This window comes from Anabaena sp. CCY 0017, from assembly GCF_963920885.1.
GTDB lineage: Bacteria > Cyanobacteriota > Cyanobacteriia > Cyanobacteriales > Nostocaceae > Nodularia.
In genome coordinates this window covers 1-44,939 of record NZ_CAWUDG010000032.1, presented here as the reverse complement: position 1 = coordinate 44,939, position 44,939 = coordinate 1, and the positions used below count along the sequence as shown (strand labels likewise).

At 41.7% G+C, this 44,939-nt stretch carries 45 protein-coding genes and 1 pseudogene; 34 read left to right on the top strand and 12 right to left on the bottom strand.

Annotated features, from left to right (window positions below; genetic code table 11):
* A pseudogene (locus ACM0OW_RS23185) lies at positions 1 to 247 on the bottom strand (hypothetical protein); the annotation flags it as partial.
* 388 nt (positions 248 to 635) lie between these two features.
* On the opposite strand from ACM0OW_RS23185, the gene ACM0OW_RS23180 reads away from it, so the two are divergent.
* Together ACM0OW_RS23180 and ACM0OW_RS23175 are read left to right on the top strand one after the other, a co-directional pair.
* Entirely contained in the window at positions 636 to 1,526 is an 891-nt protein-coding gene (locus tag ACM0OW_RS23180; protein WP_414552739.1) for an alpha/beta fold hydrolase, read from the top strand.
* 392 nt (positions 1,527 to 1,918) lie between these two features.
* Positions 1,919 to 2,944, top strand: coding sequence for a serine/threonine protein kinase (locus tag ACM0OW_RS23175; RefSeq protein ID WP_414552742.1), 1,026 nt, complete (start codon positions 1,919 to 1,921; stop codon positions 2,942 to 2,944).
* A 33-nt stretch (positions 2,945 to 2,977) separates the two neighbouring features.
* On the opposite strand, the gene rimM is transcribed toward ACM0OW_RS23175, so the two are convergent.
* A complete protein-coding gene (gene rimM, locus ACM0OW_RS23170; protein WP_414552737.1) occupies positions 2,978 to 3,688 on the bottom strand; it encodes a ribosome maturation factor RimM in 711 nt (236 codons plus the stop codon).
* Between the two features lie 191 nt (positions 3,689 to 3,879).
* Positions 3,880 to 5,163 carry a valine--pyruvate transaminase gene (locus ACM0OW_RS23165; RefSeq protein WP_414552736.1) on the bottom strand — a complete coding sequence of 428 codons (1,284 nt, stop codon included), beginning with the start codon at positions 5,161 to 5,163 and terminating at the stop codon, positions 3,880 to 3,882.
* A 225-nt stretch (positions 5,164 to 5,388) separates the two neighbouring features.
* On the opposite strand from ACM0OW_RS23165, the gene ACM0OW_RS23160 reads away from it, so the two are divergent.
* The 3 genes from ACM0OW_RS23160 to fghA all read left to right on the top strand — a co-directional run bounded on the left by ACM0OW_RS23160 (position 5,389) and on the right by fghA (position 8,007).
* Positions 5,389 to 6,498 (top strand): S-(hydroxymethyl)glutathione dehydrogenase/class III alcohol dehydrogenase, encoded by a 1,110-nt coding sequence (locus ACM0OW_RS23160; protein ID WP_414552734.1) that lies wholly within the window; start codon positions 5,389 to 5,391, stop codon positions 6,496 to 6,498.
* Positions 6,499 to 6,615: 117 nt separating this feature from the next.
* Entirely contained in the window at positions 6,616 to 7,137 is a 522-nt protein-coding gene (locus ACM0OW_RS23155) for a DUF29 domain-containing protein (RefSeq protein WP_414552732.1), read from the top strand.
* A 21-nt stretch (positions 7,138 to 7,158) separates the two neighbouring features.
* Complete coding sequence (fghA, locus tag ACM0OW_RS23150; RefSeq protein ID WP_414552730.1) at positions 7,159 to 8,007, top strand: S-formylglutathione hydrolase; 849 nt, start codon at positions 7,159 to 7,161, stop codon at positions 8,005 to 8,007.
* Between the two features lie 51 nt (positions 8,008 to 8,058).
* Here fghA and ACM0OW_RS23145 read toward each other — a convergent pair whose 3' ends face one another.
* Positions 8,059 to 8,448, bottom strand: coding sequence for a hypothetical protein (locus ACM0OW_RS23145; RefSeq protein WP_414552729.1), 390 nt, complete (start codon positions 8,446 to 8,448; stop codon positions 8,059 to 8,061).
* 437 nt (positions 8,449 to 8,885) lie between these two features.
* Between ACM0OW_RS23145 and ACM0OW_RS23140 the strand changes: the two genes are divergently transcribed.
* The 3 genes from ACM0OW_RS23140 (at position 8,886) to ACM0OW_RS23130 (ending at position 10,461) form a co-directional block, all read left to right on the top strand.
* Positions 8,886 to 9,272 carry a nuclear transport factor 2 family protein gene (locus ACM0OW_RS23140; protein WP_414552727.1) on the top strand — a complete coding sequence of 129 codons (387 nt, stop codon included), beginning with the start codon at positions 8,886 to 8,888 and terminating at the stop codon, positions 9,270 to 9,272.
* Between the two features lie 90 nt (positions 9,273 to 9,362).
* Entirely contained in the window at positions 9,363 to 10,142 is a 780-nt protein-coding gene (locus tag ACM0OW_RS23135; RefSeq protein WP_414552725.1) for an MBL fold metallo-hydrolase, read from the top strand.
* 148 nt (positions 10,143 to 10,290) lie between these two features.
* On the top strand, positions 10,291 to 10,461 hold the full coding sequence (locus ACM0OW_RS23130) for a high light inducible protein (RefSeq protein WP_089090070.1): 171 nt from the start codon (positions 10,291 to 10,293) through the stop codon (positions 10,459 to 10,461).
* Positions 10,462 to 10,666: 205 nt separating this feature from the next.
* Here the strand turns inward: ACM0OW_RS23130 and ACM0OW_RS23125 are convergent, their stop codons facing one another.
* A complete protein-coding gene (locus tag ACM0OW_RS23125; protein ID WP_414552723.1) occupies positions 10,667 to 10,975 on the bottom strand; it encodes an RNA recognition motif domain-containing protein in 309 nt (102 codons plus the stop codon).
* 416 nt (positions 10,976 to 11,391) lie between these two features.
* Positions 11,392 to 12,108, bottom strand: coding sequence for a fasciclin domain-containing protein (locus ACM0OW_RS23120; protein ID WP_414552721.1), 717 nt, complete (start codon positions 12,106 to 12,108; stop codon positions 11,392 to 11,394).
* Positions 12,109 to 12,568: 460 nt separating this feature from the next.
* Between ACM0OW_RS23120 and ACM0OW_RS23115 the strand changes: the two genes are divergently transcribed.
* The 5 genes from ACM0OW_RS23115 (at position 12,569) to ACM0OW_RS23095 (ending at position 18,809) form a co-directional block, all read left to right on the top strand.
* Complete coding sequence (locus ACM0OW_RS23115; RefSeq protein WP_414552719.1) at positions 12,569 to 13,360, top strand: glutathione S-transferase family protein; 792 nt, start codon at positions 12,569 to 12,571, stop codon at positions 13,358 to 13,360.
* 169 nt (positions 13,361 to 13,529) lie between these two features.
* Positions 13,530 to 15,260, top strand: a complete 1,731-nt coding sequence (locus ACM0OW_RS23110; protein WP_414552718.1) for a helicase HerA domain-containing protein — start codon at positions 13,530 to 13,532, stop codon at positions 15,258 to 15,260.
* A gap of 310 nt (positions 15,261 to 15,570) precedes the next feature.
* Entirely contained in the window at positions 15,571 to 15,963 is a 393-nt protein-coding gene (locus ACM0OW_RS23105) for a sugar ABC transporter permease (RefSeq protein WP_414552716.1), read from the top strand.
* A 1-nt stretch (position 15,964) separates the two neighbouring features.
* Positions 15,965 to 17,932 (top strand): caspase, EACC1-associated type, encoded by a 1,968-nt coding sequence (locus ACM0OW_RS23100; protein WP_414552715.1) that lies wholly within the window; start codon positions 15,965 to 15,967, stop codon positions 17,930 to 17,932.
* A gap of 439 nt (positions 17,933 to 18,371) precedes the next feature.
* On the top strand, positions 18,372 to 18,809 hold the full coding sequence (locus ACM0OW_RS23095) for a DUF29 domain-containing protein (RefSeq protein ID WP_414552713.1): 438 nt from the start codon (positions 18,372 to 18,374) through the stop codon (positions 18,807 to 18,809).
* 82 nt (positions 18,810 to 18,891) lie between these two features.
* On the opposite strand, the gene hemW is transcribed toward ACM0OW_RS23095, so the two are convergent.
* Positions 18,892 to 20,073, bottom strand: a complete 1,182-nt coding sequence (hemW, locus tag ACM0OW_RS23090) for a radical SAM family heme chaperone HemW (protein ID WP_414552711.1) — start codon at positions 20,071 to 20,073, stop codon at positions 18,892 to 18,894.
* Positions 20,074 to 20,317: 244 nt separating this feature from the next.
* Between hemW and ACM0OW_RS23085 the strand changes: the two genes are divergently transcribed.
* Together ACM0OW_RS23085 and ACM0OW_RS23080 are read left to right on the top strand one after the other, a co-directional pair.
* Positions 20,318 to 21,394, top strand: coding sequence for a PIN/TRAM domain-containing protein (locus ACM0OW_RS23085; RefSeq protein ID WP_414552710.1), 1,077 nt, complete (start codon positions 20,318 to 20,320; stop codon positions 21,392 to 21,394).
* A 106-nt stretch (positions 21,395 to 21,500) separates the two neighbouring features.
* Positions 21,501 to 21,650: a hypothetical protein gene (locus tag ACM0OW_RS23080; RefSeq protein ID WP_414552708.1), complete on the top strand. Its 150-nt coding sequence runs from the start codon at positions 21,501 to 21,503 to the stop codon at positions 21,648 to 21,650.
* A gap of 104 nt (positions 21,651 to 21,754) precedes the next feature.
* Here the strand turns inward: ACM0OW_RS23080 and ACM0OW_RS23075 are convergent, their stop codons facing one another.
* Positions 21,755 to 22,069 (bottom strand): hypothetical protein, encoded by a 315-nt coding sequence (locus tag ACM0OW_RS23075; RefSeq protein WP_414552741.1) that lies wholly within the window; start codon positions 22,067 to 22,069, stop codon positions 21,755 to 21,757.
* A 335-nt stretch (positions 22,070 to 22,404) separates the two neighbouring features.
* Here ACM0OW_RS23075 and ACM0OW_RS23070 point away from each other — a divergent pair, with 335 nt between their 5' ends.
* The 6 genes from ACM0OW_RS23070 to ACM0OW_RS23045 all read left to right on the top strand — a co-directional run bounded on the left by ACM0OW_RS23070 (position 22,405) and on the right by ACM0OW_RS23045 (position 29,774).
* Positions 22,405 to 24,270, top strand: coding sequence for an ABC transporter ATP-binding protein (locus tag ACM0OW_RS23070; RefSeq protein ID WP_414552706.1), 1,866 nt, complete (start codon positions 22,405 to 22,407; stop codon positions 24,268 to 24,270).
* A 107-nt stretch (positions 24,271 to 24,377) separates the two neighbouring features.
* Positions 24,378 to 25,901, top strand: coding sequence for an AbgT family transporter (locus tag ACM0OW_RS23065; RefSeq protein WP_414552704.1), 1,524 nt, complete (start codon positions 24,378 to 24,380; stop codon positions 25,899 to 25,901).
* A 296-nt stretch (positions 25,902 to 26,197) separates the two neighbouring features.
* Entirely contained in the window at positions 26,198 to 27,295 is a 1,098-nt protein-coding gene (locus tag ACM0OW_RS23060; RefSeq protein WP_414552702.1) for an RRXRR domain-containing protein, read from the top strand.
* Complete coding sequence (locus ACM0OW_RS23055) at positions 27,280 to 27,543, top strand: DUF4089 domain-containing protein (RefSeq protein ID WP_414552700.1); 264 nt, start codon at positions 27,280 to 27,282, stop codon at positions 27,541 to 27,543. The genes ACM0OW_RS23060 and ACM0OW_RS23055 overlap by 16 nt, the downstream gene beginning before the upstream one ends.
* Entirely contained in the window at positions 27,540 to 28,925 is a 1,386-nt protein-coding gene (locus tag ACM0OW_RS23050) for an AtzE family amidohydrolase (protein ID WP_414552698.1), read from the top strand. The genes ACM0OW_RS23055 and ACM0OW_RS23050 overlap by 4 nt, the downstream gene beginning before the upstream one ends.
* Before the next feature lie 276 nt (positions 28,926 to 29,201).
* Complete coding sequence (locus tag ACM0OW_RS23045; RefSeq protein WP_414552696.1) at positions 29,202 to 29,774, top strand: hypothetical protein; 573 nt, start codon at positions 29,202 to 29,204, stop codon at positions 29,772 to 29,774.
* 20 nt (positions 29,775 to 29,794) lie between these two features.
* Here ACM0OW_RS23045 and ACM0OW_RS23040 read toward each other — a convergent pair whose 3' ends face one another.
* Together ACM0OW_RS23040 and yidD are read right to left on the bottom strand one after the other, a co-directional pair.
* The gene (locus tag ACM0OW_RS23040) at positions 29,795 to 30,109 is read right to left on the bottom strand and encodes a hypothetical protein (RefSeq protein WP_414552695.1); all 315 of its coding nucleotides are present in this window, start codon (positions 30,107 to 30,109) and stop codon (positions 29,795 to 29,797) included.
* Positions 30,110 to 30,282: 173 nt separating this feature from the next.
* Entirely contained in the window at positions 30,283 to 30,570 is a 288-nt protein-coding gene (yidD, locus tag ACM0OW_RS23035) for a membrane protein insertion efficiency factor YidD (RefSeq protein WP_414552693.1), read from the bottom strand.
* 63 nt (positions 30,571 to 30,633) lie between these two features.
* Here yidD and ACM0OW_RS23030 point away from each other — a divergent pair, with 63 nt between their 5' ends.
* From ACM0OW_RS23030 to ACM0OW_RS22985, 10 genes are all read left to right on the top strand, one after another.
* Complete coding sequence (locus tag ACM0OW_RS23030) at positions 30,634 to 31,347, top strand: diacylglycerol/polyprenol kinase family protein (RefSeq protein ID WP_414552691.1); 714 nt, start codon at positions 30,634 to 30,636, stop codon at positions 31,345 to 31,347.
* Between the two features lie 338 nt (positions 31,348 to 31,685).
* The gene (locus ACM0OW_RS23025; protein ID WP_414552690.1) at positions 31,686 to 31,997 is read left to right on the top strand and encodes a CTB family bacteriocin; all 312 of its coding nucleotides are present in this window, start codon (positions 31,686 to 31,688) and stop codon (positions 31,995 to 31,997) included.
* A gap of 356 nt (positions 31,998 to 32,353) precedes the next feature.
* Positions 32,354 to 32,650 (top strand): CTB family bacteriocin, encoded by a 297-nt coding sequence (locus tag ACM0OW_RS23020; protein ID WP_414552688.1) that lies wholly within the window; start codon positions 32,354 to 32,356, stop codon positions 32,648 to 32,650.
* Positions 32,651 to 32,991: 341 nt separating this feature from the next.
* Positions 32,992 to 33,279: a CTB family bacteriocin gene (locus tag ACM0OW_RS23015; protein ID WP_414552687.1), complete on the top strand. Its 288-nt coding sequence runs from the start codon at positions 32,992 to 32,994 to the stop codon at positions 33,277 to 33,279.
* Positions 33,280 to 33,730: 451 nt separating this feature from the next.
* Complete coding sequence (locus ACM0OW_RS23010; RefSeq protein ID WP_414552686.1) at positions 33,731 to 35,248, top strand: HlyD family secretion protein; 1,518 nt, start codon at positions 33,731 to 33,733, stop codon at positions 35,246 to 35,248.
* Positions 35,249 to 35,392: 144 nt separating this feature from the next.
* On the top strand, positions 35,393 to 37,561 hold the full coding sequence (locus ACM0OW_RS23005; protein WP_414552684.1) for a peptidase domain-containing ABC transporter: 2,169 nt from the start codon (positions 35,393 to 35,395) through the stop codon (positions 37,559 to 37,561).
* A 30-nt stretch (positions 37,562 to 37,591) separates the two neighbouring features.
* Positions 37,592 to 37,909, top strand: coding sequence for a hypothetical protein (locus ACM0OW_RS23000; RefSeq protein ID WP_414552682.1), 318 nt, complete (start codon positions 37,592 to 37,594; stop codon positions 37,907 to 37,909).
* A gap of 252 nt (positions 37,910 to 38,161) precedes the next feature.
* Entirely contained in the window at positions 38,162 to 38,419 is a 258-nt protein-coding gene (locus ACM0OW_RS22995; protein WP_414552681.1) for a hypothetical protein, read from the top strand.
* Between the two features lie 162 nt (positions 38,420 to 38,581).
* A complete protein-coding gene (locus ACM0OW_RS22990) occupies positions 38,582 to 38,836 on the top strand; it encodes a hypothetical protein (RefSeq protein ID WP_414552680.1) in 255 nt (84 codons plus the stop codon).
* A 499-nt stretch (positions 38,837 to 39,335) separates the two neighbouring features.
* Positions 39,336 to 39,584 carry a hypothetical protein gene (locus ACM0OW_RS22985; RefSeq protein WP_414552678.1) on the top strand — a complete coding sequence of 83 codons (249 nt, stop codon included), beginning with the start codon at positions 39,336 to 39,338 and terminating at the stop codon, positions 39,582 to 39,584.
* Positions 39,585 to 39,693: 109 nt separating this feature from the next.
* Here the strand turns inward: ACM0OW_RS22985 and ACM0OW_RS22980 are convergent, their stop codons facing one another.
* Positions 39,694 to 40,578: an alpha/beta fold hydrolase gene (locus tag ACM0OW_RS22980; protein WP_414552676.1), complete on the bottom strand. Its 885-nt coding sequence runs from the start codon at positions 40,576 to 40,578 to the stop codon at positions 39,694 to 39,696.
* A gap of 497 nt (positions 40,579 to 41,075) precedes the next feature.
* Between ACM0OW_RS22980 and ACM0OW_RS22975 the strand changes: the two genes are divergently transcribed.
* From ACM0OW_RS22975 to frr, 3 genes are all read left to right on the top strand, one after another.
* Positions 41,076 to 41,627 (top strand): thioredoxin family protein, encoded by a 552-nt coding sequence (locus tag ACM0OW_RS22975; RefSeq protein ID WP_414552674.1) that lies wholly within the window; start codon positions 41,076 to 41,078, stop codon positions 41,625 to 41,627.
* A 70-nt stretch (positions 41,628 to 41,697) separates the two neighbouring features.
* Positions 41,698 to 42,426, top strand: coding sequence for a UMP kinase (gene pyrH / locus ACM0OW_RS22970; RefSeq protein WP_414552672.1), 729 nt, complete (start codon positions 41,698 to 41,700; stop codon positions 42,424 to 42,426).
* On the top strand, positions 42,413 to 42,961 hold the full coding sequence (gene frr / locus ACM0OW_RS22965) for a ribosome recycling factor (RefSeq protein ID WP_414552671.1): 549 nt from the start codon (positions 42,413 to 42,415) through the stop codon (positions 42,959 to 42,961). The genes pyrH and frr overlap by 14 nt, the downstream gene beginning before the upstream one ends.
* Positions 42,962 to 43,357: 396 nt before the next feature.
* Here frr and ACM0OW_RS22960 read toward each other — a convergent pair whose 3' ends face one another.
* Positions 43,358 to 44,737, bottom strand: a complete 1,380-nt coding sequence (locus tag ACM0OW_RS22960; protein ID WP_414552669.1) for a protein kinase domain-containing protein — start codon at positions 44,735 to 44,737, stop codon at positions 43,358 to 43,360.
* Positions 44,738 to 44,939: the final 202 nt, after the last annotated feature.

Below are 44,939 nucleotides of genomic sequence, written 5' to 3'. Positions count from 1 at the left end.
CATCGTCATCATCGTCATCATCGTCATCATCGTCATCATCGTCATCATCGTCATCGTCATCATCATCATCATCGTTATCTGCCAATAAAAGCTGTTGTTCTGATGACTGAACTGATGTTTGTTCGCCAGTAGTAGATATAGCTGAAGCGGCATATACAGAAGCAATGGGCGAAAACATTGCTAAAAACATAGCAGCAACAATCACTTTGCTCATTTGAGCTAACGAACATGGAAGTATTTGTTTCATCTCACACCCTACCAATTGGCTATAAAGTTAAAGGGATGATGATCCCCATTTACTTATTCTTCCCAAGTTAGTGATGAAAATAACATTTTAACTAAATATTATTTACTAGTACTTGTGATGGTGAGATTAAGCTAGTGCGCGGAGCTACGTGAAAACACAGCCTATAAAAAGTGTATGTAGTACCGTGCTTGTTTGTCAAAAAAGAGGAACCGAGGCAGGGGGCAGGGAAGAAGAGGAATGGTTGTTAAGTAAGCGGCAGTTTAAAGTAATTTCTGATTTCTTACTCCCCCTTGCACCCTGCACCCCTGCCTCTTTTGCTCAGGAGAGGGGAGAATTTGAAGAAATTCAGGGACAATAAAAATAGAAAAACACTTCATGAATTTTAATAATGACCGGAACTACACAGCAACTACCTTTAGCAACCTTAGAAAAATTTGTTTGGACTTGGCAAGGTTACAAAATTCAATATACCGTCATGGGTACAGGTCGCCCCTTGGTACTGGTTCACGGCTTTGGTGCTTCGATAGGACACTGGCGGAAAAATATCCCGGTTTTAGCTGACGCAGGCTACCGGGTTTATGCTGTGGATCTTTTGGGTTTTGGTGGTTCAGATAAAGCACCAATTGATTACACTATTGAAGTCTGGGTAGAACTGCTCAAAGATTTTTGGAACGCACACATCAAAGAACCTGCGGTATTTATTGGTAACTCTATTGGCGCACTTATCAGTTTGATGGTGCTGGCGGAATATCCAGAAATTAGTGCTGGTGGTGTTTTAATTAACTCGGCTGGCGGTTTAAGTCATCGTCCCCATGAGTTAAATCCACCTTTACGGATGGTGATGGGAGCTTTTAACAGATTTGTGCGATCGCCTATTACAGGTAAATTTGTCTATAACCGCATACGTCAAAAATCCCAAATTCGTCGCACCCTATACCAAGTTTACCGCAACCGTGAAGCTGTGACAGATGAATTAGTCGATATCCTTTATACCCCATCTTGTGATCCGGGAGCGCAACAAGTGTTCGCCTCCATCCTCACAGCCCCTCCTGGCCCTAGTCCAGAGGAACTATTGCCTAAAATCCCACGTCCTTTATTAGTAATTTGGGGTGCTGATGATCCTTGGACACCAATCACCGGGGCGAAGATTTATGAACAGGCCTGTGAGAATGGCAAAGATATCAAGATTGTTCCCATTCCTAACGCTGGTCATTGTCCCCACGATGAAGTCCCAGACGTTGTTAACGCCCAGATAGTCAATTGGTTGGAGCAACTTTAATAGTTAAGCATAAAGATGCCCTCTGGGGCATCTAGCAGAAGTTGGCGGAAATAAACAGACTATTCAAAATCAATGAAAAGCCTATAAAATGATATTCTTGACTGACTTTTGAATTTTCACTTTTAACTTCCGCCTTGGGGCATCTCGCCTATAGAGAGATGCAAAGATTATTTTTTACAGTTAACAGTTAACAGTTATCAGTTTTATCAGCATTATTTCACCATAGACCTGATCAGCTGTGAGCATTCAACTTGCATAATTTGGACGAGCAATATTCCGGATTGCTCACAAAAGTTGTATTTAAATATGTGCGGCAAAATCAGGTTTTTTCAGATTTACTGTTAACTAATTCAATTGCATCTTGACAAAATCAGACTCAGATGGTAAGTGTAATGGAGCTTGATGTAGAGAATCGAGAGGCAATTCGCCCAAGTGATTATCCTGATTTTTCTGAGCTAGGCTATCAAGTGATTAGAGAACTAGGACGCAACCAGGTAGAGGGGCGCATTACTTATCTGGCTCAGGTATCTAAATCTCATCAACAGGTAGTAATTAAAGAGTTTAATTTTGCTAGTGCGAGTGCTGACTGGTCAGGGTTAAAAACTTATGAACGTGAAATTCAAATCTTACAACAACTTGATCATCCTCGTATCCCTCGCTACATAGACTCTTTTGAAATGCCAGATTATTTTTATCTGGTACAGGAGTACAAAAACGCTCCATCTCTGGGATTACAACGCAATTTCAACCCGGAAGAAGTCAAACAAATAGCAGTATCAATTTTAGAGATTTTAGTTTATCTGCAACACCGCGCTAACCCAATTATTCATCGCGATATTAAACCAGAAAACATCTTAGTTGATGAGCATCTCAACGCTTATTTAGTGGATTTTGACTTGGCTAGGTTGGAGGGGGTGAAAATGCCTCTCAGCAGCTTGGCTTCAGGAACCCCAGGTTTTATGCCACCGGAGGAACAGTTTGGTCATGCTCTCACCCAAGCTTCTGACCTGTATAGTTTAGGAGTAACACTGATTTGGTTACTGACTAATACTAGTTCTGTTGATATTTCTCAGTTAATAGATCATAGATATCGCGTTAATTTCCAGAAACTGTTTCCCCAACTTAATCCGCGTTTTAAATCATGGTTGATGAAATTGGTGAAATCTAGGTGGAAATATCGCTATGCTAACGCTGCATTGGCTTTAAAGGCACTTGAAGCAATTCGAGTTACTGGTCATTATACTAACACAGATACTTTAGCTGCTGCAATAAAATGGAGACAAAAAACAGTTGTCCTATGTCTATCTATGATTGGCATGATGGCAGTAGCAACAACAACTTTGTTAGTTTCCCCCCCAGGTGGCGTAGCCCAGAATCTGCTGAAAAGTAGGGAATCAATAGGGACAAAGACGCGATAAATCGCGTCTCTACAAGAGGTGAGGGAGTAAGCCTTAACCAATCGCTAATTCTAGTAAGCCGGGGGGGGGAGTAATTTCAATGCGGCGAGATTCTATATCTACCAGAGGAGCGATCGCTTTGACGAATGGTATCAAAAGATGCTTCGGGGCTTGAGGCTGTGATTGTTCTGGTTCAACAGCTTCATTTTGCTGATGCAACTTGACTTCCAATAAAAAATTACCAGCCGGAATTACATCTACCACCTCACCCACAAGTTCCGCCGATTCTTGCATAAATACCAACATTCCGATCAAATCGGTAACATGATATTCATCTTCGCCTAATTGGGGGCGATCGCTAGCGGGAACCATCAACTTATAATCGCGTAACGCCTCAGCATCATTGCGATTTTTCACCCCAGCCAAAGAAATTATACAAAGATTTTTCCCTTCCACATAACGTCCCGACAACAACTCCACAGGTTGCGGTTCCTGATCCCCAGGATGCCATAACCAACGAGTTCCCGGAACCTCAAACCGTTCAGGAAAATCCGACTCTGGATAAACCCGCAACTCCCCAGCCAAACCTTGAGGAGCGACAATCTTCCCAATGTCCAACCATTCATCAAGACTGGGGGAAGAGGCAGGGGGCAGGGGGGAAGATTTTGGGCTAATACCACCATCTTGCTTATGCTTTTTTTCTGCCTTTCCTTTCTTATCCATCTCTTTCTTGGCGACCTTTGCGCCTTGGCGGTTCGTTTTCATAATCAGACTGGGGACTGGGTAGTGCGGGCGGGTTTAGTAAGATCCTCGTTAATGTTTGATGATATCTGAGAACCCGCCCCTACGGGAGAAATGTTCCTTGCGTTCTTATCCATCTCTTTCTTGGCGGCCTTTGCGCCTTGGCGGTTCGTTTTCATACGCCTACGAATTACGAATTACGAATTACGAATTACTTAAGCGCTGACAACAGCACGCTGATAAACTCGTTCAGCCACCTGTGCCAGACGTTGCATACCAGTAACAATTTCCTCATCACTACCAGTCAGACTAATGCGTAAACATTGGCGTTTGTGCAGCCATTCTTCCCGCAAACCAGGGAAAAATCCACTTCCAGGAACAACAATTACACCCACTTGCTTTAATTCCTGGTAAAATTCCCAATCAGTCATCGGTAAATCCTGTAGCCATAACCAAGCAAAAATTGCTCCTTCACCGCGATGGAGGAACCAAGGTAAATCCTTAGGCATGGCTGTATCTAAAGTATCTTCAAGCACAGCAAACTTTTTCTGATAGAAGGGACGAATCACTTCTTCAGCGATTTGGCCTAAAGCCCCAGAATTAATCGCAATAGCGGCGATCGCTTGACCATAGCGTGAGGGATGAATACACAAATTTGTCTGAAAGCACTCCAAGGCTTGGATTATGCCTTCATCACCAATAGCAACGCCAATGCGTTCTCCAGGTAATCCCACCTTTGATAAACTCATGCAGTGCAGAATATTCTCACCGAACACGGGAGTCATTTCTGTAAAATTCAAAGCTGGGAAAGGAGGCGCATAAGCCGAATCAATTAATACAGGGACATTATAAGGTGCAGCCAAAGCCGCAATTTTTTTCACTTCGTCATCAGAAAGTACATTACCAGTGGGGTTACAGGGACGAGAGAACAGGACGCAACCGGTGCTTTCTGTAATCGATAATTGGCTAAAATCTGGACGATATTTAAACCTGTGAGCCGCCGCATCAATATCTAAAGTTGGTTTATAGGCAATTAAGGCATCTTGCTCTAAACAAACACCGCCATAACCTGTATAGTCGGGACTGAGAGGTAAAACGATTTGCTTGAGTTCGCCGCTATTTGTATAGCCACCGAAAGCATTGGCAGCGTAGAAGTAAAGACTTTGACTGCCGGGTGTAATTAAGATATTGCGATCGCTTAAGTTTAAACCATAGCGTTTGTTGAAGTCATTGGCGATCGCCTCAATTAACGGGGCATAGCCCTGACTAGAACCGTAACGACAAACCACCTCACCGTATTCTGAACCAGCTAATAATTCTGCCGTGCAGTCGCGCCACAACTGTTCCACCTCTGGCAAAATCAACGGGTTGCCAGCGCTCAAATTCATAAATTCTTGCCCTGCCCCAGCTTTTAAAGTTTCGATAATGTCCTTCATAATTGCTCTTACGCCAGTCAAGTTAGACATTTGAGCGCCAATTTTCGTGAGGGCAGGGTTCATAAGCTTCGTAAAAATAAAGATAAGGTCGGAGTTAACAAAATTATCAGTCTATTATGGCAAATAGGTATCATCGTCCAGGTTTGCCGCCTGTAACTAATGTACCAATATCAACGGCAAAAGCAATTGGGCAATTTTATAAAAAAGTAACAAAAAGTTTCTATTACCATTCCTCGATCTAAACTCAAAACAGCTTATTGATACAACTTTTATACAGGAAGGCTAATTGTGCAAGTTAAAGCAGCGATCGCTTACGGCGCGGGTAAGCCGTTAACTATTGAAACCGTGGAATTATCGCCACCACGAGCCGGGGAAGTGTTAATTGAGATTAAAGCCTCTGGGGTTTGCCATACCGATGCTTACACCCTCTCTGGTAATGATCCTGAAGGTTTATTTCCCGCCATTTTGGGACACGAAGGCGCTGGGGTAGTGGTAGAGGTTGGTGCTGGTGTCACTAGCCTGAAACCAGGAGATCATGTTATTCCTCTATACACTCCAGAATGCCGTCAGTGTGAATATTGCTTGAGCATGAAAACAAATCTTTGTCAAGCAATTCGTTTAACTCAAGGACGAGGTGTCATGCCAGATGGGACGAGTCGCTTTAGTATTGGTGGAGAAATGCTGCATCACTACATGGGGACATCTACCTTTGCTAATTACACAGTTTTACCAGAAATTGCTGTAGCTAAAATCCGTCCAGATGCCCCCTTTGATAAAGTTTGTTATATTGGCTGCGGTGTAACCACTGGTGTTGGTGCTGTGATTAATACAGCCAAAGTAGAACCAGGGGCAAATGTCATAGTTTTCGGCTTAGGCGGTATTGGCTTAAATGTCATCCAAGGGGCGCGGATGGTAGGAGCGAATATGATTATCGGGGTAGATATTAATCCCAGCAAACGGGCTTTAGCAGAAAAGTTTGGCATGACGCATTTTGTCAATCCCCAAGAAGTTGAAGGTGATTTAGTACCTTATTTGGTGGACTTAACTAAAGGTGGTGCTGATTATACATTTGAATGTATTGGCAATGTGAATGTCATGCGTCAAGCCTTAGAATGCTGCCATAAAGGTTGGGGCGTAAGTGTAGTTATTGGTGTCGCTGGTGCTGGACAAGAAATCAGAACTCGTCCGTTTCAATTAGTAACGGGAAGGGTTTGGAAAGGTTCGGCATTTGGTGGTGCGAGAGGACGTACAGATGTACCAAAAATAGTTGATTGGTACATGGATGGAAAAATCAACATTGATGATTTAATTACTCATGTCATGCCCATTGAAGAGATTAATACAGCTTTCGACTTAATGCACAAAGGCGAATCAATCCGCAGCGTAGTCACATTTTAACAGTTATCAGTTATCAGTTATCAGTTAACAGTTATCAGTTTTAATTGTCTGGCTCAAATTAGATAAAATTAGGGAATATTCACCTTGTAGAGACGCGATGAATCGCGTCTTTTAACAATGCAGACACCACAAACCGGAGAATCAGCACCAAACCTGAAAGCCAACCTCTATGAAACAGACTTTTACGCTTGGACTCAACAACAATCTCATCTGCTGCGTGGACAGGAATGGAAGCAGCTTGACTTGCCCAATTTAATTGAGGAAATCGAAGCTTTGGGCAGAAAGGAACGTCAAGAATTGCGAAATCGCCTCAGCATATTAATTGGGCATTTACTCAAGTGGGAATTTCAATCAGCAAAACGCAGTCGTAGTTGGTTGAATACAATTCGCATCCAGCGTATAGATATATGGGAATTACTCGAAGAAAACCCAAGTCTCCAAGCATACCTGCAAAAAGTTCTTCCCAAAGCTTACCTCAAAGCGATCGCCTTAGCTGCTGGAGAAACCAACCTAGCCGTGAAAACATTTCCCCCTGATTGTCCTTATACCCTAGAAGAAGTTCTGAGCGATAGCGAAGCGCTGCTGCAAGCAGATCGCTTTTATCCAGGTAAAGCTGCAAATGATGATTTGATGGAATAATAGCCTCAAAATTTATCAATCATGACTAAACTTAACCTGATATCAGAATATCAAAGCTTTGGCGGCAAAGTCGGCTTTTACTCTCATTTTTCCTCAACCTGCGATGGTGAAATGCGCTTCGCAGTCTATCAACCACCACAAACCACTCAACAGCCAGTACCCGTCCTCTATTTCCTTTCCGGCTTGACGTGTAATCAAGAGAATTTTATGGTCAAAGCTGGGGCGCAACGCTACGCAGCCCAGTACGGTTTAATGTTAGTCGCACCAGATACAAGTCCCCGCAACACAGGTATTCCAGGTGAAGATGATGATTGGGATTTTGGCACAGGTGCGGGTTTTTATGTGGATGCTACTGAGGAACCTTGGCATCAGCATTACCAAATGTATAGTTATATTGTTCAAGAATTACCTGCCATAATTGCCGCAAATTTTCCCATACAATCTGATAAACAAGGTATTTTTGGTCATTCAATGGGAGGACATGGGGCGCTAGTCTGTGCCATACGAAACCCGCAACTATATAAATCAGTGTCAGCTTTTGCACCCATCGCTGCACCGATGCGCTGTCCTTGGGGTCAAAAAGTCTTAAGTGGTTATCTAGGTGATAATCAAGAAACGTGGCGTAATTATGATGCGAGTGAATTAGTTGAGAAATTAGGATATCACAGTCCCATTCTCATTGACCAAGGAACTGCTGATCAATATTTATCTGAACAATTACTCCCAGAGGTGTTTGAGCAAGCTTGTAAGTCTGTAAATCAGCCTTTAAACCTACGTTACCAAACAGGTTACGATCACAGTTATTATTTTATCGCTAGTTTTATTGAAGACCATATCCGCCATCATGCGAACTTGATTTCACGGTTATAAAAAGCGAAATACCTCATTCAGTATAAAAAACCGAACTGAGGTATTGCTTAGTTAAAATTTTATTCCTAGTTGGCCGTTGAAACCTCGCACAGAATTGTAACCAGCGCCTATAAAAACGTTATCGGTAGCACCAGCCTGAACACCACCAGAAAACGCAACTCCCTTATCCTCTGAATACCAGCCAACTCCTACATAAGGTGAAATCACTGGCAAACTGAGAAATTTTAAAACATCTGCGCCCACTGCACCGTCAGGGCCTCTTCCTACTTCAACCCCAAAATCTAAAGCTCTAGCTCCTACAGCATAGGTAACGTCGCCATCTTTACCACCAACAGAAACCCAGGGTTGTGGTAAAAACTGAGCAGAAGCTTGACTAGGGACAAATACAGTTAAGCAACTTAATGATGAAATGAGTAATTTAGCAAGAACAGCTTTTTTCACGTTTTTCTCCAACACTACACATCACATTTTGACACTCTCACACCCCTTTAAGGCGTGGGATTCCCCGAATTAATTTTCAGGTTTCTTCTTTACTAAGACTGGAGTTACTCTGAGGAGTTTCCGTTCTAGGTTCTGTAATTAGCGCAGCTTACATTTATGGTGGGTTACGGACTATCGTCCTAACCCACCCTACTGGCTGAAAATGTTGCAAACAATTGTAGGTTGGGTTGACGACAGGAAACCCAACATCATTGGCAACGTTGGGTTGCGCTGCGCTTAACCCAACCTACGTTTAATGAGCAATTTTAGGTTTGTCAATCCACTACAAATTGGGGATTTTATTGATTGGAAGTCCCTAATGTGGAAAATTCATATCGGTGTGTTAACTAGCTGTATAATTAACGACAGTTTTTGATGTACACCAAAAGAATCGCATCATGCCACACGAATCCATTGAAACAATTATATCCGCCTACTTTACTAATATTGCAGCCATGAATCCAGAGGGTTGGGTGGAAAATTTTGCGGAAGATGCCATGAGTCATGACCCGGTTGGTGAACCACCTACAAAGGTGCATGAGGGATATCGTGAATTTATTGGGCAGTTACAAGCCTTTTTTGAGAAACTAGAATCAAGCACTGAGCATATCTTCGTTGCTGGGAATGAGGCGGCGGTGAAGTGGACGATGCACGGTGTGAGTAAGAGAGGTAAGTCAGTCACCTTTGAGGGAATTACGGTTTTTGAAATTAACGCAGCCGGTAAGATTCAAACAACTCGCGCTTACTGGAATCCGGCAAATATGGTGGCGCAACTGCGCTCCTAAAATTATTTAGCAGTCTCTCATCTGTGGATCAACTGGAAACGACAGTTAAACCCATCCATAATAAAGGCAGATGTTATTTTTAATTTAGTTATGTACTTAACTTGGTTAGACAGCAATAGTTGGTTACTGGAAATCGGCAACCAACGCATATTACTTGATCCTTGGCTGGTTGGTTCCTTAACTTTTGGCAATTTGGATTGGTTCTTCAGAGGTTATCGCACACAAGAACGACCCATACCAGAGAATATTGATCTAATTCTGCTGTCTCAAGGTTTAGAAGATCATGCTCATCCACCAACATTGAAGCAGCTTGATCACCAAATTAAAGCTGTGGCTTCTCCCAATGCGGCAAAATTGTTACAAGGTTTGGGTTTTACTTCCGTAACATCCTTAGCTCATAGGGAAACTTTTAAGTTAAATGAGCAAGTAGAAATCACTGCTTTACCTGGGTCTACAGTGGGTTATAACCTGGTAGAAAATGGTTATTTACTCAAAGAAGTAACCAGTGGTTTGACACTTTACTATGAGCCTCATGGGTCTCATTCTGCCGAAGTCAAACAGTTTGCACCGGTTGATGTGGTGATTACGCCAATTGTTGATGTCACATTACCTTTGTCTGTGCCAATTATTAGAGGTAGGAAGAGTGCATTGGAAGTTGCACAGTGGTTACAACCGCAAGTCATGCTTCCCACGGCTGCGGGTGGAGACGTAATCTTTGAAGGTTTGTTGACGAAATTCTTAAAGGCTGAGGGAAGTGTAGAGGAGTTTAATTCTTTGCTAAATCAGCATAATCTGACTACACAAGTTATGGAACCTAAACCAGGCGATCGCTTAGAACTACAATTAAAAAAGCGTGCATTAGCAATATAATCTTGACGTTCTTTGCTTTGAAACTTGCAACCGTATACGGTAATTACGTCAATTAATGTTGGGTTTTAGATTGCATTTTCGTAAACATCTGTTACATTAGTTTACATAACCCGCAATTTTTGACACATAAAAACTAGGAATACTAATTATGCCAGATACTAAAAATGCAGCTTCAAACGATCCTAACGCTTTACGTTGGGGATTCACCTCACAAAGCGAAAACTGGAACGGTCGTTTTGCAATGATTGGTTTCTTATCCGCTATTTTACTGGAAGTGTTCTCTGGTCAAGGTTTCCTCCACTTCTGGGGTATCCTCTAAATTGATATAGCTTTTTCCAGTTTTAAGTAAAAATTAAAAAGCTCCGAACGAGGCTGAGGCCATGTTCGGAGCTTTAGTTTTAATCCCTGGTGATTAAACCTGGGAAAATAAATTTATTCAGACGTGGGGACTGGGGACTGGGGACTGAGGACTAGGAAATTTTTTCTCCCCTGCTCCCTGCTCCCTGCTCCCTGCTCCCTACCTCTTAGTAGCGGTTGCGGGAGCCACCACCACCACCACCCCGGTTTCCTCCAAAGGAACCGCCTCTGTCTTCCTTGGGTTTAGCTTTATTGACTTTCATATCGCGTCCCATCCACTCAGCACCATCAAGAGCTTCAATGGCTGCTGTTTCTTCTTCGTCTGAACCCATTTCTACGAAAGCAAATCCACGTAAACGACCGGTTTCACGGTCAGTAGGTATTTGAACTCGTTTTACAGTACCGTACTCTGCAAACACAGCCGTTAGACCTTCTTGGTTAACGTCGTAAGAAAGATTACCTACATAAATTGACATCGATTGTCTCCAAAATCGCAAAGATGTAGAGATTTAGATTTCGGAGAAAAGTCTGTAAATACCACAAGGAAAAAGCCTGTCAATACTAAAAACAAACGCTGTCGCCGAATTAATTCTCATCTTGATTGTGACACATAATTTTAAATATTAAGAGGAAAGCTAAAAAAACTGTTATAAAAAGTTATGTTAAGCCAATGTATATTTGTGTTTTTAAGTCTACCTCCTTTTGATAGATATTAGAAATTGCTGAGTGCAAAGCTATTTTTTCAAGACTTTGAGTGCTTACAATTGTCCTCAGCGATATAACCACGGCTATATTTCCGACAAAAAAATCCCGCACAGAATTAGTATCTGAACGGGATTTTATCCTAGCTAGGATTTAGAATTGCGATCGCGATTCTACCTCTGCTAGAAACCTAGAGGTCAGGAGGCAAAATCACCTGATCAATCGCGTGTATGACACCATTACTACCTTTAATATCTGCCTGAACTACGTTGGCATCATTGACCATCACACCACTAGGGCTAACTGTGACTTTGATTGCACCACCTTCAAGGCTTTTCACCTCGCCAGATGACAAGTCAGTAGATAGTACTGTACCACTGACAACATGGTAAGTTAATAGCTTCAGCAAAATTTCTTTATTTTCTGGCTTCAACAAGTCTCTCACAGCATCTTGCGGTAATTTGGCAAATGCAGCATTAGTGGGAGCAAAAACTGTTAAATTATCTCCACCTTGCAAAGCGTCTGTCAATCCAGCTGCTTTTAGCGCCGCAGTTAAAGTTGTAAAGTTAGGGCTAGACTCTGCCAATGCTAACAAGGTTTTGCTTTGAGTGTCAGTTGCTCCTGGTCTGGGAGGAGTAGTGGGGGGTGTTGGTGTTACTCTTGGGGTACGTGTATCGGGAGGTGTAGTTGGCGTAGTCGGCGTAGTTGGCGCAGTCCGAGTACCACGGTTGTAGGGAGGTTCATTAAAAATACTGGGTCTGGGATTTAGAACTCCACTACCTGTCTGTGCCACTAAATTATTGGTTGCCTGATTAGCTCCAGATGGTAGAGTGATCAGGAGGCTAACGCTGGCTAATCCTACTACACCTGCCCACTTGGTCAACAACTTGCTGTAATTTGCCTTCATAAATTTTGTTTGTCTTTGAGTTTTACAGGTCACATAAAGATTTATAACACTTCGTTATGCAAAATATCTAAATAGACATCTGGTGAAAATAAAATATGCGTGATCACAGGACTGTTGTAAAGACGTTCCATGCAACGTCTCTACATTCTTTGTCGGAGATATCTACATAAATGTTGCTGAACAAGAATATATACGGTGACTATTTATGTTCCGGTTTTGAACACCTAAATCTCAAAATAACGTAATTTGAGTATATTTATCCATGAATATGGTTGATTTAATATTTTAATCAATTTAAAAATAAGTTTTGCAGAGAAATCACGTAATTTCTTACAATTAGCCGGAAATTAGCTATTTTGTCTTGGAAATTTTTGCATAATTTAGCAATTTCTCAGGAAAATTACTTGAACTAAAGATACAATGAGAGCGTTGTGCAGTGAATCTGTTAAAAGTATAGATTATGCTAGAATTATACCAATGGGAATTATCTCACTACTCAGAAAAAGTGCGGTTAATCCTAGATTATAAAGGACTAAATTACCGTAAAATAGAAGTCACACCGGGAATGGGACAGGTAGATTTATTCCGGCTGACTGGACAAAAACAAGTGCCAGTTTTAAAAGACGGTAGTAGATATATTGTAGATTCTACGGAAATTGCTAAATATTTAGATTTAGAATATCCTGAACGCCCACTCATACCTCAAGATCCTAAAAAACGGGGTTTATGCTTATTGATGGAAGAATGGGCAGATGAGTCCATCGGTATCAAAGGCAGAAAGGCGCTGTTTTCGGCTATTAGTCAAGACCAAAATTTCCGCAAGTCTTTATTGCCGAATTCTACACCGGATATCTTCAAAACTCTTGTGGCTGGTGTACCCAGTGATGTGTTGACTGTTTTGGGTTTTGGTGTGGGTTATAGCCCTGATGTGATTAAATCAGCGATCGCCGACTTGAAACAAGACTTAGAATCGTTAACACTAATATTAGCGGATAGTCCCTATTTAACCGGAGATGAACCAACTTTAGCTGACTTAGCAGTGGCTAGTTTATCAATATTGCTGAAGTTCCCTGAAGTTCCTTATCTTGATTTACCAGCCGGACTGCGCGGTAAAGGTGTCCCAGGATTAGCAGATAATCCTGATTATGAACTATTCTTTTCTTGGCGCGATCGCCTATATGCTCAATTCCGTAAACCATTAATTAGTTTACCGACCTCTGGATCAGCACCAACTGCTATTCAAATTGACTAGATGATGAGATGATAAGCTGAGGGACTGTAAAAAAACATCCTCAAAACTCAAGTAAAAAACCTCTATTTTTCTGACTTCTCAGTGTTCTCTGTGCCTGGTGTGGTTTGTTAATCAGAAACCATAAATATAGAGACTCATGATCAAGCTCTCAGCACTCAGCACTTAAGATATGAATTCGGCACAACCATTAGGTTCGGTAATAGAAGGTTCTCTGACTGGGGGATTAGAAGTACGACTACACCCGGATATTTCGGTTGAAGATATGCGGGTGGGTAAATTTTTAGTTGTGCATGGACTGCGATCGCGCTTTTTCTGTATGCTGACAGATGTAGCATTGGGAACTGCGAATGATCGGATTATCGCTAGTCCCCCTAATTGGGAAGACACTTTTTTACGAGAAGTTTTAGCAGGTAGTGGTACTTATGGAACTATCAACCTCTCACCGATGTTGATGTTCACACCCGAATCTGATGAATCTTTGTCGTCTAGGAATGGCAAATCTGCTAACGGTTTTGTCCCATCAGCAACTGGTTTAGCGTCATTTCAGGCTCAAACTAGTACTACGATGGAACTACTACCAGTTAAAACTATTCCCAGTCACTTTAGCCAAGTTTACGAAGCCAGTGTGGATGATTTTCGCCGGGTATTTGGTTGGGAAGATGACCCCCAACGGCGAAATTTTTCTATCGGTAAACCTTTAGATATGGATGTGCCAGTTTGTATCGATTTAAACCGCTTTGTTGAACGGAGTAATGGCGTATTTGGTAAATCTGGGACTGGGAAATCCTTCCTCACCCGCTTACTTTTAGCTGGGGTAATTCGTAAAAATGCAGCAGTCAACTTGATATTTGATATGCACTCGGAGTATGGCTGGGAAGCGGTAGCCGAAGGTAAAAACGTTAGTACTGTTAAAGGCTTAAAGCAACTATTTCCTGGTAAAGTAGAAGTCTACACCCTTGATCCTGAATCTACAAAGCGTCGGGGTGTACGTGATGCTCAAGAACTGTATCTGAGTTATGAGCAAGTTGAAGTTGAAGATATCAAGTTATGCAGTCGAGATTTAGGCTTATCGGATGCAGCTTTGGATAATGCGAATATTTTATATAGCGAATTCGGCAAAACTTGGATTGTCCAATTGCTGAATATGACCAACGAAGAAATCGAAATGTTCTGCGACGAAAAGCGGGGACATAAAGGTTCGATTATGGGATTACAGCGTAAACTTCTCCGCATGGATAGTTTAAAGTATATGCGCGGAGTTTGCCCCCAGAATTATATTAGTAAAATTGTCCAATCTTTGGAAGCTGGGAAGAACGTAGTTATAGAATTTGGTTCTCAGTCTAATATGCTTTCTTATATGTTGGTGACTAATATGATCACCAGAAGAATTCATGCACATTATGTCAAAAAAGCCGATACATTTTTACAAAGCAAGAATCCATGCGATCGCCCCACACCATTAATGATTACAATTGAAGAGGCGCACCGTTTCCTCGACCCAGGAGTGGTACAAAGTACAATCTTTGGCACTATCGCCAGGGAACTGCGAAAATATTTTGTAACTTTGTTAGTTGTAGACCAACGTCCATCGGGGATTGATAATGAAGTGATGTCTCAAATTGGCACACGGATCACCGCTTTGCTCAATGATGATAAAGATATTGATGCTATTTTTACAGGTGTATCTGGTGCGGGTGGTTTGCGTTCAGTATTAGCCAAGTTAGATTCAAAGCAACAAGCTTTAATTTTAGGTCATGCTGTCCCCATGCCGGTGGTTGTGAAAACTCGTCCTTATGACGCAACTTTCTATGCAGAAATCGGAGACCCGGCTTGGGAAGAAAAACCAGATGCAGAAGTATTCGCTGCTGCTGAACTAGCAAAAGCTGATTTGGGTTTTTAGAACAGTACCAGGCGACTAGAAGTCGCGGCTACACAGGCGAAACCCACCTACGTGGGTTGAAAACCTTGATTTTATCTTAGTCCGCGCAGGTGGTCACTGAGCTTGTCGAAGTGCGGACTTCCCTCCGGGAAGACGCTCCGCGTCATGTTTGTATAGCCGCGTTCGCCCTTGGCGTTGCGGTAGCAATATTCCAATCGCCAGGCTAGTTACAGTGCAAAATTAGCGTTTTATCCCTGTATATTGCGTAAAATACTCAGAATAACTGATACAATCGTTTAAAATGATTCTAAATTATATTTAAGCGATTTATATGGTAAATACATCTAACGTTCAAGTGACGATTTCTCTCACTGAACTGGGTTTAGACGATGAGGATTTGCAAGCAGAAGTCCAAAATTTGCTACCTCAGTTAAGAGATGTGGACGGGGTAGAAGATGCAGATTTAGTCGCAGTGGAAAAAGCACCCAAGAATACAAAGGCTTTAGGTGGCTTTTTGTTGGGGTTGTTAAATGCACAAGTTAACGTTGCTAATATCAAAACTGTGTTTGTTTTTTTGAGCGATCGCCTGGGCAACAAACCCATTAAAATGGTGCTGAAAGCGCCTGATGGCAGAGAACTCGACCTAGAAGCCAGCAGTCGAGAAGAATTTGAATTTGCTATCCAAAAAGCACAGGATTTTTTAAACGGGACATCAAACAGCTAAGATGGCGAAGAAAATAGCACTACTGATAGGGATTAGTGAATATCAGCCAGGATTAGCACAGCTACCCAAAGCTGTGAATGATGTTGAGGCGATGCAGCGAGTTTTGGTAGATTCAGAAAGGGGTGGTTTTGCAGAAGGGGATGTCACAGTGCTGAAAAATCCCCAACGACAAGACATGGCCGAGGCTATTGAAGACTTGTATACCAAGTGTCAGAAAGATGACTTGGTGCTTCTTTACTTTTCTGGTCATGGTGTGACCGTAGCAAACGGTGACTTTTACCTCTCAACTCGCAGCACTGAGAAAAATCAGGGAAATTTGAGAACAGCCTCAGCCGTAGCCGCCAGAGATGTACATAGCTGGATGAATGGAAGCAAGTCTAAGCGACTGGTGGTCATTTTAGATTGCTGCTTTAGTGGTGCTTTTGCCAAGGGTTTGACAGCTAAAGATAGTGGTGCTATTGACCTACAACAGTACTTAGGAGGTGAAGGAAGGGCAATTCTCACAGCTTCCACCTCCACACAATATGCTTATGAGTCGGATGGCTTAGACCTTTCGATTTATACCAATTATCTGGTAGAAGGAATTTCAACTGGTGCTGCCGATAAAGACGGGGATGGTCGGATTGAAGTGGATGAGTTGCATCAGTATGCGAAAAGCAAAGTGCAAGAAGTTTCCCCCACCATGACACCAGAACTATATTCCATGAACAAGGGTGAGCCAATTTTTCTGGCGAAGTCGCCCAAAGATGACCCCAAGCTGAAGTATCGTAAGCAAGTTGAGGAAATTGCTCTTGAGGATGAAGGCGAAATTTCCGAAGTTGACCGGATAACCTTAAGCGTGTTGCAGAATGATTTGGGAATATCTGTTGACGAGGCTAATGGAATTGAGTTTGAGGTTCTGAAACCTTATCGTAAACGCCAGGAAAAATTGCAAATTTATGAGCAAGCGTTATCTAAAACTACAGAATATCCACTCAGCAACAAAGACCGCAATCGTTTAAAACGATTACAAAATACCTTAAATCTTCGAGATGAAGATGTCGCACCAATAGAAAAAAGGATTATCGGTCAACAAAAACCAATTGCACCTGAACCAATACAACCAAACTTAGCCAATCAATTTGAGTTTGACATAGTGAAGGTGAATACTCAAGGGCAAATTATCAACCGCAGTCAAAAACGCGCCGAGTTTTTTACAGAAGACTTGGGTAATGGTGTCGTTATAGATATGGTGAAAATTCCTGGGGGTACATTTCTCATGGGTTCGCCAGAAAATGAGCTAAAACGATATGAAGATGAAGGTCCCCAGCACAGCGTCACCATTCAAGACTTTTTTATGGGGAAATTTACCGTCACTCAAGCTCAATGGGCAGCAGTTGCCGATTTTGATAAAGTGGAGATTGATTTAGATCCCGACCCATCTAAGTTTAAAGGTGCTAATCGACCTGTAGAATGTGTTTCTTGGGATGATGCGGTGGAGTTTTGCGCCCGACTATCTCAAAAAACTGGAAAAACCTATCGCTTACCCAGTGAAGCTGAATGGGAATATGCTTGTCGGGCGGGAACGACTACGCCGTTTTATTTTGGTGAGACAATTACCACGGATTTGGCTAATTACCACGGTAATTACACATACAATTCGTCACCAAAGGGTGAATATCGACAGCAAACAACTGATGTGGGAAAATTTCCTGCCAACCCCTTTGGGTTATATGATATGTGTGGTAATATATGGGAATGGTGTCAGGATGAGTGGCACGAAAATTATAATAATGCACCCGCAGACGGTAGCGCTTGGTTAAGTGGTAATGATAATCAAACCCATTTGCTGCGGGGCGGCTCCTGGGACTGCAATCCTAAAAACTGCCTTTCCGCGTCTCGCGGCAGCAACTGTAGGGCGGAGCGCGACGACGACAACGATAATGTTGGTTTTCGTCTTGTTTGCGGCGTTGGGAGGATTCTTCGGTAGCCTTTTATACTCTTCCCCTCTTGCCCTCTACACTATTTTCTTTTCCCTTCTTACGGTCTCGCGCTTGGCGCGATCAAATATTTTTTTAATTTTTGGATGAGTAATTAATATAATACATAATCCTAGCCATTTAATCAAGTGGTATTTGTAAACAATTGCTAAAAAGTTAAGTCCTCTAGAACTTACGCACTGTACACATTAATCATGGTATGCTGTTACCAAAATAGCCAATATCCGGCTTTGAACAATGATTATGTTGATAGTAAATATACCCGCGTGGTAGGGGTTTAGCAATGCTAAACCCCTACGAACTATGTGCTTTTTAGCGTTTACATATTTATTATTTATTGTCAATGCGTAAGTCCTATCCTCCCCAGTCAGAATATATATATTTGTACCCAAGCAGACGAGGAAACGCCATAAAATTCAGTGAAAAACTATGAACCCAGCCAGCCATGAAAATGATTTTTATGCTTGGACACAACAACAAGCGAATCTGTTGAGAGAAAGACAAATACATCAATTAGATTGGCAGAAAATTGCTGAAGAAATCGAAGATATGGGACGGTCTGAAAAACGACAATTAGCCAGTAGATTAGAAATCTTAATTATGCACTTACTTAAATGGCAATTTCAGCCTAATCTACGTTCCCGTAGTTGGCAATTAACCATCAAAGAACAACGTCTACGTTTAGAACAACTGCTGCAAGAAAATCCTAGTCTGAAATCTCATCTTACCGAAATTCTAGACAAAGTTTATCCGTTGGCTACTATCAGCGCCGAAAAAGAAACCGCGTTATCTTCATTTCCTGAAACTTGTTCTTACAGCTTAACAGAAATTTTATCAGCCGATTTTTTTCCAGAATCAAATAATTGAAAAATATCCGCATATCAGTATATAGATCCCCGACTTCTTGAAGAAGTCGGGGATCTGAACCTTAGCGAGAAAAGGTCGTTAGTTAACCCAACTTTTCAAACAAATCAGCCAAAACCACATTAGAAAACAGAAAACCTTGGGGATCAGATAAACGCAACCTTCCCCCAACCACTTCCACCCAACCCTTGTCTAAATAAGGTTGTAAACATTGGTGAATTTCTTTTAATTTTTCTTCCCCAAACTTTTCAGCCAACATTGCCAAACTCACACCCTCAGCTAAACGCAACCCCAACATTAAAGTTTCTAATAATACCTCCTCTGGTGGAGTCACTTCACAATCAATTACACCTCCAGATTTCACCCACTGGTAATACTCCTGAGTTTTGCGCGGACGAGTGAAGCGCTTACCCTCGATATAACTCGCCGCACCCATCCCAAAAGCATAATAAGGGCGGTTTTCCCAATACACTCGATTATGCTGACATTGATGCCCAGGACGAGCATAATTAGAAATTTCGTAATGTTCATAACCAGCACTCGTCAAAACTTGCTGTGCTGTTTCGTACATTTTGACCGTGGTTTCATCCGTTGGTAAAGGCTGATCCCCCGGTTTGTAATAACGACCAAAAGCTGTCCCAGCTTCTATGGTAAGGTCATAGATAGATATGTGAGTAGGTCTGAGATTGACAGCCTGATTTAAAGAATCCTGCCATTGTTCCAAAGACTGATGCGGCAAACCTGAGATTAGGTCTAAGCTAAATTCGGCTATTTCTACTTGGTGAATTAAGTCCACAGATGTGAGAATATCTACAACAGAGTGCGATCGCCCCGCAACCTGCAATAATTCCTGTTGAAACGCTTGTACACCCAAACTTACGCGATTTACCCCAACGCTACGATAGCCAGATAGATGTGCTAAATCAAACGTGCCTGGGTCTACTTCCATAGAAATTTCTGCACCAGCAGCAATCCCAAAATGTTTTTCTAGCGTTGCCAATATCTGTTGTAACTGTTCTATAGATAGTAAAGAAGGAGTCCCACCACCAAAAAAAATCGTCTTTAGAGGTTCACCAGATGCAGCCGTCATGGTAATTTCTTGGCATAGCACCTCTACATATTGAGAGATTGTACCAGATGTTTCACCCCGTAGGCGATCGCCCACCACCGAAACCGGGAAATCACAATAAAAACACCGCCTTCTGCAAAAGGGAATATGGACATAAGCCGAACTGGTAACGCCCGAAATATTAACTTTTTGACTCATTAGGAGAAAGAATTAATTAATTTAACTGAAAATTAAAAACAACCAAAATAAGAAGTTTTATGCCAAAATTTTATCTTTCTACCACAAAATCAGGAAAAATATTCAGAGAAAACACTTTGGTTATAATATTTGCAGATATTCCCTGCTTCAACGCCTAGTGTAAGTCAATATTGATCAATCGCTCTAACCGATGAAAAATACTTGACTTTATAGGATCACACAATCGCAGGAAAACCACAAAACTATGCTTGATGCCATTATCATTATCTCATTCATCCTAGCTGCTGCGGGAATAGGGTTCTATAGCATTGAACTACTACCCGATGGTTCCCTAGACACAGTAACAAATTTAGAAGCTCTACGCTTAGTTGTAGCCGTCTTTGCCGCTATTCTTGGCGGTGCTATCGGACTGAGTTTTCAAACGACATATCGGCGCTTAGAAGTACAAGTCCGAGAAATGCCCCTAGAAATGATTTTAACTCGTGCCATTGGCTTGGTAATTGGGCTATTGCTAGCTAACTTAATGCTAGCCCCATTATTCTTGCTCCCTATCCCGCCGGATTTTGGCTTTATTAAGCCACTGGTGGCAGTTGTGGGCAGTATTATACTGGCTGTGACGGGGATGAATTTAGCCGACACCCACGGACGGGGTTTATTGCGGTTCATTAATCCCAACACCGTAGAGACAATGGTAGTGGAAGGGACGCTAAAACCTGCCAATACCAAGGTTTTAGACACCAGTTGCATTATTGATGGTCGCATTGAAGCCTTACTAGAAACCGGATTTCTGGAAGGACAAATTTTAGTCCCCCAGTTTGTCTTGCAGGAATTGCAACAAGTAGCCGATGCTAGTAAAGACCAAAAGCGGGTACGGGGAAGGCGCGGATTAGAAATACTCACCCGCATTAAGAAAGATTACCCAGACCGAATCTTAATTAACCCTGTTGACTACGAAGATACTGCCACAGTCGATGCCAAGTTAGTCCGCTTTGCCCAAGAAATCAACGGTACACTGCTGACTAATGATTACAACTTATCGAAAGTAGCCAGTGTGCAGAAAGTGCCTGTTTTGAATGTCAATGACTTGGTAAATGCTGTGCGTTCTACTTATTTACCTGGTGATAATCTTGACCTGAAGATTCTCAAGGAAGGCAAAGAACCCAGTCAAGGAGTTGGCTACCTAGATGATGGCACAATGGTTGTGGTTGAGGAAGGTAGTAATTACGTCGGTGGTGAAGTGCGAGTAGTTGTAACAAGTGCTTTGCAAACCTCCGCCGGACGGATGATTTTTGCTAAACCCCAAGCTTCAGCTTTGGCGTGAGGTCAATGTCAGGTGCAATTAGAGTTAAGATGTGCGATCGGTGTAGTCAACCTGCACCGATTTTGTTTAGGGTAAAGTTTCAAAAAGCAGGTGACTGGATTTTTGTTTGTCGTCAATGTTGGCCTGGTGTGTAGATGTGGTATTTGCTGACCCACCATTTAATCTTGGTAAAGATTATGGTATGGGTGTAAGCGATCGCATGAAGGCAGATGAATATTTAGTATGGTCGCAACAGTTCTGGATAACGGAATCATAGAACAATGGGAATCGGCAAGGGGAAACAAAAAACTGAAGCAACGCCAAACAACTGCATCACAATTAACAATTCCTTTTTCTACATAGTTACGCCAGCAGTAAACCTCAAATCAACGCTCGACCATCTGTGCCTTTAATGAGTGTTGGGACATTGCTATCCAACTGATCATGTTCAATTACAAAGATTGCCAAAAACCCTTCAGTAATCTGAACTGCTCGCCAGACATCAAAGTATGGCTCTAATTCTTCGTAGTTGCCAATTCTATCCGTTAAGTAAGGGTAAATTTTCCGGCTGGGAAGTACCAAAGCAGCCCCTAAAAAAACGCCCCGCAGTAATCCTAGAACCATTTTATTGACGGCTCTATGGCTTGAGGAAATATTGCCTGTTTCCCATTCAAGAGCGAAAAGATAATTGTCAATTACCTTGGTTGCATCAACTTTTCCCGGTGATTTGGTTGCATATTTAATGCGATCGCTCTGAGATAAGTTAGCACCAAATTGAAGGTGCGGAATGTGGGTTGTAACACTGTTGTCACACCTAACACTTTGGCTACGGTGTACGCACAAGCTGGGGAGAAGGAAGAAGGAAAGCTGATTACACTAACGTGATTTGGTGAAATTGCGATAAGATTGGGTACAAAATATCGGTTTAGCGTAGCGTATCCGCAGGACTCAGCCACGCCTTTGGCGATCGCACATCAAAACTATTGCTAAAATTCAAGTGATTTTCCCTAAATATCTATCTCCTGATTCCTATGAGTGAAACTGTCCTAGAGGTTCGTAATCTACAAGTTGAATTTGCCAGTGATGGTAGCAGCATCAAGGCTGTAGATGATATATCTTTTGAGATTAATCGCGGTAAAACTCTAGGAATAGTGGGGGAATCAGGTAGTGGTAAGTCGGTGACATCATTGGCTGTGATGGGTTTGCTGCAAAGTCCGGGTAAGATTAGCGGTGGTGAGGTTTGGTTTCGTCCCCAACCGAATACAGAACCGATTAATTTGGTGGAGTTACCCCCGCAACAAATGCAGCTACACCGAGGCGGCGATATCGCCATGATTTTTCAAGAACCGATGAGTTCGCTAAATCCGGTTTTTACTATTGGGTTTCAGATGGCTGAAGCGATTCAGCAACATCAGAATGTCTCAGAAACTGAAGCCAAACGCATTGCGATCGCTCTCTTGCAAGAAGTTAAACTTTTACCTAGTGATGAGATAATACAACAGCAGTGTCTGGAAAATTCACATCATCCAGATGGATTAAAGTTGGCTAAATTAGTCAAGCAGCATAAAGCAGCTATCCTCGAACGTTACCCGCATCAACTTTCTGGAGGTCAGCTACAACGGGTGATGATTGCAATGGCTATTTCTTGTAATCCTTTGCTATTGATTGCTGATGAACCAACCACAGCTTTAGATGTGACTGTGCAAGCAACTATTATTGAGTTATTGGCAGAATTGCAGCAAAGTCGTGATATGGCAATGATTTTTATTACCCACGACTTGGGACTAATTTCGGAAATTGCTGACCAAGTAGCGGTAATGTACAAAGGTCAAATTGTCGAATATGGTGCAGCCGAACAGATTTTTAGCAGTCCCCAACATCCATATACTAAGGGTTTGGTAGCTTGTCGCCCTACACTCAACCGCCGTCCTCATAAGCTGCTGACGGTTTCTGACTATATGAGTGTCGAAGAAACTCCCAATGGTCAGGAAGTCATTCAGGCGAAAGAACCCCCACATCCCCCAGAAATTAGCATTGAGGAAATATCTCAGAGATGGGACAAGCTGAAGGATAAATCACCTTTATTAGAAATCCGCGACCTCCAGGTGGGTTTTCCGGTGCGGGGTGTATTTGGGAGGACAAAACGCTATAACATGGCGGTTAATCATGTTTCTTTTGATGTCAAGCCAGGGGAAACACTGGGTTTGGTGGGAGAATCTGGTTGTGGTAAAACTACGCTGGGCAGAAGTTTGCTGCGTTTAATTGAACCGATGGGTGGGGAAATTATTTTTGAGGGTCAAAATATTACTACCCTCAAAGGCGAAGCGTTGCAGAAGTTGCGGCGAGAAATGCAAATTGTCTTCCAAAATCCTTTTAGTTCCCTAGACCCCCGGATGAAAATTGGGGATGCGGTGATGGAACCGTTGTTAATTCACTCTGTGGGGAAAACCAAGAAACAACGCCGAGACCGTGTAGTGGAACTTCTAGAACGGGTGGGTTTAGATGCAGATGCAATGTATCGCTATCCGCATCAGTTTTCTGGTGGTCAACGTCAACGGGTTTGTATTGCGCGGACTTTGGCTTTAAATCCTAAGTTTATTATCTGCGATGAGTCGGTTTCAGCTTTAGATGTTTCTGTACAGGCGCAGGTGTTAAATCTGCTGAAAGAATTGCAAGAGGAATTTCAACTGACTTATATTTTTATTTCTCATGATTTAAGTGTAGTCAAATTTATGAGCGATCGCATTTTAGTAATGAATCGTGGTCAAATTGTCGAACAGGGAACAGCCGAGAGTATTTACCTAGAACCCAAGGAAGAATATACCCAAAAATTAATTGCTTCCATTCCTACTGGTAGTGCTGAACGGGTACGCGCTAGACAATTACGGTCACTATAGCAATCTTATTATCGAACCGCCTTCGCGCAGCGTATGCCCCCAGGGCTTTAGTCGCCAAGTTCGCCAAGAGAAGAAGGAAATTCATCTTTAAATTTGGTCAATGTCTAATGAATCCTCAAAAGAGTCAAAAATTTGCTTGGTTGGGAAAAGCTTTAACCTTCATTGAATTTGTGGGGAATAAACTCCCCGACCCACTGACAATATTTTTCCTATTATCTTTAATGGTAATTGGAGTGAGTGCGATCGCCTCTGCTGCAAATCTCTCTGTCATCCATCCTGGAAACGGTGAAACTATCGTTGCGGTATCTTTACTTACCCCTGAAGGTATCCGCCGTATTTTCACATCTGCTGTCAAAAATTTTACCGATTTTCCCCCTTTAGGGGCTGTATTGGTGGCTATGTTGGGTGTAGGTGTGGCTGAATACAGTGGTTTACTCTCAGCAGTATTACGGAAAATAGTATTAATTGCCCCTAGTAAATTTATCTGTCCCGTAGTAGTGTTTGCAGGTATCATGGCAAACATCGCTGCTGATGCCGGTTATGTGGTACTTGTACCTTTAGGCGCAATTATCTTTTTAGCCTTTCGACGACATCCTTTAGCTGGTTTAGCTGCGGCTTTTGCTGGCGTTTCGGGTGGTTTTAGTGCAAATTTACTGATTAGTTCCCTTGACCCGTTGCTGGCTGGATTAACCCAAAGTGCAGTGGAATTAATTAATCCTAGTTATCAAGTCAATGCGACTGCCAATTATTATTTCATGGCAGTTTCAACCTTTTTAATTACTGCAATTGGCTGGTTTGTCACAGAAAAAATTGTTGAGCCAAGATTGGGTAATTATGTCGGAGAAGTTGATTTTCAAATGTCACAACTCAGCGCATCTGAAAATAAAGGTTTACGACGGGCTGGTTATAGTTTATTAGCATTCATTGTCTTTTTGCTGGTCATGGTTTTACCACCCCAAGGAATTTTACGACATCCAGAAACTTTTACAATTATTCCTTCACCTTTTTTGGATAGCATTGTGTTTATCATTGCCTTAGCTTTCCTGATTCCGGGAATTTTTTATGGCAAGGTTGCCGGCACTATTCAAAATGATAAAGATGTGGCTAAGGCTTTGAGCAATTCTATGAGTAATATGGGATATTATATCGTTTTAGCATTCATTGCGGCTCAATTTATTGCCTATTTTAGCTGGAGTAATTTAGGCGCGATTATGTCAATCAATGGGGCGGAGTTTCTCAAGTCTACAGGTATTACAGGCGCACCATTATTAATATTATTTATTTTAGTCAGTATGTTGCTGAATTTATTTGTAGGTTCAGCTTCAGCAAAGTGGGCGATTATGGCTCCTGTGTTTGTGCCAATGTTTATGTTAATGGGTTATTCTCCAGAGTTAACCCAAGCTGCATACCGCATTGGGGATTCTACAACTAATATTATTACGCCGTTGATGCCTTATTTTCCTTTGGTGGTGGCTTTTGGGCAGAAGTACGATAAGAATTTAGGCATGGGGACATTGATAGCGATGATGTTACCTTATGCGATCGCCTTTTTGTTGGGGTGGTCTATGCTGTTAATTATCTGGTTTGTTTTGGGTTTACCTCTTGGCCCTGGGGCTTTGATGAGGATTTAACGTTAGCGTAGCGTGCGCGAAGCGCATACCGCAGAGGCGCAGAGAACGCAGAGGAGGAGAAAATGAGGAGTTATGGTCAACTACCCCTACCTGCCTAACGGCTGAGGTAGGGGCTTGCAAGAACCAGATTGCAACGTAAGAGATGACTAGCCTTGTAGCCATTACCTGATACGGACTTCCGAATGTTTCCCTAGTTCGGATTATTTCCAAACCTACTGGTTGTAGGTGCTTGCAGAAAGGACATTTTGGTAATGGTGGGCTAAGGGACTTGCTACTTACACGAAAGGATTATCTCTATGATTCGTGTCTCTGTACTAGACAAAAACGGTAAACCACTCATGCCAACAAAAGCTAGTCGTGCTAGACGTTGGCTCAAAGAAGGCAAAGCCAAGATTGTACACAACGACCTGAATATTTTTTGCATTCAGCTATTAGTAGAAACGTCTGGATACGACACTCAATTAATAGCTTTGGGACTAGACCCTGGTAAAAAGTTTACTGGCGTTGGTGTCCAATCTGCCAAATTCACATTATTTATGGCACATCTAATATTGCCATTTTCAGATGTCACAAAAAAGATGTCGGGGCGACTAATTCTGCGACGTGCTAGACGAGGTAGACGCATAAACTGCAAAGTTGCATTTAGTAAAAGAGCGCATCGTCAAAAGCGTTTCGATAATCGTAGACACAACAAATTGCCACCCAGTATTAGAGCTAATAAAGAGATGGAATTACGAGTTACCAAAGAACTGGTAAAACTATTTCCTATCAATCAAGTTACTTATGAGTGCGTCAAAGCAAAGGGAGATAAAGGTTTTAGTCCGGTAATGGTTGGTCAAAAAGTCATGCTGCAATGGTTAGGTGAGATTGTGCCAAGCAACACACAAGAAGGCTGGCAAACCTCAATTCTCAGACAGCAATTAGGTTTAGCTAAAGACAAGAAGAACAAGGAGAAACAAAGCCCAGAAACTCACGCACATGATGGAATTGCGTTAGCTGCAAGTAACTTTATGCAATTCGAGAAATTTCATACTGCTAATGCTCATGGGCATCGTTGGATTGGTGAAGTTGTAGTCACGTCTGCACCATTTCGCGTGATTGCGCGTCCTAACTTATTTCGTCGTCAGCTTCATTTTGAGAACCCAGTCAAAGAAGTGTCAGGCAATAGAAAACGAAAAGGTGGGACAGTAACACCATTTGGTTTTCGCTCTGGTGACTTAGTTAAAGCAGAAAAAGCCGGAAAGATTTTTATCGGTTGGATTGGTGGTTACACTCAAACATCCAAAACAAAAAATATTTCAGTATATGACCACAATTGGTATCGTATTGGACAATTCAGCCCATCAAAAGTACATTTACTCAAACGAAATACACGACTATGCGTAGCATCCTGAACCATTGGACGACTCCGTTCCTCCGTCGTCCCGCTATCCCTCCCCAGGCTACTCCACTTCGTTCCGTTGAGCCTGGGGACTCCCGCGAATCCGTTGAGGAAATGGCTTTGTTGTTGGGGTTACAGCTTGGGGATGAATATGTTGATGGGGTGGTGCAGAATTTTGAGATAATTAAGGCGATCGCTCAAATAGTGAATGAGTTTCCTTTACCGGAGGATGTTGAACCTGCGCCATTGTTTGAACCATGAATGATGCTGTATCAATTGCTGCTGCTGTGCATACAGGCGAAGTTAGCGCTGTGGAAGTTACCCAGGCGGCTTTAGCTAGAATTACTGCACAAAATCCTCAACTCAATTGTTTTACAGCCATAACTGCGGAAACTGCTTTAATAGATGCAGCTAAAATTGATCAAGAAATCGCCCAAGGTAAAAATCCCGGTGCTTTAGCTGGTGTGCCTTTTGCAGTAAAAAATCTCTATGATATCGCTGGTTTAACAACTTTAGCCGGGTCGAAAATTAACGCGGAAAATCCTCCAGCTAGCCAAGACGCGACAGCAGTAGCGAAGTTAAAACAAGCCGGTGCGATACTGGTTGGGGCGTTAAATATGGATGAGTACGCCTATGGGTTTGTCACAGAAAATTTCCATTATGGTGCTACCCACAACCCCCACGATTTACAACGCATAGCTGGTGGTTCCTCTGGTGGTTCATCTGCGGCTGTAGCGGCGGGTTTAGTACCCCTGACACTGGGTTCTGATACAAATGGTTCAATTCGGGTTCCGGCGGCTTTATGTGGTGTGTTGGGCTTTAAACCGACTTATGGGCGCTTGTCTCGTGCTGGGGTAGCTTTATTTTCTAGCAGTCTTGATCATGTTGGCACTTTTGCCCGTTCTGTAGAGGATATTGCTACAGCTTTTGATGTGCTGCAAGGTGAAGATGATCGTGATCCTGTTTGTACAAAACGTCCGCCTCAATTATGTGTACCACAATTACATCAAGATATCTCTCAAATCAGAATTGCGATCGCAGGTGATTATTTTACTCAAGGTGCGTCACCAGAAGCTTTAGCCGCAGTGCAAAAAGTAGCTGATGCTTTAAGTGTAACTGACTATGTAACCATTCCCGAAGCCCACCGCGCCAGAGCAGCAGCCTTTGTGATTACCGCTAGTGAAGGGGCAAATCTGCATTTAGAGCAATTAAAGTCCCGTCCCCAGGATTTTGATCCGGCGACACGCGATCGCTTTTTGGCTGGGGCATTAATACCGAGTACTTGGTATATAGAAGCACAGCGCTTTCGGAAATGGTATCGCGATCGCCTGCGGGAAATCTGGCAAAATGTAGATATAATTCTCGCCCCCACCACACCGATTTCTGCACCGCTAATTGGTCAAAAAACGATGATTTTAGCTGGTGAAGAAATTCTAGTGCGTCCTCATTTAGGATTATTCACACAACCATTATCTTTCATTGGCTTACCCGTTTTATCAGTCCCAATTCAGCAACCAAATGCTTTACCTTTGGGTGTGCAAATCATCGCTGCACCCTACAATGAAGCCTTAATTTTACGAGTTGCGGCTGTATTGCAATCCCAAGGTGTCATTACTGGTGAATCAGGGACTTGCCTTAGTTGAATTTATTCCACCACCGCCACCACCAGACCGAAGACCAGCACAATAACTTTATAATAACTTTATATATTGGTATCAGTTAAATATACTACTTCATCTATGTGAAAGCCTTGCGCTACAAGTATTTAACGCTACCCCCCCCCCGGAAAATAGTAGCTTTTGATCACAGTAAATTTTCCGTAAAGTTGCTGAAAACAGCTTTACAGGCGTTAAACAGCTGTATTATTGTCAATCGTATCGAAAGCAACAAAAAAAACTCGTTTTTCAGGAAAAAATACTATGAGTACCGTAAATGTCTTGACAAAGTTATCGATGGCTACCGCAGGAGCAGCTGTAATCGCTCTGGGTTTTGCAGGAACAGCACAAGCGGCTATTTTTAATTTTAGTTTCTCCAATGAGAATGGCGCAGTTAATGGTGATGTCAAAGGAACTATTGAATTAGCAGATGGTGATGGAACATTTGCTGCCACCAGTGTGATGATAACCTCTCTTCCTGGTGGTCTAGGGTTGACTGCACCAGTAAACGCTTTATCATCAGGTAGTCTTGAAAACGTATTTTCCGTAGTTGGTGGGCAAATTAATCTAGCTGGTACTGGCTTTTTCGGTTTGATTAATGGCAATACGGCTTTATCACTAAACGCCAGCTTTGCAGGAGGTAGTACTTTCCTTGATGCTTTGAATGGAAATAATTTCGATTTCATCAATTATCGAACTGGTAATTATAGCGGTTATCAGTTAAGTGAGATACAAGAACCCCACCCCCAACCCCCTCCCCGCAAGCGAGGAGGGGGCTATGATGTACTTCATTCAAGTGCATACCGCTATAATTTAGCTTTTATTTCTGTTAAATAATCCTGAACTATCATATTCAATTAAGATTGAAGTAACATTAAACGAGCTTCTAAATCAGACCACATTTGATAAAAAGCACTCGATTCTACAAAATCTGCTTCATCTCCTAATTGACCTGTGTTAAATTGTTGATAAAAATCTGTCGATGATAATTGATACTGTTGTTCAAATGCTTGTAAATCATTTTCTAATTCTTTAATTTGCTGTTGAATATTTTCTTTTTCTTGATTGATAATCTTTCTGAGTGATGAAGCCAAGATATCACTATATCCTCCCTGTTGAGAAAGTGCTTCGAGAGCTTTTAATTGATTGATTATTTCTGCTTGAGTTGTCATTATTATTTCTTACTTTTAGATAATGTTTATATCTAATTGAGGTGGAACTTTATTTGGCGACTCTCAACAAAGGAGAATTTCAAATTATTTTACCCAGAGTTCAGGGATAGTGAAAGTATATGAATATACTTTATAAGTGGCAATAATGAGTATGGAGAGGACTAAAGTCCTCACTACGAGCCTTTGTGATGGTCTTCTGTGGTCTGTTTCCCGGAATTTGGCAGATGATGATCGCAGCAATGCTTTTTCGCCTCCGGAACTGGATCATATCCACCAGGATGGAAGGGATGACACCGCAAAATCCGCCGAGTCGCCATCCAGCCACCACGCCAAATCCCAAATCGCTCAATGGCTTCTATTGCATACATTGAACAAGTTGGTTGAAAGCGACAAGTCGGGGGAAACAGGGGCGAAATAAACATTCTGTAACCTTTAATCAACCAAATAAATAATACTTTCATCGCGATCACCTAAAATCTTATAAATTAGTAATAAATGTAAAAAATTCCTATCTTGTAGTTTCTTTGTTATCTCCAGCTATCGATTTCACCTCAACTCCACCTTTGTGGCTACAAATTACCGTAGTTACAGTTTGGGTGTCACTCATTCTCCTAATCGCTTGGGTAGTATATCGCTTTGCTAAGGGCGAACCAGAAATAGTCAGAAAAATTGTTCACATCGGCACTGGGAATGTAATCATGCTGGCTTGGTGGCTAGATGTTCCCGCCAGTTTAGGCATTACAGCTTCCATTGTCGCCAGTGCCATCACCTTATTATCATACCGATTTCCCCTGCTTCCCGGTATTAATAGCGTGGGTAGGCAAAGTTTGGGAACCTTCTTTTATGCTGTCAGCATGGGCATTTTAGTAGCTTGGTTTTGGCACATAGAACAGCCCCAATATGCAGCTATCGGCATCATGGTGATGGCTTGGGGCGATGGGTTAGCCGCATTAATTGGGCAACGTTTTGGTAAACACAAGTATAAAGTCTTCGGAGCGCAAAAAAGCTGGGAAGGCTCCTTGACGATGGCTTTAGTCAGTTTTATCATCAGTAGTTTAATTTTACTGAGTGTAGAAGGCAACCTCTGGCAAACTTGGGTAGTATCTTTAGCGATCGCTTTAACTGCGACTAGCTTAGAAGCCATTTCATTTTTAGGTATTGATAATTTAACCGTGCCTTTAGGTAGTGCAAGTCTAGCATTTTTGTTAATTAATATCTTTCTGCACCATTCTCTCTAAAAACCAGGAATTTCTCAAAGTCTCCACACTCTCCATTTAACAAACAGTAGTATCTCTAATCACGGTAATTTTTATCAATTACGGTGAAGCAATGATCGCCGCAGTAGATAATTGAAAACTCGATTATTAGATGACATAGCCGCAAAACCTGGAATATTGTCTATTTATTTTCTCAAAGTATGAGTTTGGCAGCAAAAAAATTAGACTTTATATCTACTTTCAGGAGTAAATATACAAGATTGATTTCTACCTCTGGATTTATGAATTCCTCACAAACAGTGCTTATAGTTAAGTTCTTAGGTGGTAACAACCTATGTACGTAAGTGAGGCTAACAATCATGTCACATCAAATATTTACATCAGAATTGTTTGTTCCTTTATCTGATGAGCAACAAGAACTTGTCGCTGGCGGTGCTGACTTTGAACTGGCTGGTAGCAACTTCTCTCAAAGACGTGCCAACTTACAAGGCACAAGTAATGCCGGGCCTGATGGCAGTAGTGCCAACTCTACAGGTGATGTTACGGCTATCAATACTGCGGCACAAGACTTGATGGGATTGGGTGCAACAGAAGTTCCTGACATTGACGCTTTGGGCGCTGCACCAGTCCTTAATGGTGGTAATGGTGGTGGCGGTGGTGATGAAGGTTAATCACCTCAACCAGCCAAAGTGTTGAACCATTCCTACAGTTAACCCGAAAAGCTTATCTGTCACATTCAAGCGTTTCACCTATCTCAGTCGGAAATAGTAAATGGAGTGATTCGGGAAGCAACAATGCAATTGTGGTCTCGAATAACTAAACTATTGCAGTATTGCAGAGATAACTCTGGTTAGTTTCCCCACTAAGCATAGTGGCGCTGAACTAATTAAGCAATCTGGGTTTCCTGTTCTCAAGCGTGGAAAGTAGGCTTTAATTCCAGAATTTTTTTGCCAGTTTATTTTGGCTAATCAACAAGTGAGTATCTGGAATCTTTTGTAGAAAAATTACGTCAATGAGGCTAACAATCATGACAGAGCATATCGTATCAGAATTGTGTGTTGCGTTATCTGACGAGCAGCAAGAACTCGTAGCTGGCGGTGCTGACTTTGAGCTAGCTGGGAGTAATTTCGCTAACAGAATAGCCAATTTACAAGGATCAGCTAATTCTGGCCCAGATGGTAGTAATGCCAGTTCCACAGGTGAATTGACAGCCATTAACACTGCGGCACAAGACTTGATGGGATTTGGTGCGGAAGAAGTTCCTGACGTTGATGCTTTGGGCGCTGCACCAGTCCTTAACGGTGGCGGTGGTAACGGAGGATAATATCCAATCCGGTCTCGTAGTTTGTCAAGTTGAAATTCATGGGTAATCAAACTCTGAAAAATACTTTGACAAAGTACTCAAGACATCTGCAATTGCTAACTTGAATAATTGATGATTCCCAGAAGTGTTGATTATCTGGTTACTCAAAATTGCCGTAATAACGGATTTCAGAGCTTTCTGTGTGTGATTAATGTTTGCACAACTTGATTATTGAGCCGAATACTCAGGATAAACTGCATCCACTGGTCAGTTTCTGGAATCCTTTTTTTGAAGATTATGTAAGTGAGACTAACAATCATGCCAAATCAGATTGGAGTTGATTGTCAGTGAGGCTAATAATTATGTCACATCAAATCATCACATCCGATTGGTTTACAGAGTTAGAATTGTCCGCTAAACAGCAGGAATTACTGGTTGGTGGTGTTAACTATCAACTCAAAGACAATAGTTTCGCTCAAGGAACTGCAAATACTACAAAATCAAGTGATTCTGGTCTAGAGGGAAACTCTTCGGCATCAAATACTCAGCTTGCTGATGTAAATTCTAACGCCACAAGTTTTTTATCTAGTGAACCTACAGAATTTCCGGCTCTTGCCAACTTTGAAGTACTGAATCAATTCAACAGTTGATTTTGCTAGGATATAAAACTTTTTCGGTTGTTGGCAAAGTAAACCTGCTAAATATGCCAAGAAAAGGGGGAGAGGAGATAGTTATCACTCGCTCAACGTAAGTGAGGACTTTGAGAAAGTTTGAGCATTCTCCTCTGTTGTTTCTACGCGTTATCCACGTTAGATACTTGAGAAAGGATATTGGCTTACATAGCGTACTCCTTTCTTTATCCCCATTCCTAATTATACAACATCATAAACCAGATGTTAGCTGCCGTTAGCATCTTATGTTACCGTTTAACTTTTTTCGCCAAAAATATTTCATAACTGTGAATTTACATCAGTAAGGGCGCAAAGTCTTGCACCCCTACCATGTTGTCTATTTACCTGAAAATACCTGCAATTGGCAGTTAATTATTAACTTTTAGACTTTTCCAAACTATTATCCAAATCTAACCCAAGGTAGAGTACAGTGAACTCTTTTCCCCAACAAGACAATAATTTTTGGAATCGGTATAACGAACCGACACCAGAAGAACTGAGTTTAGTAGAACCTCACGAGTTTCTTCCCCGCATCAGTAAATGGACAAACATCGGTGCAGGAGTTTTGCTAATGACATTTATGGCGGCGGCTGGACTCACATCTGTGTTTAGTTACAATGTCACAGTTAAAGTTCCAGCGACTATTCGACCAGAAGGAGAACTGGGAATTGTGCAATCTGCCGTAATTGGAACAGTGCAGAAAATAGATGTCCAAGAAAATCAAGTAGTCAAACAAGGAGAACCCATTGCTTACATTGATGATTCCCGCCTCCAAAATCAAAAAAGCCAACTAGAAAATAATTTTGATCAGAGTCAATTACAACTACGCCAAATTGATGCTCAAATCGCTGAAATTGCCACTCAAATTGCAGCGCAAAGAACCCTAGCTAACCGGACAATTATCGCTGCACAAGCTGAACTCAGTGCGAGTCAGCGCAACTATGAAGACCTGCAAAAGACAGCCTTAGCAGAACTGACAGAAGCCGAAGCTACTTGGAATTTAGCGAAATTACAACGCGATCGCCTACAACAGAATAACTTATTAACTGCAACCGTACAAGAAGCCGAAGTAGCTTTAAATTTAGCCAAATTGCAACGCGACAGATTACAGTCAGTAGTCGCATCGGGAGCAGTGTCTCGCAATTTATTTGAAGAAAAACAACAGCAGGTAAAATCAGCCCAAGCCAAGCTAGAACAAGCAAAAGCCAACGCTAAAGACTTGATGTCAGAAAAAGAACAAGCCTTAAAGATTGCCCAAATCAAACTCGAAACAGCTCAAAACAGCATTAATCCGCATAATGCAGCTATAACCATAGCCTCTGAACGGATTAAACAAGAACAAGCCAGTGGTAAATCTACCTTAGCCGCTTTAAACAGAGAACGAGAAACCCTACTACAACAGCGTCTAGAACTGGAAAAACAAACTATGCGGGCGCGCAAAGAACTACAACAGGTCAAAACTGACCTGGAGCAAACAATCATTCGAGCGCCAATTACAGGTACACTGCTGCAATTAAATCTGCGTCATCCTGGACAAGTAGTACAACCCAGTCAAGCCATTGCTCAGATTGCGCCCGTCAACACTCCAGTAGTGATTAAAGCATTTATCCAGCCTCAAGATATCGACAAAGTAAAACCTGGGCAAAAAGTGCAGATGCAGGTTTCAGCTTGTCCCTATCCCAACTACGGTACTCTCCACGGGACAGTCAGAACTGTTGCACCAGATGCCCTCCCAATAGGAAATAACAGCACCGAGCCAGGTGTTCAAGGGGCTACCCAGACAGTCGGATATGAAACCACCATAGAACCCAAAACCACTTATGTAGGTACAGACAATCATCAATGTCACCTCCAACTCGGTATGAAAGGTCGAGCCGATATTATTTCCCGACAGGAAACAGTACTTAATTTCATTCTCCGCAAAGCCCGATTAATCACAGATTTCTAAGCAAATTTTGCACACAAAGGGCGGGAATCTTTGCCCTCCACCACAAGATTGAGAATATCAAGATGTTTACTGCATTTACTAGCAAACTTCTGTAATTACGAACTACGAATTACGAATTACGAATTACGAACTACGAATTAAATTATGTTTGGTTTAATCAAACTTCAAAAAAACTATCAATGCGTTTCACAGTTAAGCGAAGAAGATTGTGGAGCAGCTTGTTTGGCAACAATTTGCAAACATTACGGCCGATTTTTAAGCATTAATCGCAGTCGAGAATCCGTAGGAACTGGACAACTAGGAACAACTTTATTAGGTCTAAAACGTGGTTCTGAGAATTTGGGTTTTAATGCTAGAGCAGTCAAAGCCTCGCCAGAAATTATCGACAGAATCAAAGAAGTCCAGTTACCAGCCATTATCCATTGGCACGGTTATCACTGGGTAGTTTTATATAACCAACAGGGAAAAAAGTATGTAATTGCTGACCCCTCTGTGGGTATTCGTTATGTTGACCGCAAAGAGTTAACCGCCGCTTGGAATGGCGTAATGCTCTTACTAGAACCAGATCCAGACCGCTTTTTTGATCAGCCCCAAGACAAACCAATGGGTGGCTTCGCACGCTTTCTCAAGCGGATTTTGCCTTATCGTGGTTTGTTAACTCAGGTTTTAATGCTCAATATTGCTTTGGGTGTACTGGCTTTGGGTTCTCCTATACTGATCCAAATTCTCACAGATGATGTTTTAGTGCGCGGAGATGTCCAGCTACTAACTGTTGTCGTCGCCGCAGTTGTAGTTATGACTGTATTTAGTAGCACTCTACAATTACTGCAATCGACAATGATTGCTCACTTTGGTCAACGACTGCAATTAGGGCTAGTTTTGGAATTTGGGCGGAAAATGCTCCAACTACCTTTGAACTATTACGAAGCCCGCCGGAGTGGTGAAATCACTAGCCGACTCAGAGATATCAATCATATTAACCAGTTGGTATCACAGATAGTCGTTATGTTACCTAGTAAATTTTTTATTGCAGTGATTTCTTTCTGCTTAATGCTGTTTTATAGTTGGAAACTCACATTAGCAGTTATGGTAGTCGGTGCTTTAATGACTTTATCCACTCTGCCTTTTTTACCTATCCTCCAACAAAAAACTCGCAGTCTTTTAGTTTTGGGGGCGGAAAATCAAGGGGTGTTGGTAGAAACATTTAAAGGCGCACAGGTGCTTAAAACAACCAATGCTGCACCCCAATTTTGGGAAGAATTTCAAAGTCGTTTTGGTCGTCTGGCTAATCTGACGTTTAGTACTGTGCAAATCGGAATTATCAATAGTACTCTTTCTCGACTGCTTTCGACTATTGGTGGTATAGCTTTACTGGGGTTAGGAAGTATCTTGGTGATTCAGGGAGAATTAAGTATCGGGCAAATGCTGGCTTTTAATGTGCTACAAGTGAATGTTCTGAGTTTAATTAATTCCTTAGTGGGTTTAGTTGATGACTATTTTCGCTCTCAGACAGCAGTTTCTCGGCTTTTAGAAGTGATTGACGCGACACCGGAGGTGGTGGGAGGTAGTCAAAAGCCTGTAGCGCAAATTTCCGGGGGTGCAGATATTCATTGTTCTCATCTGACTTTTCACCACCCTGGTAGAGTTGATTTGTTAGAAGATTTTTCTCTCAAGCTACCCGGTGGTCAAGCGATCGCTTTGATTGGTAAATCTGGTTGTGGTAAAAGTACCTTAGCGAAACTCTTAGCAGGTTTATATCAGCCAAATTCTGGTAATATCCGCGTTGGCTCGTTTAACCTTGATGACATCGCCCTGGATTGTCTGCGACAGCAAATAGTTTATGTCCCCCAAGAACCTCATTTTTGGAGTCGCACGATTTTAGAGAATTTCCGTTTAGGAACGCCCTATATTTCTTTTGAGGAAATTGTCAAAGCTTGCGAGATTGCTGATGCAGATAGCTTTATCAGTCAACTTCCTAGTAAGTATCAAACTGTGTTGGGTGAATTTGGGGCTAATCTCTCTGGTGGACAAAGACAACGATTAGCGATCGCCAGGGGAATTATGACCAATCCACCTGTGCTGATTTTAGATGAAGCTACAGCCGGACTTGACCCAGTTAGTGAAGCTAGCGTGTTAGATGCGATTTTGGCACACCGCAAAGGCAAAACTACAGTCTTAATTACCCATCGTCCCAGTGTTGTCAAACGAGCTGATTGGATTGTGATGTTAGAGAAAGGTCAAGTGCAATTACAAGGAACTCCAGAAACTTTTCTGACAGAAAAGGGAGAGCATCAAAAATTCTTATCATTATGACAATTTACTCTGGTGTGAGCAAGTACGATCATGTCTAAAAATCATACATCAAATAATTCATTTCTTTTCCAGTATCTCACCGAAGAAGAACAAGAAACTTTAGCTGGTGGGCAAGGCGAAGGTATACTAGGAACCAGTAATTTTTTCTTTCAAAAAACTGATATTCAAACTGAGGCAAATAATAATTTAAATTTAGCGGAAGATGAATCTAATTCTCAAAGCACTAAATACAATTTGTCACAAATTACTATGGCATCATCTATAACATTTACATTACCAACTGCTAATCCTCATAACAATAGCATCAATAATTTTATAGCTAAAGTTATTAGTGGATTAATTTCGTAGCGGTTAAATTTTCTTTCATTCTAAATGCAATTGGTAGTTTCAGATCCCCGATTTTTTAAAGAAGTCGGGGATCTATTCATACAAATAGCTAAGAATATAAACAAACACAAATCAACTCATTTACATGATTCTAAAGAAGTAAAAAATTTTTTCGACTTTCTAACCTAAGAATAATTTAAATTGCTTGCCAATAGTTAATAATAAAAACATAGGTGATTCCACACCTTAAGTAAGTAAGTGAGGTACAAAAGTATGTTATCCAAAATCACCAAAACAGATTTGTTTGAAGAGTTATCCGCAGAACAACAAGAGCTTTTAGCCGGCGGACAAGATATGCGATTTGGCGGTTCAGAATTTGGCGGTTCAGAATTTGACGAACCAGAATTTGGCGGTTCAGAATTTGACGAACCAGAATTTGGACGCTCAACTAGGGATCGTGGCGAGCGTCGTCGGAAACGTGTAATTAGTGTTCCAATCCGCTTGACTGGTACTCTTGAAGTCATTAAATAAAGACTAAGTATTACCATGATTTCTACTTCGCCAATAGTCTTGTCTAATCAGCACATTTTTTACGGTCAAACGTAAAATCTGAACCATGATTTTGCACCCACCCAGAAAATTTTCTGGTATGGGTGCTACCTAAAATTTATGTACTAATTTGAGGCAAAAACTATGTTGGAAAAAACCATTCAACCTGATTTATTTGTGGATTTATCCGCAGAGTCACAAGAACTTTTATCTGGGGGTCAAGCACGTCGTCCTGAGATTATCGTTACTGGTACTCTCACTGATTCTCGCGGTAGAAGTTTCCCAGTTACAATTCTTGGCTTCATTACTGGACAACCTTCTGGTGGTGGTGGTGGTTTTGGTGGCGTTCCTGGTGGCGGTTTTGGTGGCGCTGGTGGTGGTTTTGGCGGCGGTTTCTAATAGCGCCGGGGAAAAAGACTCTTAGAGGTTGTTGGGAGAAATTCTAGTAAATATCAAAGTCCTCGAAACCTAATCCTATTTTGGATTTTGGATTATACACTATGGATTAGAAATCCCTTTGTATATTTGGGTTTGTAAATCCATCTGTCGCCATAATTTTTAAAACAGGTATAACTATCCTCTTCTCTTATGGAGAAGAGGAATATTTAAAGCCTTTCTTCTATGAAAAGAGGGATTTTAAATTATATTTTGTGGATTTTACACATATCAAATTAAAAATATTTTTTACTTAAATTTGGTTGTGTCTATGTATAAAAAATAAACTTGAATTAAATCTGATTTTAACATTAGCCAAAAGGTATATTATTAACTTATTCTTTTATAACTTGGGGATAGTTTAATTACTAAGAACCTTGTTTATAAATAAAAATATAGGTGCAACACTCCCATATTTTTACTTAAGTGTGTACCACGTACAAACGAGTTTGAGGTAAAAATTATGTCAGTTCAAGACCTTCAATCTGATTTGTTAGTGGATTTATCTACTGAACAACAGCAGGATGTTTCTGGTGGCTTCGGCTGGGGAGGCTTAGGATACCCTGGCTTCAGATATGGTGGCAGAGGCGGTCGTGGACTCGTAGGTGGTTGGAGAACTCCCGGCCTCATAGGTGGCTGGGGCGGTCGTGGACTCGTAGGTGGTTGGGGAACTCCCGGCCTCATAGGTGGCTGGGGCGGTCGTTTCTTCTAAATCTTTAATGTAGGGGTAATTCATGAATTGCCCCTATTCAGAATCAGCAACACCCAATTTTGGGATGATTTAGCAGCGTTTTATGCAGGCGATCGGCATTTCGTAGAAATTACCCTCTAACCCAATCAAGTAGAATCGGATTGACTAACTCAGGTGCTTCATCTTGAGGGCAATGTCCCACGCCTTCCAAGGGGATAAACTTTAACACTTGTGGGTAGTTAGCTAATTCTCTACCTAAGTCTACTGGTTCCCAAGGGTCGGCTGTTCCCCATAAGATAATGGCAGGACAAGGTAGCACAGGCAAAAGGTCTTCGGCTAGAGGGCCTGTAGAATAAGAAGTAAAAGCGAGAAACACCGCTACAGCACCTGGGTCTTTTGCTGGTGCTGTGAGAATATCAACTAACTCGTCTGTGACTATCTCTGCATTAGCGTAGGCTTGAAGCAAAATCTTGCGGACTGTTTTCGGTTTAGCAACTTGATTGAAAAAAAACTTTCCTACTGGTTTGATAGATAATATCCGTTGCAGAATCGGTGCGCCGAAGCGACGAGACCAAGGTAGTGTTTCTCGTTTGCGATCGTGCAACAATCTTAAAGAACAATTGAGTAAGGCTACTCCTAAAGCTATATCTGGGTTGCTGACTGCTGCTTGTAAGACCACAATACAGCCTATAGAATTTCCTACTAAAAAAGCCGGTTCACCCACTACTTCCCGGCAAAAGTCGGCTAACTGTTCTCCCCATGTTTCCAGGGTGTAGTCAATGTCTCCCCCCGGTTGAGGTTTAGCGGAACCGCCAAAGCCAATCAAATCAATGGCATAAACACGGCAATTTTCTGCTAATGCGGGGATATTTTTGCGCCAGTGCCACCATGAAGCTCCAAAGCCATGTACGAGAACAACTGCGGGACCATTAGTCCCTTGAGTCTGATAGGAGATGGGGAAACCTTGCCAATTCCATGTTTTGGCTGAGGTAAATGTGTTTGTGGAAGTTTTCATCAGAACTTTATGAATATATTAATATTAGTACCAAGAAAAAATACATTTGTGGCTTTACTAAAAATTTATAATTTTGACAAATAGCAGTCCTAAATCATTTGTAAAATCTCACTTATGGGTTGTTGTCTACTGACTGTTGACTGTTGACTGTTAACCGCCAATAGCAGCCACACATTCGATTTGTGTGATGCTACTGGGGAATTTTGATGTTATTTCTATGATACTTCACATTTCGTAATTTTGCCGTTTCCTGGTCTGGATAGGGCCAGAGAAATAAAGCCTCTATTTTTTTAGAAAAATGTGCCGATGTGATTTTTTGTGATGTAATAGAGTTAGTATCGTTAGTAAATTTTGTACTTTCACAATTTACGGTAGCCACATCGGTCTGTTAGATCATGGGATATCAAGAATTGCCTGAATATTGGTTGGCACACAAAACAGTCAATCCAAATTTCACATAAACTTCTTTGTTATTTAGTTCTTTGCGGCTATAAAAAATGAATCTACTAGAAACAATTAATACACCTGTGGGTAGCTACGCACCAGATTTTGAGCTTCCAGGAATTGACAGTCAGGTACACCATCTGAGCCGTTATCTAGAAAAGTTTCGTGCAGTTGGTGTGATTTCGATGTGCAATCACTGTCCCTATGTAAACTTATATTTAGAAAGATTAAAAAATATTCAAGCGGAATTTGCACCAGAGGGTTTTACTCTCATTGGGATGAATGGCAGTGCTACACAACAGATGACAGAAAATCTTGAGCAGATGAAAATTTTTGCCCAAAGTCATCGGTTGAATTTTCCTTATTTGTGGGATTCAACCCAAGATGTGACTCGGAGTTTTGGCGCTAGTAAAACGCCAATGGCTTTCCTGGTGGATAAAAATGGTATAGTCCAGTACAAAGGACAAATTGATAATCATCCGCAAGAGCCATCATCTTTGGGAGAAGACTATCTTAGAGATGCGATCGCCTCTTTGTTTAATGGTCAAGCAATTAACCTACCACAAACAGAAGCAGCAGGAACTTCATTGATTTGGCGGAACTAGACATATATAGTCGCTGTGCTGCTATCTTAAATTGGAGGCAATTGCAACTTTTTTGATAAAGCGTAACTTCATGGGAACGAATTACCGACGGGTTTTACTTAAACTAAGCGGTGAAGCCTTAATGGGCAACATGGGCTATGGTATTGATCCAGAAGTGGTCAAGGAAATAGCCGAGGAAGTAGCAGAGGTGGTAGCCACCGGCGTTCAAATCGCCATCGTCGTCGGCGGTGGGAATATTTTTCGTGGCGTTAAAGCTGCGTCGGCGGGGATGGACAGGGCAGCTGCTGACTACATAGGGATGATTGCCACGGTAATGAATGCCATGACGCTACAAGATTGCTTAGAGCGAATTGGGGTACAGACGCGGGTACAAACCGCGATCGCTATGCAAGAATTAGCGGAACCGTATATCCGTCGTCGCGCTATCCGCCACTTAGAAAAAGGTCGGGTAGTAATTTTTGGTGCTGGTTCAGGAAATCCCTTCTTTACGACTGACACCGCAGCAGCCTTAAGAGCCGCAGAAATTGATGCCGAGGTGATTTTTAAAGCCACCAAGGTAGACGGAATATATGATGCTGACCCCCATATTTATCCAGAGGCCAAGCGTTACACCAGTCTCACCTACGCGCACGTTTTAGCCAAAGATTTGCGCGTCATGGATAGTACAGCGATCGCCTTGTGTAAAGACAATAATATCCCAATACTGGTTTTTGATTTAACGGTGCGAGGTAACGTCCGCCGAGCCGTATTGGGAGAAAAAATCGGCACCCTTGTGGGAGGTTCATGTGAAATTATCTGAAGCTGAGAGTACGATGCAAAAGACCGTTGAGGCAACTCAACGAGCTTTTAACACCATTCGCACTGGCCGAGCCAATGCGAGTTTACTAGATAAGGTATCGGTGGACTATTACGGTTCACCCACGCCATTGAAATCACTGGCAAACATTAGCACCCCAGATGCCACAACCATCTTGATTCAGCCTTACGACAAAGGCAGCTTAAACGTAGTCGAGAAAGCAATTTCCCTCTCTGACGTAGGTTTAACACCCAGTAACGACGGTTCTGTGATTCGGTTGAATATACCACCATTGACAAGCGATCGCCGCAAAGAATTCGTCAAAATAGCTGCCAAGTATGCTGAAGACGGTCGCGTAGCCATTCGCAATATCCGGCGGGATGTCCAAGACACCATTCGCAAAGAGGAAAAAGCTTCAGAAATCTCTGAAGACGAATCCAAAGACCAACAAGATAAACTGCAAAAACTCACAAATAAATACACTGCCAGAATTGACGACTTGCTGGCAGAAAAAGAAAAAGACATTTCCACTGTCTAAGGATGCTCATACAGTAGAGTAATATCAACTAGGAAGGCTGAAGAATCTTGTATAAATTCTTCAGCCTTTATCTATAGCAAAGTGCTGAGTGCTGAGTATAAACCAAGTTGTAGGGTGGGTTAGGACGATAGTCCGTAACCCACCATTATCTTTTACAGCTATTTTCAGGTAAATAGACCACACAGCAAGGCTTTGCGCCTATACCACAGATGTGGTTCAAATACATAAAAACTGACTTAAATTAACATTGTCTTATAGCTATCCAGCTAGTAGGGTGGGTTAGGACGATAGTCCGTAACCCACCATTATCTTTTACAGCTATTTTCAGGTAAATAGACCACACAGCAAGGCTTTGCGCCTATACCACAGATGTGGTTCAAATACATAAAAATTGACTTAAATTAACATTGTCTTATAGCTATCCAGAAGAGCAGATTTAAAATCTACCGCACTCTTAAAATAAATATCTGGTTTCTCCACTAAACCCAAATCAATCACCTCAGCCAACTTTTTAGGGATATTTGCATGACGTTGACGAATAGGTATAGGGTCATTTTGCAACACCGCTAAAAATGGGTCGCCTGTAAAATCGCGGGGGAATTCCCCCGTTAACATATTATAAACAGAAGCAGCCGTTGCCCAAGCATCCACTTCTGGTTTGACATATTTAAAATTCAGTAACTGTTGACGAGGGATAAAAGCAGGTGTTCCAGATGAAGAACCTGTGAGAGTTTGTCCACTTAAACCTGCCAAATCAAAAGATTTTGCTAAACCATAGTCTGCTATTTTAGCAGTGATTTTGCCGTTAGTATAATTAAGTAAAATATTCCCCGGTTTCAAATCGCGGTGGACTAAACCATTACCTTTCCCAAAACCACCATTTTGTAATTTTACATAAGGAATTTCGGCATTATGACTATATTCCAAACCATTGAGAACTTGCAGAATAATTGGGACAGCAATATTCACAGGTAATTTACCACCATACTTAGCCATTAAATCTAGAACAGTTCCGCCAGCACAATATTCCATTGTGAAAAAGAAAATATCCTCAAAAAAGCCATAATCGATAACTTGGATAACATGAGGATGTTGTAAAACTTTAGTATTTTCGGTTTCGCGTAAAAACTTTTGTACAGCATTTTCATTAGCTGCAATTGCAGGTAACATCACTTTCAAAGCGATAAATTTACCAGAATTATTATGTTGGGCTAAATAAACTTCGCCAAAACCACCTTTACCGAGTAATTTAATTATATTGTAGCCCTGAATTGCCAGCAATTTCTGATTACCACCAGCAGCTAAACTCAGCCAACGTTGGATAATTGCTAAGAAGTTTGGCTGTTGTATAGCAGGTTGATTATGATTAATTGTAGGGAGAGAAAAGTTAGGAATATTTATTTCTTCTGGGTCAGCTTTGATATACACGGCAAACACAGTATCACCCAGTTGAATTTCATCATCAGATTTTAAATCATATTCAGGAAATTGTAATTTTGCCCCTTCCTCTGGAGTTTGATGTGCTGCCCTCTGCCCAATTTTGTTATCATTAACGTAAGTACCATTTTTGCTACCAAAATCTCTAATTCTGATATTGGGTGGGTTGATATCCAACAAACAATGATAGCGAGAAATGGTAGAATGGTCGGCATCATTTGGTAGTTGAATATTGCACTCTGGGCTTCTACCAATAATACAAGTTGTGCGAGAATCAAAGGTATATTGTCTTCCTGGAAGTTTACCTTTGATAATAGTCAGGATAGCTTGGGCAGCCATTTGATTTTTTTATTTAAAATTATATTTTAAGCTAATTACAGCACATTTAATCTAAATAGATATACGGGATATGGAAAACCTCTCCCTACCGTGTACACACAAGTCTTATCAAGTTGCCTAAGAGCGTTTCGATCCCCCCTAACCCCCCTTGATAAGGGGGGAACTAGAATCAAAGTCCCCCTTTTTAAGGGGGATTTAGGGG

Excerpts from the sequence above, each read along its gene's own strand:
- ACM0OW_RS23180 (WP_414552739.1), top strand. The coding sequence starts at position 636 with ATGACCGGAACTACACAGCAACTACCTTTAGCAACCTTAGAAAAATTT.
- ACM0OW_RS23175 (WP_414552742.1), top strand. The coding sequence starts at position 1,919 with ATGGAGCTTGATGTAGAGAATCGAGAGGCAATTCGCCCAAGTGATTAT.
- rimM (WP_414552737.1), bottom strand. The coding sequence starts at position 3,688 with ATGAAAACGAACCGCCAAGGCGCAAAGGTCGCCAAGAAAGAGATGGAT.
- ACM0OW_RS23165 (WP_414552736.1), bottom strand. The coding sequence starts at position 5,163 with ATGAACCCTGCCCTCACGAAAATTGGCGCTCAAATGTCTAACTTGACT.
- ACM0OW_RS23155 (WP_414552732.1), top strand. The coding sequence starts at position 6,616 with ATGCAGACACCACAAACCGGAGAATCAGCACCAAACCTGAAAGCCAAC.
- fghA (WP_414552730.1), top strand. The coding sequence starts at position 7,159 with ATGACTAAACTTAACCTGATATCAGAATATCAAAGCTTTGGCGGCAAA.
- ACM0OW_RS23140 (WP_414552727.1), top strand. The coding sequence starts at position 8,886 with ATGCCACACGAATCCATTGAAACAATTATATCCGCCTACTTTACTAAT.
- ACM0OW_RS23135 (WP_414552725.1), top strand. The coding sequence starts at position 9,363 with ATGTACTTAACTTGGTTAGACAGCAATAGTTGGTTACTGGAAATCGGC.
- ACM0OW_RS23130 (WP_089090070.1), top strand. The coding sequence starts at position 10,291 with ATGCCAGATACTAAAAATGCAGCTTCAAACGATCCTAACGCTTTACGT.
- ACM0OW_RS23125 (WP_414552723.1), bottom strand. The coding sequence starts at position 10,975 with ATGTCAATTTATGTAGGTAATCTTTCTTACGACGTTAACCAAGAAGGT.
- ACM0OW_RS23120 (WP_414552721.1), bottom strand. The coding sequence starts at position 12,108 with ATGAAGGCAAATTACAGCAAGTTGTTGACCAAGTGGGCAGGTGTAGTA.
- ACM0OW_RS23115 (WP_414552719.1), top strand. The coding sequence starts at position 12,569 with ATGCTAGAATTATACCAATGGGAATTATCTCACTACTCAGAAAAAGTG.
- ACM0OW_RS23110 (WP_414552718.1), top strand. The coding sequence starts at position 13,530 with ATGAATTCGGCACAACCATTAGGTTCGGTAATAGAAGGTTCTCTGACT.
- ACM0OW_RS23105 (WP_414552716.1), top strand. The coding sequence starts at position 15,571 with ATGGTAAATACATCTAACGTTCAAGTGACGATTTCTCTCACTGAACTG.
- ACM0OW_RS23100 (WP_414552715.1), top strand. The coding sequence starts at position 15,965 with ATGGCGAAGAAAATAGCACTACTGATAGGGATTAGTGAATATCAGCCA.
- ACM0OW_RS23095 (WP_414552713.1), top strand. The coding sequence starts at position 18,372 with ATGAACCCAGCCAGCCATGAAAATGATTTTTATGCTTGGACACAACAA.
- hemW (WP_414552711.1), bottom strand. The coding sequence starts at position 20,073 with ATGAGTCAAAAAGTTAATATTTCGGGCGTTACCAGTTCGGCTTATGTC.
- ACM0OW_RS23085 (WP_414552710.1), top strand. The coding sequence starts at position 20,318 with ATGCTTGATGCCATTATCATTATCTCATTCATCCTAGCTGCTGCGGGA.
- ACM0OW_RS23070 (WP_414552706.1), top strand. The coding sequence starts at position 22,405 with ATGAGTGAAACTGTCCTAGAGGTTCGTAATCTACAAGTTGAATTTGCC.
- ACM0OW_RS23065 (WP_414552704.1), top strand. The coding sequence starts at position 24,378 with ATGAATCCTCAAAAGAGTCAAAAATTTGCTTGGTTGGGAAAAGCTTTA.
- ACM0OW_RS23060 (WP_414552702.1), top strand. The coding sequence starts at position 26,198 with ATGATTCGTGTCTCTGTACTAGACAAAAACGGTAAACCACTCATGCCA.
- ACM0OW_RS23055 (WP_414552700.1), top strand. The coding sequence starts at position 27,280 with ATGCGTAGCATCCTGAACCATTGGACGACTCCGTTCCTCCGTCGTCCC.
- ACM0OW_RS23050 (WP_414552698.1), top strand. The coding sequence starts at position 27,540 with ATGAATGATGCTGTATCAATTGCTGCTGCTGTGCATACAGGCGAAGTT.
- ACM0OW_RS23045 (WP_414552696.1), top strand. The coding sequence starts at position 29,202 with ATGAGTACCGTAAATGTCTTGACAAAGTTATCGATGGCTACCGCAGGA.
- ACM0OW_RS23040 (WP_414552695.1), bottom strand. The coding sequence starts at position 30,109 with ATGACAACTCAAGCAGAAATAATCAATCAATTAAAAGCTCTCGAAGCA.
- yidD (WP_414552693.1), bottom strand. The coding sequence starts at position 30,570 with ATGAAAGTATTATTTATTTGGTTGATTAAAGGTTACAGAATGTTTATT.
- ACM0OW_RS23025 (WP_414552690.1), top strand. The coding sequence starts at position 31,686 with ATGTCACATCAAATATTTACATCAGAATTGTTTGTTCCTTTATCTGAT.
- ACM0OW_RS23020 (WP_414552688.1), top strand. The coding sequence starts at position 32,354 with ATGACAGAGCATATCGTATCAGAATTGTGTGTTGCGTTATCTGACGAG.
- ACM0OW_RS23015 (WP_414552687.1), top strand. The coding sequence starts at position 32,992 with ATGTCACATCAAATCATCACATCCGATTGGTTTACAGAGTTAGAATTG.
- ACM0OW_RS23005 (WP_414552684.1), top strand. The coding sequence starts at position 35,393 with ATGTTTGGTTTAATCAAACTTCAAAAAAACTATCAATGCGTTTCACAG.
- ACM0OW_RS23000 (WP_414552682.1), top strand. The coding sequence starts at position 37,592 with ATGTCTAAAAATCATACATCAAATAATTCATTTCTTTTCCAGTATCTC.
- ACM0OW_RS22995 (WP_414552681.1), top strand. The coding sequence starts at position 38,162 with ATGTTATCCAAAATCACCAAAACAGATTTGTTTGAAGAGTTATCCGCA.
- ACM0OW_RS22990 (WP_414552680.1), top strand. The coding sequence starts at position 38,582 with ATGTTGGAAAAAACCATTCAACCTGATTTATTTGTGGATTTATCCGCA.
- ACM0OW_RS22985 (WP_414552678.1), top strand. The coding sequence starts at position 39,336 with ATGTCAGTTCAAGACCTTCAATCTGATTTGTTAGTGGATTTATCTACT.
- ACM0OW_RS22980 (WP_414552676.1), bottom strand. The coding sequence starts at position 40,578 with ATGAAAACTTCCACAAACACATTTACCTCAGCCAAAACATGGAATTGG.
- ACM0OW_RS22975 (WP_414552674.1), top strand. The coding sequence starts at position 41,076 with ATGAATCTACTAGAAACAATTAATACACCTGTGGGTAGCTACGCACCA.
- pyrH (WP_414552672.1), top strand. The coding sequence starts at position 41,698 with ATGGGAACGAATTACCGACGGGTTTTACTTAAACTAAGCGGTGAAGCC.
- ACM0OW_RS22960 (WP_414552669.1), bottom strand. The coding sequence starts at position 44,737 with ATGGCTGCCCAAGCTATCCTGACTATTATCAAAGGTAAACTTCCAGGA.